Origin of the sequence: Micromonospora sp. NPDC049257 (assembly GCF_040678915.1) — a bacterium.
Lineage (GTDB): Bacteria > Actinomycetota > Actinomycetes > Mycobacteriales > Micromonosporaceae > Micromonospora > Micromonospora antibiotica.
Genome location: NZ_JBFAQU010000019.1, coordinates 57672 through 115342, shown reverse-complemented (window position 1 = coordinate 115342; position 57671 = coordinate 57672). Strand labels below are relative to the sequence as shown.

The 57671-nt window shown below is 74.9% G+C and carries 31 protein-coding genes (2 of these 31 cut by a window edge); 11 read left to right on the top strand and 20 right to left on the bottom strand.

The window, feature by feature from the left end:
- The 11 genes from AB0K25_RS24010 to AB0K25_RS23960 form a co-directional block, all read right to left on the bottom strand.
- Nucleotides 1-98 carry part of the coding region annotated (locus tag AB0K25_RS24010; RefSeq protein ID WP_363822800.1) for a phosphoadenosine phosphosulfate reductase family protein on the bottom strand (this coding region is incomplete at its 3' end). 308 nt of the annotated region lie to the left of the window's left edge, so 98 of the 406 annotated nt are shown.
- Nucleotides 95-952, bottom strand: coding sequence for a 3'(2'),5'-bisphosphate nucleotidase CysQ (locus AB0K25_RS24005; RefSeq protein WP_219462970.1), 858 nt, complete (start codon nt 950-952; stop codon nt 95-97). The genes AB0K25_RS24005 and AB0K25_RS24010, both read right to left, overlap by 4 nt.
- 60 nt (nt 953-1012) lie before the next feature.
- Nucleotides 1013-1840 carry an ABC transporter permease gene (locus AB0K25_RS24000; protein WP_363822793.1) on the bottom strand — a complete coding sequence of 276 codons (828 nt, stop codon included), beginning with the start codon at nt 1838-1840 and terminating at the stop codon, nt 1013-1015.
- Nucleotides 1837-2997 carry an ABC transporter ATP-binding protein gene (locus tag AB0K25_RS23995; RefSeq protein ID WP_219462968.1) on the bottom strand — a complete coding sequence of 387 codons (1161 nt, stop codon included), beginning with the start codon at nt 2995-2997 and terminating at the stop codon, nt 1837-1839. The genes AB0K25_RS24000 and AB0K25_RS23995 overlap by 4 nt, the downstream gene beginning before the upstream one ends.
- Nucleotides 2998-3080: 83 nt before the next feature.
- A complete protein-coding gene (locus tag AB0K25_RS23990) occupies nt 3081-4076 on the bottom strand; it encodes a PHB depolymerase family esterase (RefSeq protein ID WP_357534233.1) in 996 nt (331 codons plus the stop codon).
- 191 nt (nt 4077-4267) lie between these two features.
- The gene (locus AB0K25_RS23985; RefSeq protein WP_357534466.1) at nt 4268-6097 is read right to left on the bottom strand and encodes a hypothetical protein; all 1830 of its coding nucleotides are present in this window, start codon (nt 6095-6097) and stop codon (nt 4268-4270) included.
- Between the two features lie 89 nt (nt 6098-6186).
- Nucleotides 6187-7149 carry a sulfotransferase domain-containing protein gene (locus AB0K25_RS23980; RefSeq protein ID WP_219462966.1) on the bottom strand — a complete coding sequence of 321 codons (963 nt, stop codon included), beginning with the start codon at nt 7147-7149 and terminating at the stop codon, nt 6187-6189.
- 26 nt (nt 7150-7175) lie between these two features.
- Nucleotides 7176-8000, bottom strand: a complete 825-nt coding sequence (locus AB0K25_RS23975) for an alpha/beta hydrolase (protein ID WP_255598285.1) — start codon at nt 7998-8000, stop codon at nt 7176-7178.
- A gap of 2 nt (nt 8001-8002) precedes the next feature.
- On the bottom strand, nt 8003-8311 hold the full coding sequence (locus AB0K25_RS23970; protein WP_208566792.1) for an acyl carrier protein: 309 nt from the start codon (nt 8309-8311) through the stop codon (nt 8003-8005).
- Between the two features lie 59 nt (nt 8312-8370).
- Nucleotides 8371-13359, bottom strand: a complete 4989-nt coding sequence (locus AB0K25_RS23965) for a type I polyketide synthase (protein WP_219462962.1) — start codon at nt 13357-13359, stop codon at nt 8371-8373.
- A 52-nt stretch (nt 13360-13411) separates the two neighbouring features.
- On the bottom strand, nt 13412-21310 hold the full coding sequence (locus AB0K25_RS23960; protein ID WP_363822787.1) for an SDR family NAD(P)-dependent oxidoreductase: 7899 nt from the start codon (nt 21308-21310) through the stop codon (nt 13412-13414).
- Nucleotides 21311-22145: 835 nt separating this feature from the next.
- Between AB0K25_RS23960 and AB0K25_RS23955 the strand changes: the two genes are divergently transcribed.
- Entirely contained in the window at nt 22146-23075 is a 930-nt protein-coding gene (locus AB0K25_RS23955; RefSeq protein ID WP_208566788.1) for a sulfite exporter TauE/SafE family protein, read from the top strand.
- A 151-nt stretch (nt 23076-23226) separates the two neighbouring features.
- On the opposite strand, the gene AB0K25_RS23950 is transcribed toward AB0K25_RS23955, so the two are convergent.
- Entirely contained in the window at nt 23227-23877 is a 651-nt protein-coding gene (locus tag AB0K25_RS23950) for a hypothetical protein (RefSeq protein WP_357534237.1), read from the bottom strand.
- Between the two features lie 71 nt (nt 23878-23948).
- On the opposite strand from AB0K25_RS23950, the gene AB0K25_RS23945 reads away from it, so the two are divergent.
- Nucleotides 23949-24788, top strand: coding sequence for a fumarylacetoacetate hydrolase family protein (locus AB0K25_RS23945; protein WP_357534239.1), 840 nt, complete (start codon nt 23949-23951; stop codon nt 24786-24788).
- A 162-nt stretch (nt 24789-24950) separates the two neighbouring features.
- Here the strand turns inward: AB0K25_RS23945 and AB0K25_RS23940 are convergent, their stop codons facing one another.
- Nucleotides 24951-25688: an SDR family oxidoreductase gene (locus tag AB0K25_RS23940; RefSeq protein WP_219462955.1), complete on the bottom strand. Its 738-nt coding sequence runs from the start codon at nt 25686-25688 to the stop codon at nt 24951-24953.
- A 201-nt stretch (nt 25689-25889) separates the two neighbouring features.
- Here AB0K25_RS23940 and AB0K25_RS23935 point away from each other — a divergent pair, with 201 nt between their 5' ends.
- The 4 genes from AB0K25_RS23935 (at nt 25890) to AB0K25_RS23920 (ending at nt 30285) form a co-directional block, all read left to right on the top strand.
- Complete coding sequence (locus AB0K25_RS23935) at nt 25890-26576, top strand: (Fe-S)-binding protein (RefSeq protein ID WP_208566784.1); 687 nt, start codon at nt 25890-25892, stop codon at nt 26574-26576.
- Entirely contained in the window at nt 26573-28024 is a 1452-nt protein-coding gene (locus AB0K25_RS23930; RefSeq protein WP_363822782.1) for a lactate utilization protein B, read from the top strand. Before AB0K25_RS23935 ends, AB0K25_RS23930 begins: the two co-directional genes overlap by 4 nt.
- Nucleotides 28014-28535 (top strand): LUD domain-containing protein, encoded by a 522-nt coding sequence (locus AB0K25_RS23925; protein ID WP_363822779.1) that lies wholly within the window; start codon nt 28014-28016, stop codon nt 28533-28535. The genes AB0K25_RS23930 and AB0K25_RS23925 overlap by 11 nt, the downstream gene beginning before the upstream one ends.
- 166 nt (nt 28536-28701) lie before the next feature.
- The gene (locus AB0K25_RS23920) at nt 28702-30285 is read left to right on the top strand and encodes a DUF4139 domain-containing protein (RefSeq protein WP_363822776.1); all 1584 of its coding nucleotides are present in this window, start codon (nt 28702-28704) and stop codon (nt 30283-30285) included.
- A gap of 49 nt (nt 30286-30334) precedes the next feature.
- Here AB0K25_RS23920 and AB0K25_RS23915 read toward each other — a convergent pair whose 3' ends face one another.
- The 3 genes from AB0K25_RS23915 to AB0K25_RS23905 all read right to left on the bottom strand — a co-directional run bounded on the left by AB0K25_RS23915 (nt 30335) and on the right by AB0K25_RS23905 (nt 34716).
- Nucleotides 30335-31867, bottom strand: coding sequence for a polysaccharide deacetylase family protein (locus AB0K25_RS23915; RefSeq protein ID WP_219462948.1), 1533 nt, complete (start codon nt 31865-31867; stop codon nt 30335-30337).
- Nucleotides 31868-31979: 112 nt separating this feature from the next.
- The gene (locus AB0K25_RS23910) at nt 31980-33356 is read right to left on the bottom strand and encodes a glycosyltransferase (RefSeq protein WP_357534247.1); all 1377 of its coding nucleotides are present in this window, start codon (nt 33354-33356) and stop codon (nt 31980-31982) included.
- A gap of 1 nt (nt 33357) precedes the next feature.
- Nucleotides 33358-34716, bottom strand: a complete 1359-nt coding sequence (locus tag AB0K25_RS23905; RefSeq protein WP_363822772.1) for a nucleotide sugar dehydrogenase — start codon at nt 34714-34716, stop codon at nt 33358-33360.
- 609 nt (nt 34717-35325) lie between these two features.
- Here AB0K25_RS23905 and AB0K25_RS23900 point away from each other — a divergent pair.
- From AB0K25_RS23900 to AB0K25_RS23880, 5 genes are read left to right on the top strand one after another with little or no spacing between them, the layout of a single operon-like run.
- A complete protein-coding gene (locus AB0K25_RS23900; protein ID WP_208566777.1) occupies nt 35326-36201 on the top strand; it encodes a DUF4132 domain-containing protein in 876 nt (291 codons plus the stop codon).
- Nucleotides 36198-40946: a hypothetical protein gene (locus AB0K25_RS23895; RefSeq protein WP_363822769.1), complete on the top strand. Its 4749-nt coding sequence runs from the start codon at nt 36198-36200 to the stop codon at nt 40944-40946. The genes AB0K25_RS23900 and AB0K25_RS23895 overlap by 4 nt, the downstream gene beginning before the upstream one ends.
- Nucleotides 40943-42106 carry an AAA family ATPase gene (locus AB0K25_RS23890; protein ID WP_208566775.1) on the top strand — a complete coding sequence of 388 codons (1164 nt, stop codon included), beginning with the start codon at nt 40943-40945 and terminating at the stop codon, nt 42104-42106. Before AB0K25_RS23895 ends, AB0K25_RS23890 begins: the two co-directional genes overlap by 4 nt.
- Nucleotides 42090-45641, top strand: a complete 3552-nt coding sequence (locus AB0K25_RS23885; RefSeq protein WP_219462930.1) for a DUF5682 family protein — start codon at nt 42090-42092, stop codon at nt 45639-45641. The genes AB0K25_RS23890 and AB0K25_RS23885 overlap by 17 nt, the downstream gene beginning before the upstream one ends.
- Entirely contained in the window at nt 45638-47491 is a 1854-nt protein-coding gene (locus tag AB0K25_RS23880) for a hypothetical protein (protein WP_363822765.1), read from the top strand. Before AB0K25_RS23885 ends, AB0K25_RS23880 begins: the two co-directional genes overlap by 4 nt.
- Nucleotides 47492-47550: 59 nt before the next feature.
- Here the strand turns inward: AB0K25_RS23880 and AB0K25_RS23875 are convergent, their stop codons facing one another.
- The 4 genes in view from AB0K25_RS23875 to AB0K25_RS23860 are tightly spaced (at most 23 nt apart) and all read right to left on the bottom strand, a layout consistent with a single transcriptional unit that may run on beyond the window.
- Nucleotides 47551-47820: a phosphopantetheine-binding protein gene (locus AB0K25_RS23875; protein WP_219462926.1), complete on the bottom strand. Its 270-nt coding sequence runs from the start codon at nt 47818-47820 to the stop codon at nt 47551-47553.
- A complete protein-coding gene (locus AB0K25_RS23870; protein WP_363822762.1) occupies nt 47820-51101 on the bottom strand; it encodes an amino acid adenylation domain-containing protein in 3282 nt (1093 codons plus the stop codon). The genes AB0K25_RS23875 and AB0K25_RS23870 overlap by 1 nt, the downstream gene beginning before the upstream one ends.
- 23 nt (nt 51102-51124) lie before the next feature.
- On the bottom strand, nt 51125-52633 hold the full coding sequence (locus AB0K25_RS23865) for a class I adenylate-forming enzyme family protein (protein WP_308290799.1): 1509 nt from the start codon (nt 52631-52633) through the stop codon (nt 51125-51127).
- On the bottom strand, nt 52630-57671 hold the 3' portion of the coding sequence (locus AB0K25_RS23860; RefSeq protein WP_219462922.1) for a non-ribosomal peptide synthetase/MFS transporter. 574 nt of this gene lie beyond the right edge of the window; 5042 of the gene's 5616 nt are visible here — the last part of the coding sequence; its start codon lies off the right edge, out of view; its stop codon occupies nt 52630-52632. Before AB0K25_RS23860 ends, AB0K25_RS23865 begins: the two co-directional genes overlap by 4 nt.

Sequence of the window (57671 nt, the reverse complement as noted above, 5' to 3'; positions counted from 1 at the left end):
CGCTCCATCTCGGCGACCACCTCACGCATCACGAAGATGCTCTCCGCCTCCAGTTCGTCGAGCTGGGAGACCTGGTACGCAGCCGATCCGCTGCTCATCTCGGGTCCTTTCCGGGGTGGGGGACGGGGGAACCGGACGGGACCGCCGTGCCGGCCAGCTGCCGTCGCAGCGCGGCCAGCAGCGGCCCGGCCAGCTCGTCGCGACAGACCAGCAGGTCGGGCAGCCGGGGGTCCGCCTCGTTGTAGGTCAGCGGGGAACCGTCGATGCGGGACGCGTGCAACCCGGCGGCCGTGGCCACCGCCACCGGTGCGGCGGAGTCCCACTCGTACTGGCCGCCGGCGTGGATGTAGGCGTCCACCTCACCGGTCACCACCGCCGCGATCTTCGCCCCCGCCGAACCCATCGGCACCAGTTCCGCGCCGACCTCCTCGGCCAGCGCGGCCAGGAACGCGGGGGGACGGCTGCGGCTGGCCGCGAGCCGGATCACCCCGCCAGGCGGGGGCGGCGGTGCGGTGGGATCGTCGGTGGCCAGCACCCGACTCTGCGCCGGCAACCCGACCGCCCCGGCGACCAACCCGTGCGGGGTGGCCGCGTCGCGGGCCCAGAGCGCCACGTGCACCGCCCAGTCGGCACGCCCCGGCTCGGAGAACTCCCGGGTGCCGTCCAACGGGTCGACGATCCACACCCGGTCGGCGGTCCGGCGGGACACCGGGTCCCCGCCGTCGACCAGCCGCGAGCCCTCGTCCTCCTCGGACAACACCGCGTCGGCGGGCCGCCACCGGGCCAGCTCGGCCCGGAGGAAGTCGTGCGACGCCCGGTCACCGGCGGCCTTCAACGCGGCGGGATCGGCGTGACCGTGGGTGGCACGTACCCGGAGCAGCAGTTCACCGGCGAGGACGGCGAGCCGGCGGGCGAGCGCCGCGTCGGATTCGGCGATGGTGGGGTCAACCATGGCAACTCCTCGACCTGTCGGGAACGGGCGTGGTGCGGGTGCGGTGCCGGGCGCGGCTGGTCACTGGATCGCCCGACGGTTGAAGCAGCGGACACTGACCCAGGTCAGCACGACGGCCACCCCGGTCAGCACGGTCAGGCACACCCACCCCGGCAGGTGCGGCACGCCGGGCAGCAACGCCCCGCGCACCCCCTCCGAGACGTACGTCATCGGGTTGAGCGCGGTGACCACCTGGTACCAGGGCACCGACGACAGCCGGGGCCACGGGTAGTGGATGCAGCCGGTCCAGATGATCGGGGTGAGGATCACCGAGAAGGTCACGTTGATCCGCTGCACCGGCAGGGTGGTGGCCAGGCTCATCCCGATCGCCCCGCCGATCCACGCCCCGAGCAGCGCCACCACGAACGCCAGCGGCAGCCCCGCCGGCCGCCACGGCGCGGAACCGACCATCAGCGCCCCGAGCGGATAGATCAGCACGGCCGCGAGCAGCCCCCGGATGGTGGCGATCACCAGCTTGCCGATCGCGACGTACCCGGTCGGCAGCGGCGCCATCAACCGGTCCTCGATCTCCATGGTGAAGCCGAACTCCTTCACCAGCGGCAGGGCCACGCTCTGCAACGCGGTGGTGAGAGCGGCCAGCGCGATGATGCCGGGCAGGAAGACGTCGGCGAAGCCGCGCCCGACGAGGCCCTGGCTGCCCAGGACGGTGTCGAAGACGAAGAGCATGAACAGCGGCGTCAACCCGACCTGCACCAGGATGACCCACAGTTCCCGGCCGGTGACCATCAGGTCGCGGCGCAGCACCGCGGCGAACACCCGCCCGGTGCCGGGGCGGGAGCGCGGCTGGGTGGCCGGGCGCAGTGGGGTCGGGGTGTCGAGAGCGGTCACCTCGGTTGCCTTCCGGTGAGTTCGATGAAGACGTCCTCCAGGCTGGGTTCGCTGATGTCGACCGCGTTGACCGCCGCCGACCGGGCGGCCAGCGCGGCCACCGCCGGGCCGAGCAGGGTGGCGGCATCGCCGGCCAGGTGCAGGCGGATGCGCAGCCGGCCCCGGCCGCCGTTGCCCGCAGCGCCGCCGCCGCGCCCCAGCAGACCCGCCCCGGCCAGGGCGGCCAACCGGCCGCCACCGGGCCGCCCACCACCACCGGCGGCGAGCGCGGCCAACATCGCGGCACCACCCGCACCGACACCGGCCAGCCCGCCCGGTCGCCCGCCGGGCGGGCCGGTCGGCGTCGCCAGCCGTTCCGCCTTGCGTACGCCGGTCAGCTCGCCCAGGGCGGCGCAGAGCGCGTCCGGGTCGTCCCCGCCGGCCGGGGTGACCGTGAGGTCGAGCAGCGCGTCCCCGGCCAGGCCCCGGACCAGGTTGGTGGGGGTGTCGAGGGTGAGCAGCCGGCCGTGGTCGACGATGCCGACCCGGTCGACCACCCGGGCCGCCTCGTTCATCGCGTGGGTGGTCAGCACGATCGCCACCCCGCGGGCCCGCAGCTCGCGCAGCTGCCCCCAGATCAACAGGCGGGTCTGCGGGTCGAGGGCGTTGGTCGGCTCGTCGAGGAAGAGCACCGTCGGCTCGTGGGTCAGCGCCCGGGCGATCATCAACCGCTGCGCCATCCCGCCCGAGTACGCCTCGATCCGCCGGTCGGCCCGTTCGGTGAGACCGAACCGCTCCAGCAACTCCGCGGCGCGGGCCTGCGCCTCCCGACGTCGTACCCCGTGGTAGGTGGCGTGGTAGACCAGGTTCTGCCGGGGGGTCAGGGCCCGGTCCAGGTTGTTGTGCTGCGGCACCACGGCCAGCTGGGCGCGGGCGGCGGCCGGGTCCCGGCCCACGTCGACCCCACCGACCACCACCCGGCCGCCGGTGGCCCGCAGCCGGGTGGTCAGGATGCCGACGGTGGTGGACTTGCCGGCCCCGTTCGGCCCGAACAGCCCGAAGATCTCGCCCGGCGCGACGGTGAACGACAGCCCGTCCACCGCGTTGGTGTCCGCGCGGGGATAACGCTTGACGAGGTCGTCGACCTCGACCACTGCCGGCCCGTCTCTGCTGGGCATCTCAACTCCTGTCCTGTGGGGTGCGGGTACCGACCCCGGCCGGCGGGTGGTGCCGTCAGCAGCCGGGGCCGGTGGTGGTGCCGTCAGCCGCCGGAGGGCTGGGGGTGCGCGGCGAAGAACCGCCAGATGGTGTCGGTGGCGTTCAGCGCGGTGGAGGGGGGATCGAGGTCGAGCAGTTTCTCCGCCCGGGGCGGGTTGGGCCGTCCGCCGGGCCACTGGTGTCCCGCGTCGGCGACGGTGATCAGCTCGACGGCGCGGCCCTGGGCGCAGTTCGCCGTCGTGCGGGTGACCGGCCCGTCGGTGGTCACCTTCGGTGCGCCACAGGAGTCGACGGAGCGCCAGCGGGCGGCCAGTTCGGTGGTGGGCGGACCGTCGATCTTGACCGGGTTGCGGCCGGTGCCGCCGTTGTCCCGGCGGCCGGGGCCACCGGCGTACGGCATGGTCTGGTCCTGGCGGCCGTGGATGTGCAGCACCGAGACCGGTTTCGGATCGGCGCACTGCCCGGTGAGGGTGCTGGCCACCGCGCCGATCGCGGCGAACGTCGTGGTGTCGCAGACCAGCTTGTACGCCAGCAGCCCGCCGTTGGAGATCCCGGTGACGTAGCGGCGGGCCGGGTCGACCGGCAGCTCCCGGCCGACGGTGGTGACCAGTTCGGTGATGAAGCCGACGTCGTCGACGCCCTCCCGGGCGGGTGCGCCGCAGCACTGTGGACCGATGGCCCAGGCCCGGTTCAGCCCGTCCGGGAACAGCACCAGGAAGCCGTCCCGGTCGGCCTGGGCCGTCCAGCCGTACGCCTGCTCGGCCTGCTCGCCGGTGCCGGCCGCGCCGTGCAGCATCACCACCAGCGGGACCGGCCCGCTGAGGTCGGCCGAGGCGGGCCGGTAGAGCCGGTAGCTGCGTTCCCGCCCGTCCACGGTGATGGTGTGCGTGGAGCTGCCGACGGCGACGTCCGGCCGGGCGTCGGCGGAGGGTGCGGCGCTGGCGGGCGGGGTGGTGCCGCCGGTGGGCGTGGCGTCCTCGCGGCGGGGGCTGCATCCGGCGGGGGCGGTCAGCGCGACGAGCAGGGCGAGCGCCCCCACGAGCCGACGAGCCGACCGGCCCGGCCGGGCGGAGTGCTGCCCGACTTCAGGGCGAAAAACGGTAAAAGGCATCATATCAATACTTTCGCCCGGGAATGTTCGAGCAACGTCAGGGACGCGCCAGGATTGGGCAAGGGACGGCGGAGGCCGCCGGCCCGGCGACGACGCGGTCACCGGGCCGACGCCTCAGCTCAGTAGCCCCGGAGCCGGAGCAGTTCCCAACCACCCTCGGGGACGTCGTCGGTCGGGTCCGCCCGCAGGTTCATCGGGTTCGCCATCCCCAGATAGAGGGTGGGACCGTCGGCGACCATGTTGCGGATGCCGTAGTTCAGGTAGTTGCCCAACCCGGTGTTGTCCACCGTCGTCGCCGGCTTCGTCGGCGACGAGAAGGCGTACAGGTCACCGCCGTAGACCGCCTCCGGCAGGGCACTGGAGCGCATCCCGGCCGCGTCCATCGGCGCCCGGGCCAGGTCGTCGGCCAACGCCGGTGACAGGCCCAACTCGGCGGCGGTCTCCTTGCCCAGCTCCTTGGCCAGGTAGCTCCAGTCCATCGTGCCGACGTACAGCTTCCCGCCGGCCACCACCATCTTCCAGGTGTAGTTGTTGTACGGGTTACCGAAACCGGGCGGGCCGAACTTCGGCGTCTGGTGCGTCGGCTGCAACGCCCACGCCCCGACCCCGTTGTTGGCCGCCGGGTCGAACGCGGGCAGCTCGGTCGCGCCGTACAGCAGCTCGACCTTCTCGAAGTGGGAGCCGAAGTTGCGGCCCCGGTAGATGCTGATCGACCGCTGGGTGTTCTGGATGGTGGCCTGCGCCGCCGCCTCGTCCACCGGCGGGTAGGTCGACATGTGCACCGTGGTCGCCTTCATCGGCACGTGCATCGTGCCCCAGTACAGGAAACCGCCGTAGGAGGCCAGGCCACCCAGGGCGTACGCGCGGGCCACCACCGGGTCCGGCTCGTACTCCGACACGTTCCACACCTGCTGCCAGCCGTCGGCGTCCTCCGGGTTGAGCCCCGGGGCGCCCGAGGCCAGCAGCGGGCTCATCCAGACCGCGGCGATGCTCGGCGGCGGGGCGGCCGAACCAGCCGTCGGGCCGGCCAGCTCGGCGTCGGAGCCCGGCCAGGTGGTGACGAACAGCCGCCCCTGGTGGACGGTGAGGTCGGCGGCCTGCGCCGGCAGGTTCGCCACCACCGTGAACGCGAACGGGTCGGACTTGCTGCCCGTCCAGCGCAGCACGTTGCCGCGCTCACCCCCGTTGGCCCCGACACCCACCCCGGCGTACAGGGCGTCACCGGCCACCGTGAAGTGCCGGATGTTGCCGTACATGGGGAAGTTGCGGGAGCCGAGGAACGCGCCGGTGTCGGTGTCGAACGCGAACAGGTTGACGCTGGTGCCCAGCGCCGGGCCGCCCAGCAGGGCCACCCCGTTGAAGCTGCCGGCCGCCCGGATGCCCGCGGTGGTCTGCAACCGGTTCGAGTCCTCGGTGGAGGCCGCCTTCACCAGGTCGGTCTTCTCGGTCAGCTTGTTGGCGCGGGTGTCATAGGTGTACAGGCGCGGCTGACGGTGGTCACCGAGGATCGGCGGCAACTGCGGGTTGCGCTTGGCGACCTGGCTCTCGCCGTACTCGCAGACCCAGTCGTCGTTGACCGTCGGGGTGGTGTTGCGCAGGGCCCGTCCGCTGGTCAGGCAGTTGACGTTCGCTCCGGTGCCGAACCACAGCATCTTGCCGACCCGGGTCATCCCCCACAGGTACGCCTGGTTGACCTTGGTCTTGCCCTCGGCGCACGGCGGCCCGGCCGGGTACGGCAGCCCGATCCCGGCGAAGCACTCGTCCGGCTGAGCCTTGGCGAGCAGTTGCGGGCTGCTCTGCTGCGCGCCGGCCGCGCTGGCCGCGCTGCCGGGGTCGGCGGCGTCGAGTGGCGCACCGAGCGCCGCCGAGGGAACCGCCAACACCGACCCGAGTCCGAGTACGGCGACGGCGGTCGACAACCGCCGTGCGGAGAACCGGAGTGGATTCACCAACAATCTCTCTTTCGAAGGAAGGTGGACACCCGTTCCCGGGCCCGGCGGACCGGACCCGGTAGCGGGCAGGGACACACAGGGACCGCCTAGACGGCGGCGGGCAGCTTCCGGGGCGCCGGGGCGACGACCCGCGACGCCATCCGCTCGGCCCACCCGGACGGGTCGGGGAAGTCCAGGAACCGGCCGAGACCGGTCAGCTCGGCCACCGGGTCGGCGACCAGGTCCTCGTAGGACATCCGCAGCAGGTGCGCCGGGGGCACGTCCCGCAGCGCCTGGTCGGCCTGGCTGCTCATGAAGGCGCACAACCCGAGGTAACGGCGCAGGTCCTGGCCCCGCTCGCGCAGCGCGTCGGCGGTCAACCGGTCCGGCAGGTACGGCTGGAGGTCCTCCGGCACCGCCTGGTCCGCGCCGACCCGGAACGGGTCCAGACCGCACCGGCCGAGGAACTCCACCCGCAACTGGATGAGCTGGAACGACGAGTGCCGGCTCATCGACCGGGCGGTGTCCTCCCAGCTGCGGGTCAGGTAGACGACCTTGCAGTCCGGGAACCCCCGCAGCAGGTACGGCGCCACGTGGCTGGAGCCGCCGGAGCGTTCCACCCACCGGGTCTTGCCGGTCAGCACGGCGAGCAGATCCAGGAAGTCGTGGTGGTGCTGGGCCACCGTCTGGGTGCGGAACTGCGGCACCCGCTCGGCGAGCTGGTCGAACAGCGCATCGGGGTCGGGGGTCAGCTTCGACAGCGTGATCGCCAGGATGCGGGGCAGCTCGGTGAGCCGGTCGGCCCACCGGCCCGTGGCCGGGTAACGGACCTCCTTCGGCGGCAGGCCGATCCGGAACAGCGTGGACAGCTCCGCCTTGGGGCTGGCCAGCACCGCCCAGTATTCGGCGCCGGTGAGCACCTCGGCACTGCGCGCCCACGGCGCGACCGACATGAAGAACTCCTGGGCCGACAGGGTGTCCGGCTCCTCGTGGATCAGGTCGGACAGCAGCGTGGAGCCGCACCGACCGTTGCTGATGATGATCGACCGGCCGGTGATCGGGGTGTCCATCGGTACTCCTCCTGCGTGTCGCGTCGTCATGCTGTGGTGGGTTGGGCCACGTCGAGTGAGCAGTCCTCGGCGAGCCAGGCGAAGACCTGCCGGCGCACCTCCTCCGGCCGGTCGATCAGCACCGTGTGCCGCTGGTCGGGCAGCACCACGACCCGGGTCTGCGGCAGCAGCCCGCGTACCGTCGGGGCCAGCTCCACCACCGCCGAGTCGCCGCCGTAGAGGCAGAGCACCGGGCAGTCGATCGCGGCCAGCGCCCCGGCCGTCGGCAGCGGGCTCGCCGGCAACTCCTGCGCCAGACTGGTGTCGGTGAGCATCCGGTGCGTCTCGGCGGCCCGTTGGGCGGCGACCCGGCCCCGCCGGGCTCCGATCTCGGTGACCGCCCCGGCCCGGGGCAGCCGGTCGGCGACCCGGGCCAGCCGCTCACGGACCCGGCGCATCCACTCCGGGACCGGTGGCGCGGACTCCACGGTCACGATGCCGGCCACCCGTTCGGGGTGCCGGGCGGCGTACCCGAACGCGATGGTCCCGCCGAACGAGTTGCCCAGCAACAGCAGCGGCCCGGTGACGTCCAGGGCGGCCAGCAGCTCCGCCAGGTCGTCGACGAAGTCGTCCAGGGCGTACCCGGTGGCGGGGCGCTCGCTGCGCCCGTGGCCGCGCAGGTCGTACAGGACGGTCGGGAAGCCGGCCCGGGACAGCGGCTCGGCCAGGGTGAAGTACCAGCTCGCCATGGTGTCCGAGGCCATCCCGTGGATCAGCACGGCGGTCGGCGTCGGCCCGGTCCGGCCGTCGACGGCCGGACCGGGGGGATCGAGCCGCTGCGTGTGCAGGGTGATCCCGTTCGCCCGGACCATGGTCACCGGCTGCCCGCCCCGACCTCGTCGGCCTGCCCCAGCGACTCGGCGATGTGCGTGACGAGCTGGCCGACCTTCAACTCCCGGACGGTCTCCAGGTCCAGCTTGGCGACGAAGTGGGCGAAGTTCACCGTGTCGCCGTAGCGGGACTGGAGCCGACCGGCGAGCGCGACCACGTCGATGCTCTCCATCCCCAGGTCACCGGAGAACGTGGTGTCCATGGTGACCACCTGGTCGTCGGCGAAGTCGCCCAGTACGGCGTCGATCATCTCGGTGAGCTCGGCGAGGATGGTGTCCTGGGCCGCGGGCATGATCGTTGCTCCTTCTGCTGATCGGATGGGTTGGGCGGTGCTGCGCACCGGGTGCCGGGTCACGGCCGGGACACCCCGGGCGGGGTGGCGGGTGCCGGCTCCGGCCCCCAGGTCCAGGCCACGACGTAACGGCGCGGCGGGAGGTCCTCGGGGTTGGCCACGTCCCGGTGACCGACCCGGTAGGCCCGTCCGCCGATCTGGACGGTCATCCCGACGTCGGTGGCCGAGTAGACCCGGAACCGGCGCGGCGAGCCGTCCAGCCCGGTGCCCTCGGCCTTGGCGACCGCCTCCTTGGCCGCCCAGAACCGGGTGAACCACAACCGCCGGGCCTCGACGTCCGTGCCGGCGAGGGAGGTCAGCAGGGTCAGCTCGGCCGGGGTGAGGGCGAAGGTGAAGGTGCTCTCCGGGTGCTCGGTGACCTCCGCGACGTCGATGCCGACGCCGGGGGACCCGGGCACCGCGTCGGGTGCCCGGCGGCGGGCGATCGCCACCCCGATCTCCGCGCAGTGCGCCAGCGAGACGTCACAGTCGCCGAGGCCCCGGCCGGGCCGCCCACGCACCCACGGCCGGCCGTCGGGGTCGTTGCCGACGGTCAGCTCGATCGGGTAGATGTCGGTGTGGCCGTCCTCCCAGAGCCGGGCCCGCACCGCGTCCTTGGCCGCGATCCGACCCAGCATCCACTGCTTGCGGGTCTTGGCCGGGTGCCGCTCGTACTCGGCGTAGGCGGCCCCGCCGAGGATGCCCCGGGCGGCCATGCCCCGGGTGACCAGGTCGGTCCAGCAGTCGAAGGCCATCGTCCAGCCCTCGGGCTGCAACAGCGACATCGGGTGCCGCTCGGGGAACCGTTCCGCGACCCGGGCCTGCGGGTGGCTGTCGAACCGCCGGTCCACCGCCCCCTCGATCTCCGACCACACCCGGCCCTGGTAACTGAGCTGGGTGTCGGCGACGAGCTTGCCGTCGTCGATGACGCGGACCCGGGCGACGCACTCGAACGCCCGGCCGGCCGGCGGTGGCGGACCGTAGAACCGCACCTGGCCGAGACCGACCGGCAGCGCGACGGTCCGGAACGGCTGGGTGGTGATCAGCCAGTTGCCGATGAGCTGCAGGGCGTTGTCCAGCAGCGCACCCGGGGGCACCGGTGCGGTGACGATGCCGCGTACGTGCATGTCGCCGAGCGCGTGCACCTCGGTCACGCCCTGGAACTGCGGGCCGTGGAACATGAGCCGCTCCGCGTACATCTCGGCGGCGCCGAGGGTGGGCGGGCGTTCGGTGGCCGGGTCGTGGGTCCAGACCGGCGGCGGCGTCGGGTACGCCGTGCCGACCTCGATGGTCGCCCGGGCGTACCCGGCGAAGGCGACCGCGTACCGGTTCGGGCCGGCCGCGCGGACCACGATCTCCACGTCGGTGGCCGGTTCGGCGATCAGCCACCGGTTGAACTTGGCGTCGTGCACCGCCACCACCGGGACGCCGGGCACCAGCTGCTCCACGGCCTCCATCATGTGCGCGACCAGGGCGGTCGCCGGCACCACCGGCCACCGGTCCTCCGGGTCCGGCCAGTCGTCGGGCTGCACGAAGAAGCAGTGGTCCAGCAGGTAGGGCATGGTTTCCAGGGAGATCCGCCGGGTGATCCGACCGATCTCCGCGCCGACCGCTGCGACGGTCGCCGGGCGGACCGGGGCGGCCGGCGTCACCGGCCGGTTGCCGGTCGGCACGGTGGCGGTCTGCGCCGTCGGCACGGTGGGCGTCTTCGCCATCGGCGTGGTGGGCGGCATCCCGGTCGGCGTGGTGGGTGGCCGCCCGGTGGGGGCGGTCGCGGGTCGGGCCGACGTCGCGGTGCCGTTGCCACCGGTGGCCGTCGGGGCGTCGGCCGTGCCCCGGGTGTTCTCCCGCAGCAGGGCGGCGAGTTCGGCGGCGGCGCTGGAACCGCCGGAGAGCCGGTGCAGCGCGTCCAGCGCGGCGGCCGGAGCACCGGCCGGCGTGGCGGCGGCCGGCTGTCCGGCCACCCGGGCGACCGGGACCGGTGCGGCCGTCGGTGCCACGGCCGGCGGCGGTGCGGTGACCGGCGGCGGTGCGGCGGCGGGTCGGGCGACCGCAGCGGGCACGGCAGCCGGCGGGGTGATTGTGGTCGGCCGGGTGACCGCAGCGGGCACGGCGGTCGGCCGGGTGACCGTGGCGGGCACCACGGCCGGCCGGGCCGCGCCGTTTCCGTTGCCCGGGGTGGACAGCGGAGCGTCCTGCGACGCGGTCACGCCGAGCAGGCCGGCGGCGTCCGCGCCGAGGCGGACCAGCGGCCCGCCGAGGTCGAGCTTCATCCGGGGACCGCGTCGGCCGGTGCCCACCCCGGGCTTCGCCGGGCCGTCGGTGCCGGCCGCATCCGGGGTACGGCGCTGCGTCGTGGCCGCCGTCCGATCGGCCGGGGTCAGCGCGCCCAGATCCGGGGAGGCCCCCTCCACCCACAGGGCGGTGGCGACCCGGCGCAGCTGGTTCAACCCGCTGCGGTGCGCGGTGTTCACCGGCATCGCCAGATGGTCGCGCCCGCGCAGGTTGTCCCCGATCAGCGAGGCGAGCTGCCCCGCGCCGACCTGGAGGAACACCCGGAACCCGGCGGCGTACATCGCCTCCACGGTCTGCCGGAACCAGACCGGCTCCATCATGTGCCGGACGAAGATCCGGTTGACCTCCTCCTCGTCGGCGGGGAACGGCGCGTGCAGGGTCGCCGACCAGACCGGCATCCGGGTCGGGTGCACCTCCCAGCGGCCCAGGGCGGCACCGATCGAGGTGAGCCCGTCGGCGAAGGCGGGGGTGTGGAACGCCGACCGGAACGGCAGCTTCTGGCACAGGATGTTGCGGGTACGCAGCGCCTCGACGAGCCGGTCGACCTGCGGCTCCGGCCCGTTGACCACCGACTGCGCCGGAGCGTTGTCGTGCGACAGGACCACCCCCGGGTAGTCGCCGAGCAGCGGGGCGACCCGGTCCGCGCCGGCCCCGACGGCGGCGAAGACGTAGCCGGAGACCTCCACCGAGTCGGCGTTGAACAGGTCGAGGAACTCGTCCATCGCGGCGGTGCTGATCTGGCCGCTGACCGCGGCGGCGGTCCACTCGCCGATGCTGTGCCCGGCGACCGCGTCGGGTCGTACGCTCATCCGGGCCAGGGCGTCGTCGAGCAGCTTGCCCACCTCGATCAGGCCGGCGCCGTGCCGGCCCAGGTCGGCGGCGGACCACTCGCGGTCCGGCAGGCCGAAGTGGGCGGCCAGGTCGGCGGTGCGGGGGGCGAACTCCGCCTCCAGGCCGGGGAAGACGAAGGCGAGCTTGCCCGCCCCCGGGCCGAGCAGCGGCCGGGGACTGAACCAGATGTCCCGCCCGCCCCGCCACGCCTGCCCCCGGGCAACCGTCTTGCGGGCCACCGCGAGCAGCTTGTCCGTCGGGTTGACGATGCCCAGCCGGGTCTGCGGCGGGGCCTCCCCGCCGGAGCGGGCGGCCAGCTCGACGCCGATCCGGCGTACCTCCTGGTCGTCGCGGTCCAGCAGGTCGGCGAGCCCGGCCGGGTCCGACGCGGCCAGCCAGAGCACCTGGTCCGGCTCGTCGACGACGGCCCGGCCGGCGGCCGGGGCGGTCAGCCCCACCACCGGCTCGCCCACCGACACCGGGGCCTGCTCGATGATCAGGTGGGCGTTGATCCCACCGAACCCGAACGCGTTGACGCCGGCCCGGCGCGGCCCGTCGCTCTCCCACGGCCGGGCGGTGTCGATCGGCGCGAACCGGGTCGCCGCCATCTCCTTGCGCGGCGTCTCGCAGTGCAGGGTGGGCGGCAGCACCCCCCGGTGCACGGCGAGCGCGGCCTTGATCAGGCCGGCCACCCCGGCGGCCGGCATGGTGTGCCCGATCATCGACTTCACCGAGCCGATCACCGGACGCGGCCCACCGGTGTACGGGCCGAACACCTCCGCCACCGTGGTCAGCTCGGCGGCGTCCCCGGTCGGGGTGCCGGTGCCGTGCGCCTCCAGCAGCCCCAACGCGTCGGGGGCGGTCGGGTCGAGCCCGGCGGCCTCCCAGGCCCGGCGGATCGCCAGCACCTGACCGGAGACCGCCGGGTTGAACATGCTCGCCGACTTGCCGTCGCTGGACACCCCGCTGCCCCGGATCACCGCGTAGACCCGGTCGCCGTCGCGCACCGCGTCGGCGTACCGCTTGAGCACCACCACACCGGTGCCCTCGCCGATCAGCAGGCCGTCGGCGGCGGCGTCGAACGGCCGGATCTCCCCCTGCCGGGACAACGCCCGGAGCTGGTTGAACACCGACCAGAAGCTGATGTCGTGGACGTGGTGCACGCCACCGGCGAGCACCGCGTCGAGCCGACCGTTGACCAGCTCGGTGATGCCCTGGTCGACGGCGATCAGCGACGAGGCGCAGGCGGCGTCGATGGTGTACGCCGGGCCGCGCAGGTCGAGCCGGTTGGCCACCCGGGAGGCGGCCAGGTTGGGCACCAGACCGATCGTCCCCTCCGGCTGGTACGGCCCGAGCCGCTCGTCGAACTTCTTGCGCAGCAGCTCCAACCGGGCCGGGTCGACATCGGGGATCAGCTCCCGCAGGATGCTGACGACCTGGCTGGACATCCGCACCCGCTGGGCGTAGCGGGCCTGGGCGGGGCTGAGGATGCCACCCCGGCCGAGGATCACGCCGATCCGGTCGCGGGCCGGGAGCCGGTCGCCGCCGCCCGCGTCGTCGATCGCCGCGGCGGCCACCTCCAGCGTGATCAGCTGGTCCGGCTCGATGTCGCCGACGGAGGCCGGCATCACTCCGAACCGCAGCGGCTCGAAGGTGGCGTACTCGTCGACGAACCCGCCGCGCCGGCAGTACATCCGGTCGGCCCGGTGGGACTGCTCCGGGTCGTAGAACTCCTCGTCCCAACGGTGCGCGGGGACGTCGGTGATCGCGTCGACCCCGCCGATCAGGTTGCGCCAGTAGCTTTCCAGGTCACCGGCGGAGGGCATCAGGGCGGCCATCCCGACGATCGCGATCTGGCCGGGCGCAGCGGCGCCGTTGTTCATCGGTTCCTCCGACGGATGGGGCGGGTGGGGGCGGGACGAGGCATCGACACCCTCACCACCCGGAGGCGGTGTAGACGACCGAGGTGACCGACGGGTCGGCCCAGGCCAGCTCGCGCAGCAGGGCCAGCGCGCCCTCCTCCGGGTCGATCAGGCCGATGCCGCGCCGGGCGTACTCCCGGCTCAGTTCGGCGGTGACCATGCCGCCGTGGCCGACGCCCGGGGCCCACGGACCCCAGTGGACGGTCACGCAGCGCACCCCGGTCCGGGCGGCGTACCGGGTGCCGATGGCGTCCAGCGCGTCGTTGGCCGCCGCGTAGTCGGCCTGGCCCCGGTTGCCGTAGGCGGCGGCGATGCTGCCGAAGAAGACCAGGAACCGCGGCGCGGTGGGCAACGCGTCGAGGCCGGCCAGCAGGCCCCGCGCCCCGTCGACCTTGGTGTCGAAGACCCGGGTGAACGACGCCGGGTCCTTCTCGGCGATCAGCTTGTCCTCGATGATCCCGGCGGCGTAGACCACGCCGTCGAGGCGGCCGTACTCGGCGTGGATGCCGGCCAGCAGCGAGCTGGTCGCCGCCGCGTCCCGGACGTCCAGGGCGTGGTAGCGGACCTCACCGCCCAGCTCGGTCAGCTCGGCGATGGTCGCGGTCACCTCCCGGGCCGCCAGGATCGCCTGCGCGGTGCGGGAGATCTCGGCCGGCGAGGACGACCCGCGCCGGGCCAGCACACCGACGAGCGCGGCGCGGTCGGTGGCGGCGGCCAGCTCCGGGTCCTGGGGTCCGGTCGGCAACGGGGTACGGCCGACCAGTTCGATGCGGCAGCCGGTGGCGGAGGCGAGCGCCCGGGCGAACCACGGGGTGATGCCCCGCGCCCCACCGATCAGCACCACCACCGAGTCGCGTTCCAGGCCGATCGCGGCCGCCTCGGAGACCCCGTCACCGGCCGGTCCGGCACCCCCGGCGGCCAGCGCGCCCAGTTCGACCGGGACCAGGTCGGCGACGTACCGGTCGGTGCCGCGTCGGGCGACCACCGGGGCGTCGGAGGCGGTGAGCAGTTCGTCGAGGAGTTGCCGGGCGAGGACCTCCGGCGACGCGGCCGGGTCGACCGCCACGAAGCGGGCGGTCAGCCCCGGGTACTCCCGGGCGATCGTGCGGAACAGGCCGGGCATGCCGTCGGCCGCGCCGGTGACGTCCTGTGCCCCGGCGGCGAGCAGCCAGCGCGGCCCGGCGGCCAGGGCCCGCTGCAACAGCGGGAACACGTCGGGCAGCAGCGGCTCGTCGAGGTTGGTCAACCCGTCGAGCACCAGCACCCCGTCGAACCCCTGGTCGGCCTGCTCGCTGTCGAGCACTCCCAGCTGGCCGCCGGCACCGTGGGCCCCGAGCAGTTCGGCCAGGTACGCCCCGACCGGGCCGCCCCCGGTGATCAGGAAGCGCATTCCGGTGAGCGTGGTGGCGGGGTCGAGCTGCTGGCCGGCCTGGGTGCTCTCCCGGGCGACCAGTCGCTTCGGTGCGATCCCCACCCCGACCTCGGTCGGCGCGGGCGGTGCGGCGGGCGGGGCGGCGACGGCGGCCGGTGCGGCGACGGTCGCCGGGGCGGGCGGTGCGGCGGCGACCGTCGGGGTGACGGTGACGGTGGCGCTCATCTTGTGGTCGAGCCAGGTGACCATGGCGCGGACGGTGCGGGCCTTGACGAGGTCTTCGAGTTCGCTCTCGTCGCCTTCGACGGCGAGGGAGAGGCGTTGGGCGACCTCGCCGGCGACTTCGGCGCGTTTGATGGAGTCGATGGAGAGGTCGGCTTCGAGGTCGAGGTCGAGTTCGATGAGGTCGACGGGGTAGCCGGTGCGCTCGCTGATGACGGTGAGGATCGCCTGCTGGAAGTCCGCGAGGCTGGCACCGGCGGGCGCGACCGGCCCGGCCGGGGCGGCGGCGGGCAGCGCCACCGGGGCGGCGGGGAGCGCCCCGGCGGGGGTGGCCGCCAGCGGGCCGGTCGTGGTGGACGAGACGTGGATGGTGCCGCTCATCTTCTGGTCGAGCCAGGTGACCATGGCGCGGACGGTGCGGGCCTTGACGAGGTCTTCGAGTTCGCTCTCGTCGCCTTCGACGCTGAGGGAGAGGCGTTGGGCGACCTCGCCGGCGACTTCGGCGCGTTTGATGGAGTCGATGGACAGGTCGGCTTCGAGGTCGAGGTCGGGCTCGATGAGGTCGACGGGGTAGCCGGTGCGCTCGCTGATCACCGCCAGGATCGCCTGCTGGAAGTCCGCTGCGGTCACGCCGACCTGGTCGCCGGAGGGCAGCGCGGCGGTCAGGGTGGCGGTGGCGGTGACCGTGCCGCTCATCTTCTCGTCGAGCCAGGTGACCATGGCGCGGACGGTGCGGGCCTTGACGAGGTCTTCGAGTTCGCTCTCGTCGCCTTCGACGCTGAGGGAGAGGCGTTGGGCGACCTCGCCGGCGACTTCGGCGCGTTTGATGGAGTCGATGGAGAGGTCGGCTTCGAGGTCGAGGTCGAGTTCGATGAGGTCGACGGGGTAGCCGGTGCGCTCGCTGATCACCGCCAGGATCGCCTGCTGGAACTCGGCGATGCCCGGCCCGGCCGGAGCCACGACCACGCCCGCCGGGGCGGCAGCCGGGACGACACCACCGACCGTGGGGAAGGAGGGCACGAGGTCCGGGGTGACCGGCGCGGGCCTTTCGATCACCGGCGCGGTGGCCAGCGCCGTGCCGCCGTTCGACGCCGCCACGGCGGGCATCGCTGCCGGAGCCGCCACGGCCCGGGGGGTCGGGGTGGGAGGCGGAGCCACCGCCGGCGTCACCGAGGGTCGGGGCGTCGCCACGGGCGTCGCCGCCGGGGCGGGCACCGGGGCCGGGGTGGGCGTCGGGGCCGGGCCGGCCGGCAGCGCCGGGTACTGCTCGACCCGGTACGTCTCGGTGGGCTGCCCGCCCACCCGACCGCCGCCGTCACCGGAGTCGCCGAGGAAGGCGAGCATCACGTCGCGTTGGGTGGCGATCATTTCCCGGGTGGTGCGCAGGTATTCGCTGAGCAGCTCGCCCCGGATGTCCCGGACGGCCGCCGGCTCGGGGACGGTGACGGTCCGGACTTCGCGGACGGTCACCGGTTCGGGGGCGCGGACGGTGCCGGTGGCGGTGCCGGGGGTGGTGGCGGTGCCGTTGGCGGGGGTCATCGACAACTCCTTGATCCGTCGGGGTGGGGTCATGCCACCGGGAAGACAGTTGCCGTGCTGGTCCCGGACGAGTTGACCGTCGACCGTCCACAGCGGACGACGACTCGGAGCGGTGGTGGTGGTGTCGTCCGCGACCCGCCCGTGGAAGAGCCAGTCGGGGCGGACCGGTGCGCCGGCGCAGGCGAGTTCGGCCACCGAGATCAGGAATCCGCGTAGCCCGTCGGACGGACCGCGTTCACAGGCGACGGTCCGGTGCGGCCGGTCGCCGAGGACCGCCTGCACCAGCCGGCTGAGCACCTGACCGGGGCCGACCTCGACGAAGAGGCGGGCGCCGGCGGCGTACATCGCCTCGACCTGCTCGACGAAGCGCACCGGTGCGCCGATCTGCTCGGCGAGGTGGTGCCGGACCTGGCCGGCGTCACCGGAGTACGGGGCGGCGGTCAGGTTCGACCAGACCGGGATCCGGGGCTCGGCGATCGGCCGGGCGGCGAGCACCTCGGCGAAGGTCTCCACCGCCCCGGCGACCACCGGGCTGTGGAAGGCACAGGCCACCGGGATGGTCCGGGCCGACAGGCCGGCCTCCTTGAGCGCGACCACCGCCGCCCGTACCTTCGCCGTCGGGCCGGAGACCACCACCTGCTGCGGCGCGTTCCGGTTGGCCAGCACCACCTCGCTGGTCAGGCCGGCCCCGGCGAGCACCTGGGCGACCTGGTCGGCGGTGGCGGTGACGGCCGCCATGGTGCCCGGGTCCTCACCGCACGCGCCGAGGATGGCCGCCGCCCGTTCCCGGCTCAGGTCGAGCAGGGTGGCCGCGTCGAACGCCCCGGCGACGCAGAGGCCGACGAGTTCGCCGTAGCTGTGGCCGGCGGTCATGTCGGGGCGGACCCCGAGCCTGCGCAGCAGGTGGTCCATGGCCAGACCGCCGATGCCGAGCACCGGTTGGGCGGTCCGGGTGTCGCGTACCCGGTCGTCCTGGGCGCGGCGGGAGTCCTGGTCGAAGGCGGCCGGCGGGAAGAGCAGCTCCGCGGCGGCCGGGTCGAGTTCGAGGTAGTGCCGCAGCTCGGGGAAGGCGACGAAGAGTTCGGCCAGCGCGCCGGGGCGCTGGCTGCCCTGGCCGGGGAAGAGGAACGCCAGCTGACCGGGCCCGACCGGGTCGACCCCGGTCGGCTGGACCAGGCCCCGGACCGGGTCGTGTTCGCCGGCCAGCGCCCGGTGCAGCAGGGTCTCCAGTTCGGCCAGGTCGCGGGCGACCACCGCGACCTGGGTCGTCCCGGGCCGGTTGGCGGCCTTGGCGGCGACCGACGCGGCCAGCTCGGCCAGCCGACCCGACCGGTTGCCGGTCCCGTCGGCGGCCAGGCTCTCCAGCAGCTGCCGGACGCCCTGGTGGGCGGCGGCCCGGTCGGTGCCCCGGAAGCAGAACAGCTCCGCCGGCCAGATCCGTTGCGCGTGCCGGGGTTCCGCCGCGTTGGGGTAGGCGCTGAGCACGACGTGGAAGTTGGTGCCGCCGAAGCCGAAGGCGCTGACCCCGGCGATCCGCTCGGCGGCCGGCACCGGCCACGGGCGGGCCTCGGTGAAGAACGCGAACGGGCTCTGCTGCGGGTGCCAGGCCGGGTTGGGTCGTTCCAGATGGATGGTGGGGGGCCGGACGCCGTGGTAGAGGGCGAGCGTCGCCTTGATCAGCCCAGCCAGGCCGGCGGCGCACTTGGTGTGCCCGATCTGGGACTTCACCGAGCCGAGCGCGCAGCTGCCCGGTTCGGCGCCGGACTCGACGAACATCCGGGTCAGCGTCTCCAGTTCGGTGCGGTCGCCGACCACCGTGCCGGTGCCGTGCGCCTCGACCAGCCCGACCTCCCGGGGGGAGATGCCGGTGCGGTGGTAGGCCCGGTCCAGGGCCCGGCGCTGCCCGTCGGGGCGCGGCGCGGTCAGGCCGAGGGCCCGCCCGTCGCTGGCCCCGCCGAGCCCCTTGATCACGCCGTAGATCCGGTCGCCGTCGCGTTCGGCGTCGGCCAGCCGTTTGAGTACGACGCAGGCGACGCCCTCGCCGAGGGCGATCCCGTCACCGGTGCTGTCGAAGGGGCGCGACCGGCCGGTGGGGGACAGCGCGTGCGCCGAGGTGAACATCAGGTAGTCGTTGACCCCGTTGTGCAGGTCGGCTCCGCCGCAGATCATCAGGTCGCTGTCCCCGGCGACCAGTTCCTTGCACGCGGCGTCCATCGCGGCCAGGGACGAGGCGCAGGCCGCGTCGATGGTGTAGTTGGGCCCGCCCAGGTCGAGCCGGTTGGCGACCCGGCCGGCGATCACGTTGGCCAGCACGCCGGGGAAGCTGTCCTCGGTGACCGTGGGCAGCAGCTCCTGCATCTGCTCGGGCACCTCACCGAGGTACGCCGGGAGCATGGTGCGCAGGGTCTGCGCGTGTCCCATGTCGCTGCCGGCCTCCGCGCCGAAGACCACGCCGGTGCGGGCGTGGTCCGCGCCGGGGGCGTCGTAGGCGTAACCGGCGTCGACCAGCGCCCGGTGGGAGACCTCCAGGGCGAGCAGTTGGGTCGGGTCGATGCTGCTCAGCGCGGCCGGCGGAATGCCGTAGCCGATGGCGTCGAAGGGCACCGGGTCGATGAACCCGCCCCACTTGGAGACGCTGATCCGGCCGGTCTGCCCCGGACCGACCTCGGGGGCGTAGTAGTGGTCGGTGTCCCAGCGGTCGGCCGGCACCTCGGTGACGGTGTCGACACCGCTGAGCACGGTACGCCAGAAGCTGTCCAGGTCGGGGGAGCCGGGCAGCATGCAGGCCATCCCGACGATGGCGATGTCCAGCGGGGCGGGCGACTCGTCGAGGTCGGCGGTCGGCGGCGTGAGCCGGGCCCGCAGCGCGTCGAGCCGGTCGGCGTGGAAGCCGCGTACCTCGGTGGTCACCTCGTCGTGCAGCGCGGCGACGGTGGTGGCGGTGTTGCGCAGTACGGCGACCTGGCCGGCCATGAACAGGCCGTCGCTGGCCTGGACGCTCTCGTCGACGGACTCGACGACGTCGCCGGAGCGGCGCAGGCCCTTGCTGGCGATCCGCAGCCGGCCGACGTTGAGCAGCTCCAACTGTTCCCACACTTCGCGGTTCTCTGCCCCGGCGCCCTCCAGTTGGTTGCGCAACTGGTGGAAGTCGTCGACGAACGGGGTGTGCAGGCAGCGGGTGGCGTGCCCGGGGGCGGTCTCCAGCAGCGCGGTGTGCTCGGCGGTGAGCGCCTCACGCTGGAACAACGGCTGGACCGCGCCGTGGGTCACGGCCTCGGCGGTGAACAGGTAGGCGGTGCCCATCAGGACGCCGACCCGGGCGCCCCGGCGGGCCAGCGGCGCGGCCATCGTGGCGACCATCGCGGCCGACCGGGCGTCGTGCACCCCACCGGCGAAGAAGACCTGGAGCTGGGCGCCGGCGGCCGGGTCGGTGTCGAGGTGCTCGTCGAGCACCGCGAGCTGGGCCTCCCACAGCGGGAAGCTCGCCCGGGGTCCGACGTGCCCGCCGCACTCGGCGCCCTCGAAGATGAACTTACGGGCGCCGGAGCGCAGGAACTGGCGCAGCAGGCCGGGGGAGGGCACGTGCAGGAAGGTGCTGATCCCCTGCTCCTCCAGGGCGCGGGCCTGCGGTGGGCGGCCACCGGCGATGATCGCGCAGGCGGGCCGGATCTCCTGGATGACCGCCAGTTGGGCGGCGCGCAGCTCCTCGGGGGCGAAACCGAGCACCCCGACGCCCCACGGGCGGTCACCGAGCTGGGCGGCGGTCTCGGTGAGCATCCGGCGGCACTGGTCGGCGGAGTTGAGGGCGAGCGCGATGAACGGCAGCGCGCCGCCGTCGGCGACGGCGGCGGCGAAGGCGGCCTCGTCGCTGACCCGGGTCATCGGGCCCTGGGCGACGGGCACCCGCACCCCGAGGGCCTCGGCCAGGGGCGCACCGGGTTGGAGCAGGTCGGCGGCGTCCGGGCCGTCGACGGCGTCGAGCATCGCCGCGCGCATGCCGCGTACGGCGGCGGCGGTGTCCGGCCAGCGGTCGGCGAAGGCGGCGGCCAGCCAGCCGTCCTGGCCGACGGGGAGCAGTTCGGCGTCGGCCTGGTGCGGCCCGCCCCGGCGGATGCCCCGGACCCCGTCGCGCAGCACGGTTTCCGAGCCGTCCATCCGCCGGATCACGGCCTGGACGTCGGCCGGGAGTTCCGACTCGGGCATCAGGGCGAGCTGGGTGTCCAGGACGACGCCGGCCGCGCCGCCGACCAGGCAGGCGCCGGCGGTCCGCGGGCCGATCCCGCCGGCCACCCAGACCGGCAGGTCGAGGGTGTCGTCGGCGACGAGCTGCTGGAGCAGGACGAACGAGCTGAGCTCGCCGACCCGGCCGCCGGCCTCCATTCCCCGGGCGATCAGCCCGTGTGCCCCGGCCGCCGCTGCGGCGTGCGCCTCGGCCCGGCTGGTGACCTCCACGAGCACCCGGTGGTGCCCGGTGATCTCGGCAAGCGGCCACGGGCTCGCCGGCTCGACCACGACCAGATCCACCCGGCCGGCCGCGGCGCGTGCCACGTCGGCGGGGGTGGCCCGGCAGCCGGCGGGCACCCGGATGCCGATCGGGTCGGCCGACCAGTTCGCCGCCCGGGTAAGTGCCCGTAACGACCAGTCGTCGCCGGCGGCCAGGTCGATGATGCCGCGCCCACCACCGGCGGTGGTGGCGGCCGTGATCCGTGGGCCGGGTTCCAGGACGCCGACAGGATTGACGACCAGGATCAGGTCACGCGTGTACGGTGCGCTACTCATCGGGCTCCCACTTCGGTCGCGAAGGATCGCGTGGTGACGGGGGGATCTGCCGGCCGAACGCCAGCGAGCGCGGTTCTGATTTGCGGCAGTCAATGTCGCGCTGAGTCACAATCTAGTGTGGCTCAGTTACATCCCGGTTAAATCCAACCGTCGGAGCCGCCGCAGTGAAGATTTCCTACCAAGGCTACCGGATATGCCCTCGGGGTCACCAGGCAAAATGTCGGCCGGTGAGCCGACGCTGTCGCCAGATCGTGCCACGGTGAGTTGCCAGTTCATTTGCGGGTTTATTTCCAAACTGTTTTCTGCTGATCGAGAACCTCCTGGTAGCAGAGATCAACTCGCCGCGCATCCCACGATGTGGAACGGGCCTTGCCATGGATTGCGGTGAACATTAAAGATCCGTATCGGCATTCTTGCCGTCATTACCCATCGATTTGATATGGCATTCGTGAGGCGAGGTGAGATTGGCTTCGATCATTAGAATCCCTGGTCGGGGGCGGGGTGTCGGTCACCCGGGCTCCCGCCTCGCCCATCGCCGCTGACCTCGGCGGTGACCACCGGCCGCGCGAAGATGCCCCGCCGGTGTCGCCGATAACGGCTCTGGGCTGGTCAAACGCCAAGCTTTGACGACAGTCGACGTACTCACTTAACGAACGTTTCACGCGCTGTCTGCCGATCCCCCTCCTGCGGGTCGGCGCAAGCGATCTGCGGGGGATTCCGCCAGCGGTGCCCACCCCCGTACAGGCCCCGACCAGCCGGGACGTCCGTCACCGCCACGGTGATCCGCCCTAGCCGGGCCGACTTTCCCCATTCACCTTCCGGATCGGCGGTAATTGTGCGTAGCCTGCTTCTTCTTGCCCTCGTCGGCCTCGGTGCGCAACTGGTCGACGGCAGCCTCGGGATGGCGTACGGCGTGACATCCACCACATTGTTGTTGGCCCTCAACACAGGCGCGGCCAGCGCCTCGGCGACCGTTCACCTGGCCGAGATCGGCACCACCCTGGTCTCGGGTGCCGCGCACTGGCGGTTCGGCAACGTCGACTGGACGGTGGTCCGCCGGGTCGGTGTGCCGGGCGCCGTGGGGGCGTTCGCCGGCGCGACCTTCCTGTCCAGCCTCTCCACCGCGACCGCGGCCCCGATCATGTCGCTGATCCTGCTCACCCTCGGCCTCTACGTGCTGATCCGGTTCACCGTCGCCGGGCTGCCCCGCGACCGGGTCGGGCTGCCCCTGCGCAAGCGTTTCCTCGGGCCGCTGGGGCTCGTCGCCGGCTTCGTCGACGCCACCGGTGGCGGGGGCTGGGGCCCGGTCGGCACGCCCGCGATCCTGGCCAGCGGCCGACTGGAGCCCCGCCGGGTGATCGGCTCGATCGACACCAGCGAGTTCCTGGTGGCGGTCGCCGCGAGCCTGGGCTTCCTGGTCGGCATCGGCTCGGAGAACATCAACTTCGGCTGGGTGGGGGCGCTGCTGCTCGGCGGCATGATCGCCGCGCCGATCGCCGCCTGGCTCGTCCGGTTGGTCCCGCCCCGCGTGCTCGGTTCCGCCGTCGGGGGGGTCATCGTCCTGACCAACATCCGGACCCTGCTGCGCAGCGACTGGATCGGTGCGCCGGACGCCGTCCGCTACGCCAGCTACCTGATCGTCGTGGTGCTCTGGGTGGCCGCGGTGACCTGGTCACTGCGTCGGCACCTGGCCGACCGGCAGGCCACCCCGGTCGCCGTCGGACCGGAGGCCGGTGCCGGGGAACCCGCCACCACGTCCAGCTGACCGGGCGGCCGGCGGCTCCCCGACCCCCCGGCCCCGGGCAGGTCGGGGAGCCGCCGGCAACCCCGGGCGTCGCAGTCCGGCCGGCGACTGCTGCTGGGGTCGGGCCGCCGACCGTGGCGCCGCCGACCGTGGTGCCGCCGGCGGGCGTGGTTCAGGGCGCGGCGTGCTCGGCCTGGGCCCGGATCTGCCGGAAGATCTCCTGCGGCTGGGCGGTCTGCGGAAAGTCGGCGAGGTGGACCACACCGAGCGTGTGCCGGTCGGCCCAGGCGCAGACGTCGAACCAGACACCCCCGCTGCGGCCGTGCCCGCAGCGGGCGGACCCACCGACCGGCCCCGGGGGCACCGGCGTCACATCCGTGATGGCGGTGAGCCGGGCGAAGATCTGGTCCAGGGCCCGCTCGGGGTCGGGGACCGTGCCGGAGACCCCACTGAGCAGGACGACCCGACGGTCGCCGGGTCGGTACAGCCCGAGTTCGGCCGAGTGTTCCTCCTTGACCGGGATGTAGGCGGTGCCCACCGCGCTGCCCGGCTCACCGTCGAGCAGCGGCTTGAGCCCTGACATGGTGCTCTGGGCGACCATGGTCAGTCGCCGGTCGAGCGACTCGTTCCAGGTGCCCAGCACCGTCGTCGGCTTGTCCAGCCGCGGCACGGCGGGGTCGGGGGGCGGCGGCGACGCCCCGGCCGACCTCGCGGCGACGGGCTCGGCGGTGCCCGAACAACCGGTCGCCGTCAGCAGGCCCGCGAGGACCAGCGCACCCGTGCGTACCGCCTGCCGTAACCCCGTGCTGGGTTGCGGATCCATGTGTGCCTCGTCCCCGGTCGCAGTGGCATCGGGCAGGATAGCGTGCACTGTCGTCAGTGGAGGGGGACCGGATGAAGCTGATGCGGGTGGGCCCGGCCGGCGCGGAGCGGCCGGTGCTGCACTCCGACGGCCGGCACTACGACCTGTCCCCGCTCACCACGGACATCGACGCCGCCTTCCTCGCCTCCGACGGCCCGGCCCGGGTCCGGGCGGCCCGCGACCTGCCGGAGGTGGACGTCACCGGCCTGCGGGTCGGTCCGCCGGTGGCCCGGCCCGGCGCGGTGCTCTGCGTGGGGCAGAACTACGCCGCGCATGCCGCCGAGTCCGGTGCCGCCCCGCCCGAGACCCCGATCATCTTCTACAAGGCACCCAACACGGTGGTCGGCCCGTACGACGACGTGCTGGTGCCCCGGGGCGCGACCGCCACCGACTGGGAGGTCGAGCTGGCCGTGGTCATCGGCCGGCGGGCCCGCTACCTGGAGTCGCCCGCGCAGAGCCTCGCCCACGTCGCCGGCTACCTGGTCTCCAACGACGTGTCCGAGCGCGACTTCCAGCTGCGTGACTCCGGTGGCCAGTGGTCCAAGGGGAAGTCCTGTGAGACCTTCCAGCCGCTCGGCCCGTGGCTGGTCACCCCGGACGAGATCGCCGACGTGCAGGATCTCGGGTTGCGTTCCTGGGTCAACGGCGAGCCCCGGCAGGACTCCCGCACCTCGGACATGGTCTTCGATGTGGCGTACCTGATCTGGCACCTGTCGCAGTACACGGTGCTCGACCCCGGTGACGTGATCAACACCGGTACGCCGGAGGGGGTGGCCCTGTCCGGCCGGTTCCCCTACCTGCGGCCCGGTGACGTGGTGGAGGTCGAGGTGGACGGGCTGGGCCGGCAACGGGTCACCATGGCGGCGGCCTGACCGGCGGCGGGGAGCCGCTGCCGGCGATTCTGACGGGCCAGCACCGGTCCGACGGGAGTGGGCACCGGTCCGACGGGAGCCGGGCGCCAGACCCACGGGAGCGGGCACCGGTCCGACGGGAGCCGGCGACCGCTGCCCGGGTGGCCCTGCCGTCCGCCCGGATCAGCGGACCAGCCGCAGGCCCGACATGCCGCCGTCGACGGCCAGCGCGGTGCCGGTGGTCGCCCCCGACAGCGGGGAGGCGAGAAAGGCCACCGCCTGGGCGACCTCGTCGGCGGTGACCAGCCGGCCGGTGGGCTGCCGGGCGGCGAGCCGGCGCTTCTCCGCGGCCGGGTCCCCGGCCCCGGCGAGCAGCCGGGTCACCCACGGGGTGTCCACCGTGCCCGGCGCCACCGTGCACACCCGGATGCCGTCGCCCACCAGGTCCGCGGCCATGGCCAGGCTGAGTGCGTGCACCGCACCCTTGGTGGCGGAGTAGACGGCCCGGTCGACCAGCCCCGCCGTCGCCGCGATCGAGGTGATGCTGACGATGGCGGCGCTGGTCGAACGCCGCAGGTGGGGCAGGGCGGCCCGGCAGGCCCGGGCGACCCCGACGACATTGACGTCGAGGCAGCGGTGCCACTCGGCGTCGTCAGCGGCCTCCACCGCCCCCACCGCACTGACCGCCGCGCAGTTCACCAGCACGTCGAGACCGCCCAGGGTCGCGGCGACCCGGTCCATGACCCCGTCCAGCGGGCCGGTGACGTCGGCGGTGAGCCGCAGGTGCCCGCCGCCCGCACCGGGGTCGCGGTCGAGGACGGCGACCCGGGCCCCACGCGCGGCCAGCAGGTCGGCGACCGCCGCGCCGATGCCCGAACCGCCGCCGGTGACCGCCGCCACCAGACCGTGGAAATCCGTCATCTCGGCACCTCGTAGCACGGGCGACAGGGACCGGCGGACGCCCCACCCGCACCGGACGTCCACCGGGGCCGGTGTGCCGTGGCGATCGGCGGGCCAGCCGCCCGCCCGGCCGCCGGGACCGCAGCACATCGCACCTCGCACCGGACGCCATAGATCATATACGATTTCTTCGATCGCGGCCGGGAGCGGTGAGGGGGCACGGTGCGCATCGCGTTGTTCGTCACCTGCCTCAACGACGCGCTCTTCCCGCGCGTCGGCATCGCCACCGTGACGGTGCTGGAGCGGCTCGGCCACACCGTGACCTTTCCCGCCGGGCAGAGCTGCTGCGGCCAGTTGCACGCCAACACCGGCTATCCGGGCCCGGCCCGCGCGCTGGAGCAGAGCACCGAGGCGGCGTTCGCCGGCCACGACGTCGTCGTCTCCCCGTCCGGTTCCTGCGTGGCCCACCTGCGGGCGCACACCCGACTGCCGGTGTACGAGCTGTCGGAGCTGCTGGTGGACGTGCTCGCGGTCACCGACGTGGGGGCCCGCTTCCCCTACCGGGTCACCTATCATCCGACCTGCCACGGGCTGCGGATGCTGCGGCTGGGCGACCGGCCGCTGCGGCTGCTCGGCGCGGTGCGTGACCTGGAACTGCTGGGCCTGCCCGAGCCGGAGCAGTGCTGCGGCTTCGGGGGCACCTTCGCGCTCAAGAACGCCGCCGTCTCCGGTGCCATGCTCGCCGACAAGTGCGCCCACGCGGTGGCCACCGGGGCCGACTACCTGGCCGCCGCCGACAGCTCCTGCCTGGCGCACATCGGTGGTGGTCTGGCCCGCCGGCCCGGTGCCCCGCGACCCGTCCACTACGCCGAGATCCTCGCCGCGACCGGGGCCGGAGCGGTGGGATGAGCACCCGACACCCCCCGCCGGGCCGGCAGTTGCCCATCGTGGCCGTCACCCCGTTCCCCCGGGCGGCGGCCGGTGCGCTGCGCGACGCCCAACTACGGGCCAACCTGGGCCGGGCCACCCGCACCATCCGGGAGAAGCGGGCCGCGGTGGTGGCCGAGGTGCCCGACTGGGAGCAGCTGCGCGACCGGGCGGCCCGGGTCAAGGACGACGTGCTCGACCGGCTGCCCGAGCTGGTGGACCGGTTCACGCGGGCGGCCACCGCCGCCGGGGCGACCGTGCACCACGCCACGGACGCCGCCGCCGCCAACGCGGTGGTCACCGACCTGGTCCGGGCGCAGGGCGTCGACCAGGTGGTGAAGGTCAAGTCGATGGCGACCCAGGAGATCGGCCTCAACGAGGCGTTGGCGGCGGCCGGGGTGACGGCGGTGGAGACCGACCTGGCCGAGCTGATCGTCCAACTCGCCGACGACACCCCGTCGCACATCCTGGTGCCGGCGATCCACTACAACCGGGGGCAGATCCGGGAGTTGTTCGCCCGGCGGATGCCCGGCTTCCGCGCCGACTCGGACGATCCGGCGGTGCTGGCCGGTGCCGCCCGGGACTATCTGCGGCGTACCTTCCTGGCGGCCCGGGTGGCGATCTGCGGGGCCAACTTCGCGGTGGCCGAGACCGGCTCGTTGGTGGTCGTCGAGTCCGAGGGCAACGGCCGGATGTGCCTGACCCTGCCGGACACCCTGATCGCCGTGGTCGGGGTGGAGAAGCTGCTGCCCCGCTTCGCCGATCTCGGTGACTTCCTGCGGCTGCTGCCGCGCTCGTCGACCGGCGAACGGATGAACCCGTACACCTCGATCTTCACCGGGGTGACCCCCGGCGACGGGCCGCGTCGGCTGCACGTCGTGCTGCTGGACAACGGCCGACGCCGGGTGGCGGCCGACCCGGTGGGCCGGGCGGCGTTGCGCTGCATCCGCTGCTCGGCCTGCCTGAACGTGTGCCCGGTCTACGAGCGGGTCGGCGGCCACGCCTACGGCTCGGTCTATCCCGGGCCGATCGGGGCGATCCTGTCGCCCCAGCTCACCGGGCAGGACGCCGGCCACAACGCGACCCTGCCGTACGCCTCGACGCTCTGCGGGGCCTGCTACGACGTCTGCCCCGTCAAGATCGACATCCCGGCCATCCTGGTCCACCTGCGCCAGACGGGGCCGAAGCCGGCCGCCGAACGCGTGGCGATGGCGTGGCTCGCCTGGACGATGCGTGACCGTCGGCGGTGGCGGGCGGCGCTGCGGGCGGCCCGCTCCGGCGGCCGGCCCCTGCGGGTGCTGGGCCGGCGGCACGACGGGCGGCTGCGCCGCGCCCCGTGGCCCCTGTCGGCGTGGACGACGCACCGCGACGCCCCACTGCCCGCCGAGGAGTCCTTCCGCGACTGGTGGCACCGCACCCATGACTTCTGAGCTGACCGCGCTCTTCGTCGCCCGGGCCGGGGACCACCACGCCGGGGTGCACCCCTGCACCCCGGCGGAACTGCCCGGGCTGCTCGCCACCCTGCTCGCCGGGGCGACCGCCGTGGTGCTGCCGCCCGGGACACCACCGCAGTGGACCACCCGGCTCGGCCCGCCCACCCTGGCCGGCGACACGCTCACCGCCACCGAGCTGGACGCCCCCGGCCTGTCCGTGCTCACCGGCTGCGCACTCGCCGTCGCCGAGACCGGCACCCTGGTCCTCGACGGGGGCGCGGCCCAGGGCCGCCGGTTGCTGACCCTGGTCCCCGACCACCACGTCTGCGTGGTCCGCGCCGCGCAGATCGTGGCCGACGTGCCCGACCTGGTGATCGCGCTGCCCGACCCCACCCGCCCCCTGACGATGATCTCCGGCCCCTCCGCGACCAGCGACATCGAGCTGAACCGGGTGGAGGGCGTGCACGGCCCCCGCCGCCTCGATATCGTCTGCCTCCCCCCGGGGTAGCCGGGCCGGGCCCACCGGACCCCGCCATGATCGCGCTCGATCCGTGTCGTAGTGGCATCCGGCCGCGCGACGGAGGGGACCACCTCCGGGATCGAGCGCGATCAAGCGGTTCCCGCCACGGACCGGCAGCGCGGGCCACGAGCGCACCCCGGCTACCCTCGCCGCCGTGGACGCTGTGGAGATCGAAGCACCCGTCGTCGCGGTCACCGTCTATCCGGACCGGGCCCGGGTCACCCGCCGGGGGAGCACCCGGTTGACCGCCGGGGAACACCGGATCCGGATCGCCCCCCTGCCGCTGCGGCTGCGCCGGGACTCCCTGCGCACCGGGGGCGGGGGCGCGGTCACCGTCCTCGGGGTGGAGGTGAGCACCTGGCGGCAGCCCCGCAGCACCGACGGTCAGGTCGACGCGCTCACCCGGCGGGCCCGGGAACTGGCCGACGCCCTGGCCGAGGTCGACGACGACGCCGAGGTCGAGACGCAGCGACGACAGTTCCTCACCCGGCTGGCCGACCGGGCCGGCGGCACGTACGCCCGCACGCTGGCCGCCGGTGACACCGCCCCGACCGACGTGGCCACCTTCGCCGACGCGGTGGCCGCCCAACTCGCCGAGTCCCACCGCCGTCGACGTGGGCTGGCCCGGCAGCGCACCGAGCTGACCGAGGAGTTGGCGGCCGTCGAACGGGAGCTGGCCGCCGCGAACGGCAAACGGGAACCGGACCGGCTGGCCGCCGAGGTGACGGTGGCGGTGGACGCCGACGACACCGACGTGGACCTGGAGCTGAGCTACCTGGTCGACGGGGCACGCTGGGAATCCTCCTACGACCTGCGGCTGGTCGAGGAGACCATGACGGTCACCTGGTTCGGTCTGGTCACCCAGGACACCGGCGAAGACTGGCCGCAGTGCGCGCTGCAACTCTCGACCGCCCGGCCGGCGGCGGCTGCCGGCGTACCCGAGTTGTCGCCCTGGTATCTCGACCGGGTCCGGCCGGTGCCGGTGCCCCGGACGGCGGCGAGCTTCGGCGCACCACCGCCCCCCGCGCCCGCCGCCGCCCCGGCCGGTGGTGGTGGGGTGGCCCGCGCGGGCGCCCCGCGCCCCGTGGTGCGGGAAAGCGTGGCCGAGGTCGAGCAGGGGGTCACCGCGGCCACCTACCGGCCGGCCCGCCCGGTGGCGGTGCCCGCCGACGGCAGCGCCTACCGGGCCGTCATCGCCGTGCTGGACCTGCCGGTCCGCCTCGACCACGTGACCGTGCCGGTCCGGGCCGCCGAGGCGCACCTGCGGGCGACGGTCCGCAACACCTCGGCGCACACCCTGCGCGCCGGCCCGGCGGCGGTCTTCCACGGTGCCGACTTCGTCGCCGCCACCCGGCTGCCGACGTGGGCGCCCGACGAGGAGACCGAGCTGGCGCTCGGGGTGGACGACCGGGTCCGGGTGGAACGGGAGCTGACCCGGCGGGCCGACACCCGGGCCGCCCTCGGCTCCACCCGGCGGCGGGACGTGGAGTACCGGATCAGCGTGGCCAACCACACCCCCAGGCCGGCGACCGTCGAGGTCCACGACCAGCTGCCGGTCTCCCGCGACGAGGCGGTGGCGGTCCGGGAGGCCGCCCTGACCCCGCCGCCGGACGAGCGTACCGAGCTGGGCGAGCTGACCTGGCGGTTGCGGCTCGGCCCGGGCGAGAGCGGCGAGATCACCCTCGGTTTCCGGGTCGAACTCGGCAAGGGGGTCGACCTGGCCGGCTGGCGGGAGTGACCGCCGCTCCCGCCGTGACCCGCCCGGCCGGCCGGGCGGGTCACGGCGGTCACCCGACGGCCGTCACGGTGAGCGCGGCGACCGACGGGTGGGGCCGCCCCTGCGCGTCGTCGATCGCCACGGCCAGCCCGCCGGTGGCCCCCGGCCCGGTGGGCGTGACCACCCGCAGGGCCGGGCCGCCGTCGACCCGGGCCACCGTCTCCCCGTCGCGCACGGTGACCGCGAGCCGGTGGGTGGCTGCCGGATCCAGCGCGGCCTCGGCGACCACCCGGCCGGCGCGCAGCAACGCCACCCGGCCGTGGGCCACCCGCACCGAGACCGTGGCGTCACCGTTCACCCCGACCAGCACGGTCACCGTGCCGCCGTCGGCACGCAGGCCACGCACCGTGGCGTCGGCCGTGTAGCCGGTCCAGTCCGCGCTGGCGTACGCGAGCAGGGTGCCGTAGGCGCGGCGGGGGCTGTCGGCGGGGAACCGGCCGCCGGTCAGCGGGGACAGGTCGGTCATCGGCTCGCCGTGCTGGTCGCGCCAGTCCCAGGCGCGGGCGAACGGGTCGGTCACCCCGGCCGGCACACCCGTGCGTTCGACGACCGCGCTGACCAGTTCGGCGGCGTCGGTCGTGGCGTACACCTCGGCCCGCTCGACCTGCCCGTCGGCCGCCGACCGGCGGCTGCCCGGTTGCGGGGCGAGCGACTTGTTGGTCAGCGCGCCGACGAACCGGGCGGCGATCAGGTCGCGGCTGAACGCGGCGGCCTGCGGGTCGGTCGTCGCGTCCCCGATCTCGGAGAACGGGTACGCGAACAGGCGCGGCCGGGGCAACCCGTGGGTGGTGAACGCGGCGAACATCGCATCGAAGTCGGCGGTCAGCCGCTGCCGGTAGGCGGCCAGGCTCTCCTGGGTGCCGGTGGTCGGCTCCCACCGCCGGTGGGTCAGCGGGGAGCCGAGCCGCCCTGGCGCGGTCTGCACCCGGGTGTGCAGGTCGTGGGTGTGCGCCTGGAAGTCCCACCGGCCGGAGCGGCGCATCCGGTCGATCTCCGCCCAGCTCAGGTAGTACGGCCGGTGGGTGCCCACCTGCCCGGTGATCAGGTAGGAGGCGGCCACCATCCGGTGCCGGCGCAGGATCGGGTCGGCGTACGACCACAGGCCCCGGGTGCCGTCGTCGAAGGTGAGGTAGACCGAACGGGCCGGCACCTCGCCGCCGCGCAGGTAGTCGACGTACTGGGCCGAGGAGATCGTCCGGTAGCCGGCGGTGCGCAGTGCGGTGAGCTGGGCGTCGAACGCCTCCGGGGTGACCACGTAGTGTTCCCGGCCGCCCGGCGTGGTCGCCGCCGGGTCGTCGCCGTGCGGTCGGATGTCGTGGTAGGCCACCACCACCGGCGCGGCCCGCTCCGGCAGCCGCCCGGCCGTCTCGGCGAAGCGGCGCAGGTCGGCGGGGTCGACCCGGGTGACCGGGGTGTCGTGCTGCCCGCTGACGTGACGGCGCAGGTCGGCCAGGTACCAGGACACCCCGAAGGGCGCCGCCACCACCAGCAGGGTCACCAGCGACAGCAGTCCGCCGAGCGTGCGGGGCCACAGCCGGCTCACCGGAGCACCTCGCCCCGGGAGAAGACCACCGCGTAGAGCAGCACCAGCACCGCCGCCCCGGCGAGGGTGAGCGCCACCCGGGCCAGCCGGCTCAGCAACCGCCGCCCGGCGTTCACACCGTGCTCCGCGACCACACGCCACGCCGGATCGTCCCCACCGACCAGGGCAGCAGCCAGGACAACATGGTGGCGGAGAGCACGCTCATCAACGGCCGGTACGCCCAGCGCGGGTCACCCGGGTTGTCCAGCCGGTAGGCCAGCCCCCACGCGGTGCCCTTGAGCAGCACCCCGCACAGGTAGAGCAGCGGCACCGCCCACCAGCCGCGCAGCGGCGCCCAGACCAGGTGGGAGAAGGCCATCGCCGGGGCCAGCGCCACCCACAGCGCGTGTCCGTAGTAGAGCGCGGCCGGGCCGGGCCCCCGCCGCCACATGAACGTGCCGGTGAAGAACAGGTTCCGCACGTAGCTTTTCTTCCAGCGGGTCTGCTGACGCAGGAACGGCCGCAGCCGGGCCGGCACGGTGGTCCACACCTTCGCCGAACGCACGTAGCCGACCCGCCAGGCGCGGGGCGGGTGGTCCTCGTCGCGGACGAACGGCGAGTCGGCGAAGCGCGCCTTGAGCCGGTCGCCGATCCAGCGTTGCCCCAGCACGTAGCCGGTGAGCTGCCGGTCGGTGGCGAACCGGAACTCGCCGCCGAGGAACCGGTCGGCCGCCCAGGCGGGCAGGTAGTTGAGCACCGCCTCCCGCCGGAACACCGCCAGCGGGCCGGAGACGCAGGTGACCGCCCCGAACGACGCCTCGGCAGCCTTGGAAACCCGGAACTGGCCCTCGTACCAGACGTCCTGGACCCGGGTGAGCAGCGACTCGTCGGGGTTCAGCGCGCGGGCGTGGCCGCTGACCGCGCCGAGGTCGGGTTGCCGCAGCAGGGCCTCGACGCAGCGGCCCAACGCGTCCGGGGCGAGCACGCAGTCGGAGTCGGTGAAGGCGAGCACGTCGCCGGTGGCGTGTCGGGCGGCGTGCACCAGGGCCCGCTTCTTTCCGACGTTGCGCGGCAGGTGCAGCACGGTGACCGGGAGTTCGGCGGCCAGCCGGTCGAGCACCTCGGCGGTGCCGTCGGTGGAGCCGTCGTCGACCACGATCACCTGCAACGGGCGGACGTCGCTGCCGGTCATCGACCGCACGCACGCCTCGATGCCGTCCGCCTCGTCCTTCACCGCCACCAGCAGGCTCACCGTCGGGGCCGGCGGCAGCGGCGGGAAGGAGGCGGTGTGCCGGGGCTGCGCCGGGGCCTCGGCGGGGTCGACGTAGCGGGCGTAGGCCAGGTAGAACACGGCGACGGTGGCGGTGAGCACGGCGAAGCCGTAGAACGCCAGCAGCGGGGCGTACGGCAACTGGGGCAGTTGCCGGGCCAGCAGCACGATCAGCGGCAGCAACGCGAGCACGGTGAGCAGCCGGCGCAGGCCACGCCGGACGGGGGCGGTCACCGGCATCTCAGACGACCTCCCGCCGGGGCAGCCCGGCCAGCCGGTAGGTGGCGTCGAGCACCATCGGCTGCCCGCGCAGCCACGCCTGGTCCAGGCCGGACTGGCGGGTGTGCACGACCACCAGGTCCCACTCCCGGTCGGCCGGGTCGGCGACCCGGTGCAGGGTCTGGCCGTCGGGGGTGCGGACCGTGTCGACGAGCTCGTCGACGAAGCCGACGTCCGCGCCGGCCCGGACCAGCTCACCGATGATCTCCAACGCCGGGGACTCCCGTACGTCGGCCACCCCGGGCTTGTAGGTCACCCCGGCGAGCAGCACCCGGGCGCCGAGCAGGGGGCGGCCGGCCCCGGCGAGCAGTTCCCGGATCCGGTCGACGACCCGGCGGGGGCGGGCGGCGATGCCCCGCATCGCGGTCTCGATCAGGGGCGCCTCGCGGCGTTGGCCGCGTACCTGCCACAGCAGGTAGTGCGGGTCGCAGGGGATGCAGTGCCCGCCCACCCCGGGGCCGGGCTGGAAGGCCATGAACCCGTACGGCTTGGTGTCCGCCCCGTCGATCACCTCGGTGACGTCCAGGTGCAGGTCCCGGCAGAGGTCGGCGAACTCGTTGGCGAGGGCGATGTTGACCGCCCGGAAGGTGTTCTCCAGCAGCTTGGTCATCTCGGCGGCCTCGGGGGAGCCGAGCCGGTGCACCAGGGGGGTGATCCGGGACAGCGCGGCGGCGGCCCGTGCGGTGCAGTCCGGGGTGGTGCCGCCGACGACCCGGGGGGTGAGTTCCTGGCGGTGCCGGTCGTTGCCGGGGTCGACCCGTTCCGGGGCGAAGGCCACGAAGACCTCCTGCCCGACCCGCAGGCCCCGGGCGGCCAGCGGCGCGACCAGCAGCTCCCGGGTGGTGCCGACGTAGCTGGTGGAGGTGAGCACGATGGTCTGGCCGGGGCGGGCGTGGGCGACCACCGCCGCGCAGGCCGCCCGCAACGCGGCGAGGTCGGGGGCGAGGTGCCGGTCGACCGGCGTGGGTACGCAGATCAGCACCGTGTCGGCGTCGGCGATCTCACCGACCGCGGTGGTGAGGCGCAGCGCGGGATCGGTGGCCCGCAACGTCTCCCGGAGTCGGTCGTGGTCGTCGTCGAGCAGGTCGGCGCGACCGGCCCGGATGTCGTCGAGCCGGTCCGGTGAGATGTCCACCCCGATCACCCGGGAGCCGCTGGCGACCAGGGCCAGGCTGGTCGGCAGGCCCACGTAACCGAGGCCCACCACGGCGGTACGCGCCCCGGGGGCGGTGGTGGCGGTGGCCGGCTCCGGTGGCGCGGCCGGGGCCGTCGGGGCGCTGGTCGGGACGTCGGACCGGGCGGCGGGCAGAAGCTGCGACATGGTCGGTGACCCTCACGGACGGTGAACGGGGATGACCCAAGAGTGCGACTAGCCCACCCCCGTCGGCTGTCCGACGAACAGTCGTCACGAAGCGAAAAGGCTACGGTCGGTGACTGTCCTTTCGGTCAGTTTTCGGCGTGTTACCTGCCCGGAAGCGGTGTTGCCACCTGGAAGTCCTGACCGGCGGTGGTCTCCGGCGCATCATGGGTCCCGCCCGTCCCACCGCTGTCACCGGTCGGTGCGGAGTAAGAATCATCACTGGCGGTGAGCCGTCGATCGTGCGCAACCCGCCGGGGCCGGCGGTCCGACCGGTCGGCCGTTCCCCGGCTCCACGGCCCCGCGTGTCGCCCCGGGAGCGCCCGGGCGGGACGGGTGCGATCCGGCGATCCGTGTGGTTCACCGTCTCTGCCGCCGCCTGGGGCGACGGGCGGGCGTGGTGTCGCCCGGCTGCTCCGACGGGTACTCCGGGCACCCCCGTCGATGGTCACCCACGGTGACGCAGCGGTGCCGGCTGCTGGGTGCCGCCGCGTGACGGGACGACGGCCCGGCTTTGTCGCCCGGGTGGGCTAGCCTCCGGTGTCTTAACCCACCGAGCCATGGGGTGTCCACATGGGATGGTCAGAGGTGTCGGGTGGCTACCAGGTCACTCTCCGCGATGGTGATGTCGTCGCCCGGAACGCCAAGGGACGGGAACTCCGTTCCGTGCCGGCGTCCCTGCGCGACGATCCGACCGTGGTGGGGCTGCGTCAGCTCACCGAGTGGCTGACCCGGCACGAGGGCCAGTGCCGCACGGACATCGAACGCTGGATGGTGCGTTCGCTGCCGGTGCCGGTCGCGGTCCTGACCGAGGTGTGGCCGGACGAGGCGTGGCGCACCGCGCTGACCGACCTCGTCGTCGTGGTGCTCGACGACGACGGCCACCGGGACCCGGACGGCGTGGGTCTGCTCCGCGAGGTCGGCGACGGTCAGGTCGGGCTGGTCGACCTCGACGGTGACTCCGTCCGCCGGGCCGCCCGACGGATCGTCATCCCCCACCCGGTCACCCTCGACGACCTCGACGACCTCCGGGAGTTCGCCGCCGAACTCCAGGTCCGCCAGTCCGTCGACCAGCTCTTCCGGCAGACCTGGGTCCGGGGGCCGCAGGTCGACGCGACGGCGACCCGGTTCGGCGACTACGCCGGCGGCCGGTACGACCAGCTGCGCCACCTGACGGCCCGCGCGACGAAGCTCGGCTACCCGGTGCGCGGCGGCAACGCGGTGTGCCGGATCGTCGAGGACGGGCGCACCGTCGAGGCCCGGTCGTGGGTCGGCGCGGAGGACCCGTACTTCGAGACCGAGACCGGTGACCTCGTCTTCACCGACCGGCACGGCACCGCCCTGCCGCTGGGCGCGGTCGGCCCGGTGGCCTGGTCGGAGGGAACCCGGATGGCCGCCGCGCTGTACGCCGGCCGGGTCGTGGCAGCAGAGCAGGAGGAGGACCGGTGAGCATCGACGCGATGGACCTGTTGGAGGCGGGCGCGGTGCTGCCCGTCGGCACGGTGGTGGCCAAGGACGACACCACCGACACCCTGACCGCCCGCCGGTACACCCACCCCGTCCTCGCCGGACGGACCGTGGTCCGGCTGGTCAGCGAGGCGCTGGGCGAGGCCGAGGACCTGTCCATGGAGTTCCTCGGCTTCGACCGGCCGCAGCGGGTGACCCCGGTCGGCGTGGTCCGCCAGCAGGCGCTCGGCTTCCCGGCCTGGGCGCTGGTCCACGACCCGGCCAACGGGCACCACGCCCTGGCCCTGGTCAAGGAGATCGAGCGGCTGGCCCGTACGGCGCGCTCCCGGGTCGGCCCGGCCAAGGACGGCTTCAACGCCCTCGGGGAGCGGCTGGCCCGGTCGGTGCCGCACTTCCTGCCCACGTTCTACGAGGAGGCCGGTCGGGCGTTCCTCGCCGCCGACAGCGTCACCCACGCCGCGAGCATGTTCGGCAAGGCCCGCGACGCCGAACGCGCCTACGGGCTGACCATCGACGAGGACCGCCAGCACGCCGTGTTCCTGGAGTTCGCGCTGGCCGGGGCGCTGACCGCGAAGGCGCTCTCCGGTCACGCCCGGGACCTCGCGACCCGGCGTTCCGCCGCCGACGCGTACGCGATGTTCCTGCGGCTGTGCGTGGAGCGCACCCTGGGTGGCCTGCCCCCGTACGCGGCGATGCACACCGACCTGCGCCGGCTGGCCCGCGCCGCCGGGCTCGACCCGGCCGCCGAGGACGAGCGGGTACTCGGCGAACTGTTGGCCGCGCCCGCGCTCAACCGGGCGCCGGAGGCGTTCTGGAACGCCTACCGGGCGTCGTTGGCCCGGCTCGCCGCGAACGATCCCGCCCTGCGCGGCCGGCTGCTCGGCCTGACCCCCCAGCACTGCGGCGACGACGTCTGGCTGGAGGTGCTGGAGTCGGCCGGCGCCACCCAGGCGCTCACCGGGCCGGCGGGCGGCGTCCCCGCCGAGGCCGAGTCGCCGGACGGACCCGCCGGCTGGCTGCGCCGCTTCGACGAGCACCGGGAACGCCGCTCGTGGCGGGTCCGCAAGCGGCACCCCGGGCTGCTCGCCCTGGTGGACCGGATGGCGGGACGGCTCAAGGCCGACGGGGTGCCGGTCGTTCTCTGCCGCGCCCACGACGCCGTGGACCTCGACCTGCTCGACACCTGCCTGGCGCTGGGGGTGCCCGTCGCGGATCCGGCCGACGACGTCCGGCACCGGCTGGACAACTGGTTCTCCGACGACACCGACGGCCGGCGTGACCTGGTCGCCGTCGCCGCCGACCCCCGGTTCCTGCCGATGCTGCTCGAGGGCGTCGAACGGCGACTGCGCACCGGCGCGCGCGACCAGCGCGACCCGACGCCCCGGGTACGGGAGATCGTCGCGGTGCCCGGCCTGCGGACCGCCCTGCGCAGCTGGCTGGACACCCTCGCCGACGCCGTCGGGCGGCAGGGGTTGCCGACACTCGACCAGCACCTCGACCGGGTCGGTACCGTCGCCTGCCCGACCGGCTTCGCCGTCAACCCCGACGCGGTACGCCGACTCGTCGACCACGACCTCGGCCCGGTCCTCGGCCGTACGCTGCGCTGCGGCCTGCTCGACGAGTACGGCTGGCCCGCCCTGGACACCGCCGCCGAACGGCTCACCGAGTCGACCACGGACGTGCAGCTCACCGGGCAGTGGCCGAACCTGCTGCTGCTCACCGGCGACCTGGTGACGGTCATCGGGCCGGACGCCGTGGAGCAGGAACACCTGATGCGGATCCCGGCCGGGGAGAACCGGTACCGCTGGCGGCTGGTGCTGCGCCACGTCGACGGGCAACTGCTGGTCTGCTGGGACCGGGGCCGGGACCGGGCCGCCTACTGGAGCGGCACCCCGGACGACGTCTTCACCCTCGCCGACGACGCCTTCACCACCTACCCCCAGCTGTCGCTGCCGCTGCCCGGCGGCGGGCGCACCATGGGGCGGCGTCCGTTGCGGGTCGGCGACCGGGCCGAGCGAACCGGTGGCCGGGTCATCAGCGACGGCACCACCTACTGGCTACGCGCCGCCGACCACCCGCTGGGCTGGCAGGAGTACGACCCCACGACGGGCGAGCGTGGACGGTTCTCCCGGCCGACGTTCTTCGAGGACGGCACCGTCGACGGTCGACCCCTCGACGCCGGCGCGTCCTGGCTGCGCCCCACCGAGTCGTCCGACAGCCCGCTGGGCCGCGCCGACGGGCTGGCCGGCTGGCGGGTGCGGCGCGGGGCGGACGCCGGCTGGTCCGGCGAAGCCGTGAACGGGCGGTCCTTCGCCCTGCCGGCGGGTGCCGCCGACGGCAGGCTCGCGGCGGCGGTGCGGTTCCCCGGCGCGGACACCACCTTCGGACTGCTGCACGGTGGCCGGGGCGCCAACGGCGAGCTGCTGCTCTGCGCCGAGGACGGCTTCCTGCTCGGGCGCTACCCGTCCGGCGGTGAGCGGTCCGCCTTCGCCGCCGGCAGCCGGCTGGTGCCGCCGCCGGAATACTGGCACTTCCTGCGGCCCCGCGACGAGGTCGGCTCGGCGGCGCTGCGCGACGTCACCGACGCGCAGGCCGGCGCCCTGCTGGCCGACGCGGCCGGGCTGGACGCCGCCCAGGTGCGGGCCCTGGTCGGCCGGCACCTGCCGCAGCTCACCGCGCCCGCCCTCGTCGCCGGGGTCGCCGGGCTCGTCACCCGGGCCGCCGAGCAGGTGACGCGGCTGCGGACGCTGGCCGCCGTGCTCGACGGCGAGCAGGACAACGCCCTGCCGGCGCAGGAGGCCCCGACCGGGTCACCGGCGGTCGACCGGCTGCTCTCCGAAGGGCTCGCCGGGCTGATCCAGTACTGCTACGCCGCGGAGGACAGCTCCCTGCGGCTGATCTCCCGCGCGGGCGCCGCGCTCACCGGCACCGACCCGACGCCTGCCGCCCGGGTCCAGCTGGACGGTGACCTCGACTGGTTCGACCTGCTGGGGGTACTGCCGGCCGCGATGTACCGGGCGGTGGCCCCGATCTGCCTGTCCGAGGTCCGTGAGGCGCTGCTGACGCTGCTGGAGGTGTGCGCCCGTTCCGGGCTCCTCGCCCCGGGCAGCCGACTGCGGCGGGTCACCCTGGTCGCCGACGGCAACCAGCCGCTCGACCACGTCCGGGGACAGGTGCTGACCGAGGCCGGCCGGCGGTTGCTGGTGCTCGCCGTCGACACCGACGACCGTGAACTCGACGTGCTCGACTGGACGCCGACCGGACGGTTCTCGGCGGTGTCCGGCTTCCGGATCACCGAGGAGCGGATCCTGCCGACCGGTGACGTCACGCCGCAGCGGATCGACGAGTTCGTCCGGCTCGCCCGGGCCAACGAGCCGATGGAGTGGCAGCCGGAGTGGGCCCGCACCCTGTCCGACGCGGCGGGCATGAGCTACTCCGAGGCGGTGCTGCTGCTGGCGGGCCTGCCCCGGCTCGTGTGGGAGAGGGCCCCCGCCGAACTGCTGACCATCCTGGAACTGCCCGACCCGGCCGCCCCCGCCGCGGCGGCCCGGTTCTGGGGCACCGGCGGTCGCGGCCGGCAGGTCTTCGCCAACCTGCTCGGGCGGCTGATCCCCGAGGACGCGGCGCGGCTGTGGGTCGACGGGCCCCGGCAGGATCTGATCGTCGAGGAGTGGGTGCGGCGGCACGGGCCACGGCGACCCGTGTCCGACGAGTTGATCGTTCAGGTGGACCGGGCCGGGGTGACCAGCCCGCTGCCGGCCTCGACGGTGCTCCACTGGGTCGCCAACGCGGCCACCGGCCGCTGGCTGGCCGGGTCCGGCACCGGTGTCGACGACGACGACGCGCTGATCGCGCTGACCAGGACGCTGCCGTGGCTGGCGTACCACCTGGCCGTCGACGACCCGATCCGGGCGGCGCTGCCGGTCGCCGCCGACCTGGCCCGGCAGCGGTTGGCCGACCCCGGCTTCACCGTCTTCGTCGGGCACGTCGACGGCACGAAGCTGCCGGCGTTCACCGCCGCGTTCGGCCTGCCGGTGACGACCGGCCCGGCCGGCACCGAGGTCGGCCCGGTGCTGATCCCGCCGACCGACCGCTGGCACCGGGTCCGGTTGTACCCGTCCCGGCTGTCCGCAACGGACGATCCGGCGGTGGCCGTGCTGCGGGCCCGCCTCGACCACGTCAACGAGCAGCTGCTCGCGGCGCTGCGGGCGCTGGTCGGCGGCCAGCTCACCGAGGTGGTGTCGCACGTCGTCCCGGCGATGGACGACGGCTTCGCGCAGGACCCGACCCGGTCCGACCCTGAACTGGTCGCCACGGTCGCCACGACGCTCGGGCTGGGTGCCGACGCCGCGGCGCTCTACCTGCAACTGCTCGCCCTGCCCGACCCGACCGACCGCAACGTCGCCCGGTGGACCGGCTGGAAGCCGGCCCGACTCAAGGCGGCCCGCGCCGAGCTGGCCGCGACCGGTCACGTCGTGGTGGCGAAACGGCCCCGGGCCGGGCGGTCGCTGTTCCTGCCCGGCGGCTGGTTGGCGCTCAAGGCGCCGCTGCTGCCGCTGGAACGGTGGAAACTCCCGCTGCTGATCGGGGGCGAGGGTGGCGTGACCGCCCTCGGCATCGTCTCCCCGGTGGCCCCACCGCCCCGCCTGTTCGCGCTCGCCTGGGCCCGGCTGCGCGACGGCGACGCACCCCGCTTCGACGATCTCGTTACGGAAGGCCGCCGATGACCACCACGACCACCCCGACGGCGCGTCAGGTCGAGCCGGCCGAACACGCCCACGCCACCGAGCTGGCGTTCCTCGCCGCGTACGACGACGGGGCCCGGCCGCCGGGCTGGCGGTTGACCCCCCGTGCCGTCGTCACGTTCATCGTCGGCAGCGCCGGTGTCCCGCTGGAACTGCCCCGACAGGCCCGCCGTGACGACCTGCCCCGCACCCTGACCGTGGCCGCCAAGTTCGTCGGGGAACGGGCACTGGTCGAACGCTGCGTCGTCACCCTCGCCGGGGAGCGGGGCCTGCTGCTCGTCGGCGAACCGGGCACCGCCAAGTCGATGCTGTCGGAGCTGCTGTCCGCCGCGATCTGCGGCAGCAGCGAACTGGTCGTGCAGGGCACCGCGGGCACCACCGAGGACCAGCTCCGCTACGGCTGGAACTACGCGCTGCTGCTCGCGCACGGGCCGAGCGCCGCCGCGCTGGTGCCGTCGCCGATCCTGTCCGCGATGCGTACCGGCGCGGTGGCCCGGGTGGAGGAGATCACCCGCTGCCTGCCGGAGGTCCAGGACGCGCTGGTGTCCATCCTGTCCGACCGGCGGATCGCGGTGCCCGAGCTGTCCGGCACCGCCGACGCCACCGTCCCCGCCGCGCCCGGGTTCACGCTGATCGCCACCGCCAACCTGCGTGACCGGGGGGTGTCGGAGATGTCGGCGGCGCTCAAGCGCCGGTTCAACTTCGAGACCGTCGGCCCCATCGGTGACCTGGCCCAGGAGATCGCCCTGGTGCAGCGGCAGGCCCGCGCCACGCTGGAGCGGGTGCAGGCCCCCTTCGCGGTCGACGAGGCCGTGCTGGAGGCCCTGGTCACCGCGTTCCGGGACCTGCGCGCGGGTCGGTCGGTCGAGGGCTGGGAGGTGGAACGGCCCTCCACCGTGATGAGCACCGCCGAGGCGGTGGCGGTCGCATCGTCGCTGGCGCTGGCGGCGGCCTACTTCCCCGGCGACCGGGACGTGTTGTCGCTGCTGCCGGGTCACCTGCTCGGCGTGGTCCGCAAGGACGACCCGGCCGACGGGGCCAAGTTGCTCGGCTACTGGGACGGCGCGGTGCGGCGGCGGGCCGAGGACGGTGCGCGGCTGTGGCGGCAACTCTGGGAACTGCGCGATGTCCTCGCCGACTGAACCGCCGTCCCCGGCCGGGCCGCCGTCGCCGCGCGCCGCGCAGGTGCCCGCCGGGCCACCGGCGGAACCGGTCGACCCCACGGTCGCGGTCACCGCGCTGGCCGGGCACCGGCGGCCCTACCTGATCGGGGTACGCCACCACTCGCCCGCGCTGGCGGTGGCCCTGCCCCGGCTGCTGGCCGGGTACCGGCCCGAGGTGCTGCTCCTGGAACTCCCACCGGAACTCGGCGAGTGGCTGCCGTGGCTCGCCGACCCGGCCACCACCGCCCCGGTGGCGCTGGCCGGGGTGGTCGGCGAGGGCGGGGGACCGGCGTTCTACCCGTTCGCCGACTTCTCCCCGGAACTGGTGGCGGTGCGCTGGGCCGCCCGTAACGGGGTTCCGGTCGTACCGTGTGACCTGCCGTTGGCGGACGCGGCCTGGGGGGAGCGCGAGCCGGGTGCCGCCCCGACGCCGGGCTTGTCGTTCGCCGACGCGCTGCGCGCGGCGGGCAGCGGGCGGGCCGACGAGGACCTGTGGGACCGGTCGGTCGAGGCCCGCGCCCCGGGCGCCGACCCGGAGGCGGTACGCCGGGCGGCGCTCGCGGTCGGCTGGGCGATGCGGGCCGACGCCGAACGGGGGACCGGGGTGTCCCCCCTCGACCTGCGGCGGGAGGCATGGATGCGGCAGTGCCTGGCGGAGGCGGGGCAGCGTCGGGTCGCCGCCCTGGTCGGCGCGTTCCACGCCCCGGCGCTGCTGACCGGTGCGCCGGCCCCGTCCCGGGCCGGGCCGGCCGGTGCGTCGTCGGTGGTGACGTCGCTGGTGCCGTACACGTTCGGGTTGCTCGACGCCCGGTCGGGCTATCCGGCGGGCATCCGCGATCCGCAGTGGCAGCAGTCGGTCCTCACCGCCGCCGGCGACCCCGCCGCGGTCGAGTCGGCCACGACCGCCGCCGTGGTGGCCGTCTGCGCGGCTATCCGGCGGGCCGGCCACCCGGCCGGTCCCGGCGAGGCCCGGGAGACGGTCCGGCTCGCCCTCGACCTGGCCCGACTGCGCGGCCTGCCCGCACCGGGCCGGGGTGAACTGGTCGAGGCGATCCAGAGCGTGTTGGCCCACGGCGAGGTGCTCGGTCGGGGTCGGGCGGTGGCCCGCGCGATGGAGGAGGTACTCGTCGGGGACCGGCGCGGCGCGCTGGCCCCCGGTGCCCCCCGCTCCGGGCTGGCCCCGGCGGTGCGGGAACTGCTGGCCCGGTTGCGCCTGCCCGGGGCCGGCGACCCGGCCAGGGAGCTGCGGTTGGACCCGCTGCGTTCGCCGCTGGACCGGCGGCGGGAGATCACCCTGCACCGGCTGACGGTCTGTGGCGTCGGCTACGCCACGCCGGTCGCCGGCACGGGGGTCGGCGGGGTCGACCCGGTCACCACCCGCTGGCGGGTGGAGTGGTCGCCCCGGACCGAGGCGACCATCGAGGTGGCCGGGCTGCACGGGGTGACCCTCGGCCAGGCCGCCGAGGGCGCGTTGGTGCAGCGGCGACGGCGGGAGCGGGCCGAGGACGGACCGACGGTGACCGCCCTGATCGCCGGGCTGGAGGACGCCGCCCGGTGCGACCTGGCCGGGTTGGCCGCCCGCCGGCTCGCCGAGGTGGCGGTCACCGTACCGGCCGAAGGCACCCTCGGTGAACTGGTCGCCGCGTTGGCGCTGCTCGACCGGTTGCGCCTCGGCCACCTGCCGGGCACATCGGAGCTGCCGGCGGACGAACTGGGCCGGGTCGTCGAGGCGTTGGAGAGCGCGGCGGTCCGGCAGGTCGACGGGCTGCTCGGCGCCGAGGACGTATCCGACGCGGAGGCGTTGGCAACGCTCGCCCAGCGGGCCGACGTCGCCGGGGCGGGGCTGCGCCTGGCCGACTGCCTGGCCCGGCTCGCCACCGGGGGTTCGCCGCTGATGGCTGCCGCCGCCGGGGCGGTCCAGGTCCTGCTGGGCCTGCGGGAGCCGGCCGCCTACGGACGGCTCGTCACGTCCTGGCTGGACACCGCGACGACGCCCACCGGACGCCAGCAGTTGCAGGGCCACCTGACCGGGTTGCTGGTCGCCGCCGAACCGCTGCTACGGGCCAGCGACGAGGTGCTCGACGGGCTCCTGGAACGGGTCGAGACCCTGCCCGACGAGGAGTTCCTCATCCGGCTGCCGGCGCTGCGCGCCGGCTTCCACGTGGTCAGCCCGGCCGGGCGGGACCGGCTGCTGGACGTGGTCCGGGAACGACTGGACGACACCGGTCCGACCGCCGACGTCGCGGTGCTCGACGACCCGGACGCCCTGCTGGTCCGGCTGCACGCCGACGCGGCGGGCCGCCGGGCGCTCCTGGCGCAGGGTCTGCTCGCCGCCGAGCCGGCGGACCCGTCGCCGCAGCCGCCGACGGTCACCGACGCGACGCGGCCGGCCGTCCGGCGTACCCCGGCCGGTGGGTTGTCGACAGTGGACCGGTGGCGGCTGGTGCTCGGCCGGGAGTCGACCCGGGTCGGGCCGCGCGCCCGCCGCTACGCCACCGCGCTCGACGAGCTGTACGGGGCCGGCCGGGGTGAGGGGGCCGGTGCCGAGGCGGCCGGTCGCGCCGGCCGGGAGGCGTCCTTCCCCGGCGTACGGGAGTGGGCGCAGGAACTGTCCGCCCTGTTCGGCCCCGGGGTGCGCGAGGAGGTGCTGGCCCGGGCGGTGGAGGCGGGCCGGCTGGACGCGGTCACCGAACTGGACCCGGCGGCGGTGCGCCCGTCGGTCGAGCTGCTCCGTGACGTGCTCACCCTCGCCGGTGGGCTGCCGGAGTCCACGGTGGCGCGGCTGCGCCCGCTGGTGGCCCGGATCGTGGCGGAGCTGACCCGGCAGCTGGCCGCCCGGCTGCGCCCGGCGTTGACCGGGTTGACGACCCCCCGCCCCACCTACCGGCCGGGTGGCCCGCTGGACCTGCCCCGGACGCTGCGCGCCAACCTGACCACCGCCCGCCGCGACGGGCAGGGCCGGGTGACGCTGGTGCCGGAGCGGCCGGTGTTCCGGACCCGGGCCCGCCGGGGGGTGGACTGGCGGCTGGTGCTCGTCGTCGACGTCTCCGGCTCGATGGAGGAGTCGGTGATCTGGTCGGCGCTCACCGCCGCGGTGCTGGCCGGTGTCCCGGCGCTGAGCACGCACTTCGTCGCCTTCTCCACCGAGGTGGTGGACCTGACCGAGCGGGTGGACGACCCGCTGGCCCTGCTGTTGGAGGTCAGCGTCGGCGGGGGCACGCACATCGCGGCCGGGCTGCGCTACGCCCGGTCCCTGGTCACCGTGCCGCAGCGGACGATGGTGGTGGTGATCAGCGACTTCGAGGAGGGGTACCCGATGGGTGGTCTGCTGGCCGAGACCCGGGCGTTGGTGGAGGCGGGCTGTCAGGTGCTGGGCTGTGCCAGCCTGGACGACACCGGCCGTCCCCGCTACTCGGTCGCGGCGGCGGGTCAGCTGGTCGCGGCGGGGATGCCGGTTGCCGCGTTGAGCCCGCTGGAGCTGGCCCGGTGGGTCGGCGAGCAGGTGCGGCGGTGACCGGCCTGCCGCCGGTGACCGCGCCGGTGCTGGCCGAGGCCCTGGAGGCGCTGCCCGCCCGGCTGCGCCGCAAGGTCGACGACGCGGTCGCCCGGGCCGCTGGCTGGCCGGTCACCGGCACGGACGGCGGGGCGACGGTCCGGGTCGACGAGGCGACCACGGTGACCCTGGTGACGGCCGACGGGGTGGTGCGCCGCGCCGCCGACGCCCGGTGCAGTTGCCTGCTCGCGCCGAACTGCCTGCACCGGATGGCGGTGCTCGCCCTGGCCCCGGTGGACGACGCGGCTGCCATGAACGACGCGGCCCGGGTGGACGACGCGGCCGCCGGCCGGCCCGTCGATCCGGCTTGCGCGACCGAACCGCCCGCCGGGGTGACCGGTGACGCGGTGGCGGAGGGTGCCGGGTCGCCGCCCGCGCCCACCGAGCGGCAGCGGGCCGCCGCCGACGGGCTGTGGCAGGTGGGCGTGGCGGTGCTCGGGGCGGGGATCGTCGGCTGCGGGGTGGTGCTGCGGACCGCCCTGCTGCGGGCGGTGCACGAGGCCCGGGCCAACGGCCTGCACCGGGCTGCCGCGGCCGGCACCCGGGTCGCGGCCGGGCTGCGGGCCGCCCGGGAGGGCGAACCCCAGCACCGGCTGGCCGACCTGACCGACGACCTGCGGGAGCTGCTGGCGGTGTCCCGCCGGCTGCGCGGGGAGACGCCGGCCGGTGACCTCGGCGCGTTGCTGGGCACCGCCCGGCGGACCTACGACCCACAGGCCGGCCTGCGACTGTACGGGCTCTGCACGGTCCCGGTGGTGGCCGATTCCGGGTACGCCGGGGTGGTCACCTACCTGGCGGACCGCGACGGTCGACTCTGGACGGTCGCCGATCTCGCCCCGGGTGACGCGGGCCGGGCCGCCGGCGCGGGTGACGCGACCGTGGCGGTGGGCGAGTCGGGGCTCAGCCACCGGCAGCTCACCCGGGCCGGGCTGGTGGTGTCCGGCGGCACCGCCTCGGAGTCGGGGCAGTTGGGTGCCGGGCGGGCGGTCCGGGCGGCGCGGGCCGCCGGGGTGGGCTGGGCCGAGGAACCCCTCGCCGGGCTCTGGGCGCAGCCCCTGCCCGACCAGGTCCGGCGGGCCTTCGGCGCGGTGACCCTGCCGTTGCCGGAGCGCCCGGCCGGTGCCGACCTGCTCTTCCTGACCGTACGGGTGCTGGGTGGGCACGACCACACCGTCCTGGTCGACACCGCCGACGGGGCGGTCCTGACGCTGACCGTCGCCGACGAGCACGCCGCCCTGCCGCACCGGGCCAACCTGCGCCTGCTGGGGCAGGCGGTGGGGGCGCGGCTGCGCCTGGTGGGTCGGCTCGATCCGACCCGCCGGGCGACCGTCCAGGCGCTCGCCGTGGGACCGGTCGACGACGACGGGCCGGGGCTCACCCTGCCGGCGAGCTGGGCGGGTCACGCCGATCTCGGCTACGACCGGCTGCACACGAGCCAGCTCAGGACGGGGGACGCTGCGGCGGTGCCACCGCCCGACCGGCTCGCGGCCCCGGACCCGGCCGTGCCGCGTCCCCGGCTCGGCGATCCCGCCCTGGAGTCGTTGCGCCGGCAGGTGGAGCGGGTCGTCTCGGGTGGCCGGGCGATCCAGGCGTTGGCCGACCCGACGGAACGGAAGCTGCGGCTGGCCCGCCTGGACCTCGGCGCGCACCTGCTCGCCGCGATGGGATCGGCGGCCCGGGCCCGACCCCGGGATGCCTTCGGGCGGCTCACCGACGACGACGGGCAGGCGTTCGCCGCGTCCTGGCTGGCGTTGGCGGTCTACGAGGAGGCGGCGGCCCGGGCGTCGGCGGAGGCGTCCTGGCTGCCGTGACCGTTCACGCCCGGCCGGGTCATCCGCCTGTCGGCCCGGCCCCGCCCGGGTCGGGCCGGTCAGCGGGCGTCGTCGGATACGGCGGTGGACAGCAGCGTGACCAGGTCGTCGAGGGTGTCCAGGGGCCGGCCGGGACCGTTCAGCTCGACCTCGACGTCGTACTCCAGCTCGATCGCGTCGACCATGCGGAGCAGGCCGAGCGAGTCGACGCCGAGAGCGACCATCGAGCCGCCGGTGAGCAGGTCGGTGGCCGCGACGTCGCCGCCGGTGGCCTCGCTGACCAGGTCGGCGAGCCGCCCCCGCAGGTCGGTGGTGTCGTTGGTGTCCATCAGCGCTCCTTCACGGACGGCCGGACGATCTCGGCGATCTCGGCGATGGTGGGGGTGTCGAAGAAGGCGTCCAGGGGCACCTCGACGCCGAGTCGTTGCCGGATGCGGCCACTGATCCGGGTGATCGTCAGCGAGTGGCCGCCCAGGTCGAACAGGTCCTCGTGCACGCCGATGTCGGGGATCCGCAGCACCTCCTGCCAGATCAGCCGCAGCTGGGTCACCACCGGATCGTCGTCCCCGACCGGCATGACGGCTGCGCCCGGTGCCGGGTCGCCGGGCGACCCGCCGGTTTCGGTGGTTCCGGTGGTGCCGGGTGCTCCGGTGCCGGGCGTGCCGGTGGTGCCGGGCGCGAGGATGGTGCCGGGGGGATCGTCGGTGGTGCCGGCCGGGGGCGTCGCGGTGCCGGCCGGGCGGGTGGGGTCGGTGACCGGTGGCCGGGGGAGGTCCACGGTGAGGTCCCGGGCGGCCAGGGCGGCCCGGTCGACCTTGCCGTTCGGGCTCGACGGCAGCCGGTCGAGCGGCACGAAGTCGGTCGGCAGCACGGCCTGCGGCAGGCTCGCCGCCAGGTGCCGGCGCAGCTCGGCCGGTGCCGGGTCGGTGCCGGTGCGGGCCACCAGGTAGGCGACGAGCCGGGGCCCGTCGGCGTCCGGGCGCAGCACCGTCGCCGCGCCGGCCACGGCCGGATGGTCGAGCAGCCGGGCGTCGATCTCACCCAACTCGATCCGGTGTCCCCGGATCTTCACCTGGTCGTCGGTGCGGCCGAGGAAGTCCAGCCGCCCGTCGGGCAGCCACCGGCAGCGGTCGCCGGTGCGGTAGAGCCGCTCCCCGGGCCGCCCGAACGGGTCCGGCACGAACACCTCGGCGGTCCGGTCGTCGCGGCCGAGGTAGCCGGCGGCCAACCCGACGCCGGCCAGGTGCAACTCACCCGGCACCCCGATCGGCACCGGTCGTCCCGAGGTGTCCAGCAGGTACGCCCGCACGTTCGGCAGGGGCCGTCCGATGGTGACCTCGTCGGGATCGGCGGGGACGTCGGCCATCGTGGCGTACACCGTCGCCTCCGTCGGGCCGTACCCGTTGATCAGGCGGCTGGTGCGGGCCCGCAGGTCCCGGGCGAGGGCGACCGGCAGGGCCTCCCCGCCGGTGACCGCGACCAGCGGCGGGGTGGGCCCGGCGGCGTCCGGTGCGGGCGTGCCGAGGCCGGCCTCCAGCAGCACCCGCCAACCCGACGGGGTGGCCTGGGCGTGGGTCACCCCGGCGGTGTGGACCAGCCGCAGCACACCCGCGCCGTCGAGGGGGCCGACCGTCGAGGCGACGACCACCCGGCCGCCGGTGACCAGCGGCAGGAAGACCTCCACGGTGGAGATGTCGAACGACAGCGAGGTCAGGTGCAGCCACCGGTGCGCCGGGCCACTGCCCAGCAGGTCCCGGACGCCCAACAGCAGGTTGGTCAGCGCCCCGTGCCGCACCGACACACCCTTGGGTCGGCCGGTCGAGCCCGAGGTGTAGAGCACGTAGGCCAGGTCGTCGGCGTCCGGCGGCACGGCGGGGGTGACCGGCGTCGGCCCGGTGAGCAGGTCGATCCCGTCGAGGGCGAGGGTCGGCCAGGTCAGCGCGGTCACCGTCGGCGTCACCACCAGCGTGGGGGTGGCGTCGGCGAGGACGAGTTCCCGGCGGGCCGGCGGGTGCTGCGGATCCACCGGCAGGTACGCGGCCCGGCAGCGCAGCACCGCCAGTAGGGTGACCACCGCCCGCCAGGACCGGTCCAGGGCGACCGCGACGAGTGACCCGGGCCCGATCCCACGTTGGCGCAGCAGCCCGGCCAACCGGTCGGCGGCGGCGTCGAGCTGCGCGTAGCTGAGGATCAGGTCGTCGTCGACCACGGCCGGCGCGTCCGGGTCGGCGGCGACCCGGGCGGCGAACAGGGTGGGCACGCTCGCCCCGGCGGGGTACGCCCGGCCGGTGTCGTTCCACTCCCGGGTGACCCGGTCGAGTTCCTCGGCGGGCAGCACCGGCAGCTGCGCCACCGGCCGGTCCGGGTCGGCGACCACGGCGGCGAGCAGGGTACGCAGGTGCGCCCCGACGCGGCGTACCGCGTCGGTCGGGATCGCCGCCGGGCTGTGCTGGAGGCTGACCGTGGGGCCGGTGGGGGCGTCCACGATCTGTACGTGCAGGGCGTTGCGGGCGGCGCCACCGAACAGCGTCCAGTCGACCGCTGCGGTCACCCCGGGGAAGACCGGTTCCGCGCCGCGACGCCGGTAGCCGACGCTGACCGGGGTCACCGCCGGGGCGGGCCGCAGACCGGGCACCGCGTGGGCCAGCGGCACGGCCCGGTGCCGGTACACCTCGCGCAGCCGGACCCGCACGGCGCGGGCGTACGCGCGGAACGTGCCGTCGGCCGGGTCGACGGTGACCGGCAGTTCGTTGACGAACAATCCGATCCGGTCGGCCTGCTCGGGGGTGCGGGTGGACAGCGCCACCCCGACCGGCGTGCCCTGGTTGCCGTACCGCCCGAGCAGGGTGTGCAGCGCGGCGAACAGCAGCTCGAAGCGGGTCACGCCGAGCGACCGGGCCGCCGGGTCGAGGCCGTCGACCACGTCGGCGGGCAGCGTCACCTCGACGGCGACGCCGGGTTCGGCGCCGGTGGGTAGCCGGCGCAGGCCGGGCAGCACCACGTCGCCGGGGCCGGACCAGTGCCGCGCCCAGAAGTCGCGGGCGGCGGGCAGGTCGACGGCGATCCGCTGCTGCTCGACCGCCGCGCGGCCGGCGTGGTCGTCGCCGGGCTGTTCCGGGCCGGTGTCGGCGGGCCGCACCGGGCCGGCGGACCGGGCGGCGGCGTATCCGGCGGCCAGGTCGTGGACCAGCACGTCCTTGGAGGTGCCGTCGAAGACCAGGTGGTGCGCGGTGACCAGCAGCAGGTGGGCACCCGTCGTCCCGGTCAGCAGGGTGAACCGGGCCAGCGGGCCGGTCCGCAGGTCGTACGGCCGGGCGATCTCCTCGGCGACCCGGGCGTCGGTCAGCTCCCCGAAGGTGACCGCCGGGCGGGTGTCGGCCGGCGTCAACCGGGGGGTGCCGTCGTCGTCGGTGCCGACCCGGGCGGCCAGGACCGGATGCCGGGCGACCGTCGCCGCGCACGCCGCGACGAGGGCCGCCCGGTCCAGCTCCGCGCCGAACCGGATGCCCAGCGCCATGTGGTACGCCGTGCCGGCGACCCCGGCCTGTTCGGTGAACCAGACGGCGTGCTGCGCGAAGGTCGCCTCGGCGGTGCCCACATGCTCTCCCATGGTCGTGCTGTCGGTGCGGGTGGTCAGTTGTCGAACAGGACGGTCAGCTGCCGTTTGAGCACCTTGCCGCCCTCGTTGCGGGGCAGCCGGTCCAGCAGCAGCAGCCGGGCGGGCAGCTGGTGGTCGGCCAGCCGGTCGGCGAGGAAGCCGCGCAGCACCGGCAGCGTCAGCCCGTCCGTGCCGGCCTGCGGCCGGGTCACCACGGCGGCGGCCACCGCAGAACCGAGCACCGGATGCGGCACCCCCACCACGGCTACCTCGGCGACCAGCGGATGCTCGTGCAGCGCCGCCTCGACCTCGACGGTGGAGACCTTGAACGCACCGGTCTTGATCACGTCCTGGTGCCGGTCGGTGAGGTAGAGGTAGCCGTCGGCGTCGATCCGGCCCACGTCACCCATCCGTACCCACCCGTCGCGGAAGGTGGTCCGGTTCGCCGAGTCGTCGCGGTAGTAGGCGCGCGGGTGCGGTGAGCGTAGCCACACGTCGCCGGTCGTCCCGGCCGGCAGCGGGCGGCCCCCGGGGTCGGCGACCATCAGCTGCCCGCCGACCGGCCGGCCGACCGCGTCCGGCCGGGCCGGGTCGTAGATCATCGTGGTCTGCGCCGGGGCTGCCTCGGTGGAGGTGTAGTAGTTGACGATCGTGGCCTGCGGGAAGGCCGTGGCCAGCCGGGCCGCGACCGCCGGTGGCAGCGGCGCGGCGGTGGACCCGATCAGTTGTACGCCGCTGGTGTCGCGGTCCCGCAGCGCCCCGGAGTCGAGCAGCTCGATGGCGATCGACGGCACCACGAACACCGTCCCGGTGCCGGCGGCGGCGACCAGCCGGGCGAACCGGACCGGGGTGAACCGGGGCAGGGTGAGCGCGGCGGCCTTCGCGGTCAACGCGTTGAGCAGCATCGTCTGCCCGGCGTTGGTGCCGATGGCGAAGGCGTGCAGGAACCGCTGCGAGTGGGCCAGGGCCAACCGGCGAGGGTGGTGCGGCGCACCGGCGGTGAGGTTGGCGTGCCGCGCCGACACCCCCTTGGGGCGGCCCGTCGTCCCCGAGGTGTAGAGGATCTGCGCGAGGTCACCGGGGCGGACGGTGACCGGGTCGCCGTCGTCGGGGTGCCCGTCGGCGCGCAGCTCGGCGTCGCCGAACACCGCCACGCCGGGTGGGGCGGGTGGGGCGGGGGTGTCGTCGCCGTACACGACGGCGGTGGCCGTGCAGTGGGTCAGCGCGTACCCGAGCTGCCCGGCGGCGAGCCGGTCGGACAGCGGCACCGCCACCCCGCCGGCCCACAGGACCCCGCAGTACGCCACCGCGTAGCGGACCCAGTCGCGGGGGCCGAAGACCAGGCCGACCCGGTCGCCGGGGCGCAGCCCCCGACGTCGCAGCGCGGCGGCGACGGCCCGTGCCCCGGCGGACCACTGGGCGAAGGTCAACGTGGCCACCTGGTGCACCTCGACCGCCACCTGGTCCGGGTGCAGCCCGGTGCGCCAGTCGAGCAGTTCCGGCAGGGTACGCGGCGGTGGCGTCCCGGTGGGTGTCGTGCTCACCGCGACCCTCCCGTCCCGACACCCACCGGGGTCCGGTCGGCGGGGGCGGTCGTACGGGCCCGGCGTTCCTCGAGGCCGACCAGGTCGTCCGGGGGCGCGTCGGGCACCTCGTCGTCGAACCGGGCCAGGGTGGGGGTGGCCAGCGACACCAGCGCGGTCAGCGCGATGCACACCCCGAACAGCACGTAGAGCAGCCCGTGCCCGCGACCCGGCCCGACCCCGAGCACCACCCCGACGGTGCCGGCCAGCGCCCCGTCGGGCAGCAGCGTGGGCTCCACCACCCGGGCGGCGAACGGGGCGACGACGCCCCAGCCCAGCGGCAGGGTGGACTGGGCGACCATCTGGTTGACCGCGAACACCCGGCCGTGCACCCGGGCCGGCACCTTGGTCTGGATGATCGTCTGGTAGACGCCGTTGACGATGCCCAGCGCCAGGTACATGCCGAAGGCGCCGGCCCCGATGAGCAGCAGGTTGGGTCGCAACCCGGTCAGCACGGCGGCCACCGCGATGCCGAGGGTGCCCAGCAGCACCGCCCGCATCCGGCGTCGGCGGGGTCCGCCCCAGAGCAGCATCACCAGGCCCCCGGTGGCCGCACCGACCCCACCGGTCAGCGCGACGCGGGACACGTCGGTGAGGTCGGCGAAGCCGAGCACCAGCGGGGAGAGCAGGAACAGCACCGGGAACAGGAAGAAGTTGAGCGCGGCGAAGAACGCCAGCATGGCGCGGAACTCCCGACGCCGCAGCGCGTAGCGCAGCCCGGCGACGATCTCGGTGCCGATGCCCTCGCGGCGTTGCAGGGCCAGGGTGCGGGGGAACCGGACGACCGCCAGCACCCCGACCGCGAACAGGTACGACGCCACGTCGACGAGCAGGATGCCGCGCAGCCCGACGGTCTCCAGCAGGGCCACGGCGAGCAGCGGCACGGTGAACTGGGTGAGGCCGACGGCGGTCTGGGTGAGGCCGTTGGCGTGCCCGAGGAAGCGTTTGGGCACCAGTTGCGGCACCGCCGAGACGAACGCGAGCCGTTGGAAGGCCAGTGCCACCGACAGCCAGCCGACCAGCGGATAGAAGTGCCACACCTGCGCCCGGTCGGTGAGCACCAGCCCGGCGAGCACCGCGTTGGCGCTGCCGGCGGCGAGGCCGGCGAGTAGCAGCACGCGCCGCCTGCTGGTGCGGTCGATCAGCGCGCCGGCCAGCGGTGCGACCAGCAGGCCGGGCAGCAGGCCGAGCACGGCGAACAGGGCGAACCGGGCGAGTGACCCGGTCTGCGTGTAGATCCACAGTGGAATCGCGAAGGTGGTCAGCGCGGTGCCCAGCCCGGAGACGACCTGACCGGCCGCGACCAGGCCGAAGCGGCGCAGGCTCGGCGGTGGCGCGGTCCGGCCCCGGTCCCCGCCACCCACGCCTGCCGGGGGCGGGTCGGACGTGGTGGGTGCGTCGGCGCTGCGGCGGGAGACGGCGGCGAGCTGCCAGGCCGGTGGCGTGGCGTCCGACCCGGTCGGGGCGGGCCGGGGTGGCGTGTCGAGCCGTCGGTGCACGTCGGTGACGATCTCGGCCAGTTCATCCGACCGGTACTTGAGGAAGTAGTGCCCGCCCTCGTCGACCACGACGAGCGCGGTGCGGTCACTGAGGAAGTGCCATTCCCGGAACCGTTCCTCGTGGTAGTCGGTGCTGCGGTCCCGCTCACCGACCACCGAGACGACCGGTGCCCGCAGCGGGGTGACCCGCCGGCGCATCAGGTCGGTGAAGTAGTCCTCGGCCACCCGGGCGTCGTGCCGCATCGCCCGGACCAGGAACCGCACCTCGTCGGGGGCGAGCGAGCCGACGGCGGTGCCCTGCGCCTGCAACCAGGTGCGGTAGATCCGGTCGCTGCGCAGCCGTTCGGCCAACCGCAGCCGCAGCAGCGGCCCGAGCGGCCCGTCGGCGGGGCGGGCGAACGGGAACACCGCACCGAGGTAGACCGCGAGCAGGTCCCGTCCGGCAGCCTCCAGCCGGCGGGCGACCTCCACGGCCAGCGCCCCGCCGGGGCCGCAGTGCCCGTACACGATCAGTGGGCCGGTGACCCGGCCCAGAAGTTCCGCGACCACCCCGGCGGCGACGTCGGCGATCGGTGCGGGCTCGTCGGCGAGGCCGATGTCATGTCCGGGTACGGCCACCGCCAGCAGCCGGTACCCGGCCGGCAGCGCGTCGGCCAGCGGCTGGTACACCACCGCGCTGCCCCCGCCGTACGGCACGCACACCAGGGTGGCGACCCGGTCGACGGCGGGCACCGGCGGCGTCAGCTCGTGCAGCAGCCCGGCCCGACCCGGGTCCGGCCCGCCGACGAAGCCGGCCAACTCGCGTACGGTGCGGTACCGGAACAGGTCCATCACGCTGACCGTCGGGGTGCCGTCGGTGACGGTGGGCAGCTCCCGGCGCAGCCGGGCCACCACCCGGGTGGCCAGCAGCGAGTGCCCGCCCAGGTCGAAGAAGTCGTCGGTGACGCCCACCTCGGGCACCCCGAGCACCGCCCGCCACACGTCGGCCACCAGCGTCTCCACCGGCCCCACCGGGGGCACCCGCTCGCCGGTCGGGCCGTCGTCGGTGGGCTCGGGCAGGGCCCGCCGGTCCACCTTCCCGTGTTCCTGCAACGGCAGCCGGTCCAGCACCACCCAGCGGGTGGGCACCATGTGCTCGGGCAGCCGCCCGGCGAGCAGGCGACGCCAGCGCGCCGGGTCCGGGGCGTTCGCGTCCGGCCCCGGTTCGGCATCCGCGTCCGGCCCCGGTTCCGGCTCCAGGTAGGCCACCAGCCGCTCGTCGCGCAGCAGCACCGCCGCTTGGCGTACCCCCGGGCAGTCCCGCAGGGCGGCCTCCACCTCACCCAACTCGACCCGGTAGCCACGGATCTTCACCTGGTGGTCGCGGCGACCGAGGAAGACCAGCTCCCCGTCGGCCCGCCACCGGCCCAGGTCACCGGTGCGGTACAGCCGGGACCCGGGCGGCCCGTACGGGTCGGGCACGAACCGTTCGGCGGTCGGGCCGGGCCGGTGCAGGTAGCCCCGGGCGAGCCGGTCCCCGCCGAGGTACAGCTCACCGGGCACCCCGACCGGCACCGGACGCATCCGCTCGTCGAGCACGTGCACCGAGGCGTACGGCAGCGGCCGGCCGGTCGGTACCGGGCCGACGTCCGGCCCGTCCACGGGCACCTGGTAGGTGGCCACGCCGACGGTGGCCTCGGTGGGCCCGTAGTGGTTGAACACCCGGGTCGGCCCGGCGGCGAGCGGGGCGATCCGCTCCAGGTCGGACGCCTCGCCGCCGAGGATCAGCGCCCGGGCCGGCAGCAGGTCCTCCGCTGCGCAGTCGGCGGTCAGCGCCGCCAGGTGCGACGGGGTGATCTTGAGGTAGTCGATCCGTTCGTCGCGCAGCCGGGCGGCCAGCTCGGCCCCGGTGCCCCGGCGGGGGAGCAGGTGCACCGTGCCGCCGGTGGCCAGCGCCAGGTAGAAGACGGTGACGGCGAAGTCGAACGACATCGACTGCAACAGCCCGTACCGGGCGGCCGGGACCACGGCGAACCGGTCCGCCACCCCGTCGAGGTAGCGCAGCACCGGCCGGTGCGGCACGGCCACCCCCTTCGGGGTGCCGGTCGAGCCGGAGGTGTAGATGACGTAGGCCAGGTGCTCGCCGCCGACGCCGGCCGTGGGTCGGTCGTCCGGTGCGGCGGTGACCTCGGTGGCGATCTCGTCCAGGCGGGTCGCCACCGTCCCGGCGGGCAGCCGGTCGAGCAGGTCCGCGCTGGTCAGCAGCACGGTCGGCCGGGCGTCGGCGAGCATCAGGCCGAGCCGGGCGGCGGGCTGCTCCGGGTCCAGCGGCAGGTACGCGCCGCCGGCCCGCAGCACCCCGAGCAGCGTCACGGCCAGCTCGACCGACTGCTCCAGCAGCACCCCGACCAGCCGGTCCGGGCCCACCCCCCGGGCCCGCAACCAGTGGGCGAGCCGGTTGGCCCGCCGGTCCAGCTCCCGGTAGCTGATCCGGTCCGACCCGCAGACCACGGCCGGTGCGTCCGGGGTGGCGGCGACGTGCGGGGCGATCAGGTCGGCCAGGGTGACCGCCGCCCCGGTGACCCCGGTGCGGTCGTCCGACGGCAAACCACGCGCCTGCTCCCCGACCCACCGGTCCGGAGCCGGCGGTGTCCCCGGGGCGGGCGGCGTTGCCGGAGCGCCGGCGAGGGCCAGCATCCGGTCCCGTTCGGCCGGGTCGAGCAGGTCCAGGTCGACGACCGGCCGGTCCGGGTCGGCGACGGCGGCCCGCAGCAGGGTCTGGAAGGACCCGGCGAGCCGGGCCACGGTGGCGGCGTCGAACAGGTCGGTGTGGTAGACGAACGTGCCGCGCAGTCCGTCGGCGCTCTCCCCGACGTACAGCGACAGGTCGAAGCGGGCGCTGGCGGCGTCGGTGCCGACGCCCTCGACGTGCAGTCCGGCCGGCCACCGGTCGCCGCCCCGGGCGTAGTTCTGCAGGGTGAACAGCACCTGGAACACCGGGGCGCGGGTGACGTCCCGGGTGACGTTGAGTTCCTTGACGAGGCGTTCGAACGGGATCTCCTGGTGCGCCAGGGCGCGCACGACGGTGCCCCGGTTGCGGCGCAGCAGGCTCGCGAAGCTCGGCTCGGCGGCGGTCGTCGGGTCGGGGGAGAGGTCGGCGCGCAGGGCCAGGGTGTTGACGAAGAGACCGATCAGGTGTTCCAGCTCGGGGACCACCCGGCCGGCCACCGGCGAGCCGACGGCGAAGTCCCGCTGCCCGCTGTGTCGGAACAGCACGGCCTGCAAGCCGGTGAGCAGGGTCATGTAGAGGGTGGCCCGGTGGGTCCGGCCCAGCCGGCGCAGCCCGTCGGTGAGGTCGGCGTCGACGGTGAACCGGTGGGTCGCGCCCGGGTAGGACTGCACGGTCGGGCGGGGCCGGTCGGTGGGCAGCTCCAGCGGCGGCACGCCGGCCAGCGCGCGGGTCCAGTGGGCGAATCCGTCCCCGGTCGCCGGGCCGTCGAGCCGGTCCCGCTGCCAGCGGG

What these genes read in the sequence shown, in the direction of transcription:
- AB0K25_RS24005 (WP_219462970.1), bottom strand. Translation starts at nt 952, where the DNA reads ATGGTTGACCCCACCATCGCCGAATCCGACGCGGCGCTCGCCCGCCGG.
- AB0K25_RS23995 (WP_219462968.1), bottom strand. Translation starts at nt 2,997, where the DNA reads ATGCCCAGCAGAGACGGGCCGGCAGTGGTCGAGGTCGACGACCTCGTC.
- AB0K25_RS23980 (WP_219462966.1), bottom strand. Translation starts at nt 7,149, where the DNA reads ATGGACACCCCGATCACCGGCCGGTCGATCATCATCAGCAACGGTCGG.
- AB0K25_RS23975 (WP_255598285.1), bottom strand. Translation starts at nt 8,000, where the DNA reads ATGGTCCGGGCGAACGGGATCACCCTGCACACGCAGCGGCTCGATCCC.
- AB0K25_RS23970 (WP_208566792.1), bottom strand. Translation starts at nt 8,311, where the DNA reads ATGCCCGCGGCCCAGGACACCATCCTCGCCGAGCTCACCGAGATGATC.
- AB0K25_RS23965 (WP_219462962.1), bottom strand. Translation starts at nt 13,359, where the DNA reads ATGAACAACGGCGCCGCTGCGCCCGGCCAGATCGCGATCGTCGGGATG.
- AB0K25_RS23960 (WP_363822787.1), bottom strand. Translation starts at nt 21,310, where the DNA reads ATGAGTAGCGCACCGTACACGCGTGACCTGATCCTGGTCGTCAATCCT.
- AB0K25_RS23950 (WP_357534237.1), bottom strand. Translation starts at nt 23,877, where the DNA reads ATGGATCCGCAACCCAGCACGGGGTTACGGCAGGCGGTACGCACGGGT.
- AB0K25_RS23945 (WP_357534239.1), top strand. Translation starts at nt 23,949, where the DNA reads ATGAAGCTGATGCGGGTGGGCCCGGCCGGCGCGGAGCGGCCGGTGCTG.
- AB0K25_RS23940 (WP_219462955.1), bottom strand. Translation starts at nt 25,688, where the DNA reads ATGACGGATTTCCACGGTCTGGTGGCGGCGGTCACCGGCGGCGGTTCG.
- AB0K25_RS23930 (WP_363822782.1), top strand. Translation starts at nt 26,573, where the DNA reads ATGAGCACCCGACACCCCCCGCCGGGCCGGCAGTTGCCCATCGTGGCC.
- AB0K25_RS23925 (WP_363822779.1), top strand. Translation starts at nt 28,014, where the DNA reads ATGACTTCTGAGCTGACCGCGCTCTTCGTCGCCCGGGCCGGGGACCAC.
- AB0K25_RS23910 (WP_357534247.1), bottom strand. Translation starts at nt 33,356, where the DNA reads ATGCCGGTGACCGCCCCCGTCCGGCGTGGCCTGCGCCGGCTGCTCACC.
- AB0K25_RS23905 (WP_363822772.1), bottom strand. Translation starts at nt 34,716, where the DNA reads ATGTCGCAGCTTCTGCCCGCCGCCCGGTCCGACGTCCCGACCAGCGCC.
- AB0K25_RS23900 (WP_208566777.1), top strand. Translation starts at nt 35,326, where the DNA reads ATGGGATGGTCAGAGGTGTCGGGTGGCTACCAGGTCACTCTCCGCGAT.
- AB0K25_RS23890 (WP_208566775.1), top strand. Translation starts at nt 40,943, where the DNA reads ATGACCACCACGACCACCCCGACGGCGCGTCAGGTCGAGCCGGCCGAA.
- AB0K25_RS23885 (WP_219462930.1), top strand. Translation starts at nt 42,090, where the DNA reads ATGTCCTCGCCGACTGAACCGCCGTCCCCGGCCGGGCCGCCGTCGCCG.
- AB0K25_RS23875 (WP_219462926.1), bottom strand. Translation starts at nt 47,820, where the DNA reads ATGGACACCAACGACACCACCGACCTGCGGGGGCGGCTCGCCGACCTG.
- AB0K25_RS23870 (WP_363822762.1), bottom strand. Translation starts at nt 51,101, where the DNA reads ATGGGAGAGCATGTGGGCACCGCCGAGGCGACCTTCGCGCAGCACGCC.